Below are 57,671 nucleotides of genomic sequence, written 5' to 3'. Positions count from 1 at the left end.
CCCTATATTAATGAGATTGAAGTCAATTTAACCGACCCTTGCCTTAAAGCGGTTACCGAATTTGTATTTAATATGACAAGTGGAGCTTTGGTGAGAAAGTGGGCCAGATGATGATAAATCTTATGTCGTCTAACACCCAAAAGAAAATATTCTTACAACAGGGATATGATGCTGACAAAGGACTTGATGGCTGGTATTTACCATCAAGTGGAAACGGCCAATTAAACTATAATACAAATGCATTAGGCCAAGCAAGTGAAGAGTATATTGCGGCTACCTTGATTCATGAACTCGTACATGGATACTATCATGAAATAAATAGTAAACCACTTGACAACGATGCTGATCACAACAATATGGCATCAGACTATGTACAACCAATGGCCCAGGCTTTAGTGGGGTTATATGGTATGCCTCAACAAGACGCTATAGATTTAGCTTGGGGAGGATTAGGGGCTACGCCCCAGTTTAAGGCTTTATCACCATCAGAACAAAATAGAATTATACTAACGAATACAAATTATAAAAATGGCTCACTGGGTAAAAAAGATTGTCGTTAATAAGTGGTCCTGGGTATATTTTTTATTCCTTTTTTCTCTGGAATTTACCCAAGCGCAAACCGAAAAACCAGTACGATTTCTCTATACTGAACCTAGAAATGGTAAACAGAAATCGGCTAGTTATTTTCTGGACGATTTTGCATTAAGGGCTAACGTGCCTGATGCCGGCTGTTATTTTGCGATGGGCTACTTTCGTTTTCACCTGGCTGAAACGGGGAAAATAGATAGTGTTGCATTCAATGGTGATCTGCGTGAGGAGTTAAAGAAACTGGGCGAAAATAAAATTTTGGAGAGCCAAAAATACTGGCTCTGTAAGACTTGCACACAGACGAAGGGGCATTGGTTTACGCTACCGGTTTACGTAGCATATACTACCGCAACTCCCTGCCCGGATAACCCCATTTACAGCCAGTCAGTACTTTTTTGGGATAATCTGTTTAAAAATAATCAAGATGAACAACTACAAATAGCACCAAATGAATGGTTGCTGGCTCCCATCTATGCGATTAAAATGAGATAAGTAACGGGGCAGCCTTGTCTAGCTGCCCTAACTTTTTATACAACGGCTCTACGAATTTTAAACACAAAACAATAAACCAAACGGAGCCGGATTTTAATCCGGCTCCGTTTGGTTTATTTTCTAATTCTTCACGACCCGTTTCCTGAACACCTGATCGCCAATTCGGACTTCCACGAAGTAAACCCCGCCCGAGGCCGATTGTAGATTAAGCGATTGCTCGAAGGTATCGGCGGTTTTCTGATGCGCCTGCCGGACAATTTCAACCCCATTCAGGTTGCGTACGGCCAGTACCAAAGCGCCCTTGAGCGGACTGCTGAACGAGACGGTCATCTGTCCATCGCTTGGGTTAGGTGTTACCGAGAGGGCCTGTTCAACCAGTGGGTTGTTGGCCGTTACGGTACCCGCCCGCACATACACCTGCACAACGGCCTGCGCTGTACACAGGTCCACGCCCGAGCCAGACACCGTATAGGAAGTGGTTTGTGTAGGCTGTGCTACGACCTGTGGCCCTAAGGTTGTGTTCAGACCCGTACCGGTCCAGTTAAAAACGCTGGCTCCCGTGGCGCTCAGCGTAACGGTTTGCCCCGGATCGATAAATACCGAAGTGGAGGCTACCTGTACCGACGGCTTCATGCCAATGCGGGCGGTAATGTTGTGCGAAACGTTTATCCCCAGGCTATCGGCATAACGAAGCCAGTCACCTTTCTGGTTTTGCCGCCAGGCGGTAGCAAATAAGGATTCACCATTTTTAGAGGTTACGAGCGCAACAGTATCTCCGGCAGCGTAGGGCAGCGTAATACCGATGTGATAAGACAATCCGAAAAGCGGTACGTTCCTGTCGAACGTTACCGTTGTTGGGCGATTGTTGGCTACGTCGTCAAGAATGACCCGGAGTGGAACATCTTTCTGACCCAGAATAGCACCGGGGCCATTCTGGAAACCGCGACCGTTCCAGACGGTCACCGTTACAACCGACTCGGTAGAAGCTCCTTTGGCTGCTTTAGCCACACCAAATTTCAGCGATGCGCCAGCCAGGTTATTATAACTCAACGAATTATCGAAAAACTCGGAAACGGCCTGCGCTTTTTTACTGTTCTGACCGGCCAGATAGCCTGTTCCGCCCGGTTCCCGTATCACTGTAGGTGTTCCACTAAAGTTGGTAACCTCGGCACAAAGTCCCTGATTCAGGACTTCGACATATTCGGTACGAACCAGCGGGTCCGACTGGCCAATTGCATTCGTTGTCACGAGTGTTACTTTGAACTTGCCAGGCTGAGCATAGGTAACCGTCGGATTTTGTTCGGTAGAAGTAGCTGGTGTACCGCCTTCAAAGGTCCATTCCCATTTGGTCGGGAATCCACCCGACAGGTCGCTGAACCGCACCTGACCACCGAGTAGTACTTTTCGGGTGTTGGCCTGAAAGTTCGATGTAGGTCGGGTAGCCACCTGCGTACCGCACACGTTGGCGGTCAGCAGACTGTTTCGGCGGGGGCTGATTTCCATAACGGCCCGAATCCGGTCTTTTTGATTCAGCGTGAAGATATTCATGCAGGCATCATTGGAGTAGTCCATATAGTTCTGCACCATGTTGGCTCCTCCGCAAGTGACCCGGCCCGTTGGGCATCCACTACTGGCCGACGCCTGTGGGGGCGTATCGGCGCAGAAATCGTCACCACAGGCGGCATCGCCCCAGATGTGCCGCAGACCCAGCCAGTGGCCTGTTTCGTGGGTTAGTGTACGGCCCAGATTATAGGTAGGCCGCATGGTCGGGAAATTGCCTTTGCTGGCATTCCCAAACGAACGGTAATCAATCACTACGCCATCGGTGCTGGCCGGACTGGCAGCGGGTATACCCGGCAGATTCGATTGACTTGGAAACTGTGCGTACCCCAACAATTGCCCACCACCCGCAACGACTTCATTCAGGTCAACAACCCAGATGTTGTAATATTTATCGGGATTCCAGTAAGTACTGGGTTTCAATACGCCATCAATATCACTGGTATTCCAGTTAGTCCGGTTGCCATTGTACCGATCAATACCCGGTTCGGCCATGTTCTGGCCCTGTGGGTTAACCACAGCCGAGCAGAATTCAATTTCAATATCGGCTCCGACCGCATTACTGTTGAAACCGGGTGTTCCGGCCTTCCGGCGGTAATCTTCGTTAAGCGTTTCCAACTGCGCCTGCACCTGCGCGGCACTAAGATTTCGCCCGCTACCGACAGGTTCTCCATTATGCACAATATGAACAACTACCGGAATCGTAATAACCGTTGCCGTTTGCCGACTGGAAGCCATGCGCTTCTTGATCTCAATCATTTTGAGCTGCAACTCCCGTTCGAAATCGTTGAGCGTGCCGAGCTGCGGAAATCTGGCCCGAAGCGCACTATCCATTTCCATAGTCGCACACTGGCCTGACTTCAACGTTTGCGCCTGTACGGATTGACCAAGAATCACAACGGCTGACAGGCAGAGTAATAATCGAAACATACGCCTATTTGGTAGTAACAGAGTTGAACGTAAACCGGTAGCTGGCGTTTATATCCTGAAAATACAGCTCAATCGTCAAAACGTTTGCCGTCAGCGTTTTAAGTGTTGCCAGATACTTACCATCCAGGACAGGGATATAAAACGCCAGGGTTGCATTCGCATTGACCAGATCCCAGCTATCAGTCAGGTAAATATCCGGCGCATTGGCTGCGCATTTGGTGGCTCCTTCGCTTGCTTCCAGTTTGTGTTCGGCATTGGCATAAAAAGTAAGCAGATCGTCGGTAATACAGGGATCTATACCACTTTGATTAACTGGTATCACACCGGACCCAGTACCGTCGTCAAAAATCTGAAAAGAAACCATCTTCCAGGTTTTTTTATCAGTACCTGTCAGCAACTGGCTATAGGTCGTTGGTTTGGGTTCAAGTTTCTCTGAACACCCTCCCAGCAGCCATCCGACTACACCAGGAATCAGCAATAAGCGTATAAATTGGCGCATAATTCAGCGTATTAGTCAGATTATTGGGGCGTGTATGTCTGGGTAAAAAGTAGTGTCGTGTCACGAAACGTGGTTACGGTGTCACGAACCATTTGAATTCGAACTTTTGCCTGAAGATTCAATGTGATCTGGCGATTGCGGGGATTCCAGGCACCACTGCCACTAAGCGAACCATTTGTACCGAGAGCCGCATTGCTCTGTGCCGGAACCGTCAGTGAATTATCACCATTATCGGTAAAGGTTAACGTTGGTTTGTCAGCATTAAAGCCAAACAGCGTACTATTGCCAACCACCACGTAATTGATCAGCCCAATATTCCAGTTGCTCAGGGTGTACAGCTTACAATCGGTACTGGTTATTTCTATGCCCGACGCCGTTGCCTTTTGTCCGGCTACAACACCACTTCCCGTATAGGTTCCACCAAACAGGCAATCATCTTTAATGGTCAGGGTGAATGTTTTACCGAGTGGCACTTCTCCAGTACCAAACCCAACCTGCAACGAACTGGGCTGAACACCCGTCAGGGCAAACGTAAGCGATTGCGAATCCAGAATATTGTTGGCATTGTTGATCAACTGTACCGAGATTTCCCCGAAGCTCTTATTGGCGGGTATAATAACCGTTCCTTTCGTACCAACAATGGTATAATCTTTTCCTTCGCGAGCTGTGCCGCTAACGGTGTAATTGACCGTGATCGGCTGGTTCAGGATCGGCCCAACGTTATGTACCCGCACCGCAATGGGCTTGCTGTAGCTTTCCTTATAAGTCAGCGTTGAATCGGTAAACCGAACAAAATACGGCCCCTCAAAGGTGCGGTTTACGTCTTCCTCCTGACAGGCGCCTGCAATCCAGCCAACGACCACAACGAGCAGCAGGGTGATTAACCACTGCCTGCCTGGATTTAGTCTTTCCAGACCGGATTGTTTATAAGTAGTTTGATCTTTCATTTTGTAGCTTCCACTGAATCAATGTTCTGCTAATAACCGGTATTTTGTTTCAGGCTTGGGTTTTGCTGGATTTCGCGCTGTGGAATTGGCCAGACTTCATAACGGCTGTTCCAGTTTGGCGAAAAGGCCGACATAACCGCTTGTGCGCGTGCCGTCCGAACCAGATCGTACCAGCGTTGTCCTTCAAAAGCCAGTTCATACACGCGCTCCCGCTCAACGGCCAGCAATACATCGGCCTGAGCCGTAACTGAAACGGCGGGTGCTTTGGCACGAGTCCGCAATACGTTCAGATCGGCAACAGCCCCATTCGCTCCCGTCAGTTTTCCCTGCTGAGCACGTGCTTCGGCGCGAATCAGGTACATCTCGGCAAGCCGAATCAAGACAATATTGTTATTATCTTCTGAAGCGGTGCCGTACTTAAGCACGGTCCAGCCATTGTCGTTGCCTTTTAGATTCTGAATGCTAAATCCGATTGTGGAATTACGCGTACCCGACTCCGTCGAGTTAAGCGCGGCCACAACCTGATTGGAAGGAATGACCTCCCGACGGCTTACAAACAGGTTATTTAAGCTAAAATTGCCCGTACCGGGATCATCAGACAGGTTATAACCAACTTCAAGAATCGATTCAGCCGTAAAATCTCTGAGCACCAGATCTGAATAATTGGTTTGCAACGTATACACGCCTGAACCAATCACAGTGGTAGCCGTTTGTTCGGCCAGTGCCCAGTTTTTCATATACAGATAATAACGGGCCATCGCTGCCTGACAGTTGATCTTATTCATGTAGGTGGCATTGGTCGTTACATCCGTAGACCCGGATGCTACGGAAGGCAAATCGGTTAATGCGGCCTTATAGTCTGCCAGCACGGCGGTCAGGATATCTGCCTTGGCTGTTCTGGCGATGTTCCGGTTCGTAGGCTGATCTGTAGTCGTTACATTCGGAATATCGCCGTAAGTGTATGCGCCAATAAAGTTAGCCCACCCGCGCATAAACTTGGCTTCTGCCGTTACCTGTTTACGTGTGGCCTCAGAAACGCCACTCACCAGTGGCAGCTTTTCCTGAATAAAATTGGCGATGTAAATCGTGTTGTAAAGACCACCCCATAAAGCGTCGATGGCCCCATTGGTCGCTGTAATCTGCTTCGTTCCCAGTTCCCGATAATCGGTGAAGGTTCCATTGTGCTGAATGTAATCAGCTGTAAAGTCACCGGCAATCATGTTAGGCGACGCCATTCCCCGGAAAGCACTGTATAAGCCGATCCGGACGGGTTGTACGTCGTTTGGCTCGTTAAGTACCAGATCGTCAACTAACAGAGCCACGGGTTCCTTGTTTAGCACCTGCTCACAGGAGGCTAAACCAAGCATTGCTATTACTAAACTATATCGTACGAAGCGAATCATATTGAACGTTGCGCTACCTGTCGAAGCCATGCGAATTAGAAAGTGAGTGTTAATCCGACCAACACAGTTTTTACCTGTGGGAAGGTAAAAAAGTCGATACCCTGTGCAGACGTTGACCCATCGAGGGTGCTAACTTCCGGATCAGCACCCGAATATCGCGTCCAGGTCAGGAGGTTCGTGGCAGAGGCATAGAGTCGGGCATTGCCAACTTTATATTTACTGATCCATTTTTTCGGGAAGTTATAACCCAGCGATACGTTTTTCAAACGCAGGTACGATCCATCTTCCAGAAACCGACTACTCAAATAGTTATTGTACGTATCCTGATACACATACTTCGGAACACTGGTAATATCGCCTTCTTTACGCCAGCGCTTCAAGGCCTGCCGGGACTGGTTATTCTGAATATCGGCACCCGTATTCACCAGTGTAGAGTTCGAAAGATTCAGGATGCTATTGCCGTACGAGAACTGTAACAGGGCACTCACATCGATACCTTTCCAGGAAATACGGTTGGTCAATCCACCATACAGTTTCGGTTGAGCATTACCAATTACCTGACCATCATCAGGCGAGATGCGTCCGTCACCGTTTTTATCGTTGTAGATCGAATTACCCGTGGCGGGGTCCACGCCCAGGAATTTCAGACCCCAAAATGTTCCCAAAGGTTGCCCCTGCACAATGACATTGGTACCTCCGACTCCATTTCCGGTATAACCTCGGAACAACGGCTCGGTACTAGCCAGTTCAACGACCTTATTTTCGTTGTGCGACAGGTTCAAATCGGTACTCCAGCGAACCGCTTTATTGATGTTTACGGTCGAAATTGTCAATTCTACACCCCGGTTGCTTACCTTACCGATATTACCCTGTACGGTACTGAAGCCGGTGGTCTGGGGAATGGGTTGCGCAAAAAGAAGCTTGTCGGTCAGGTTATCATAGGCATCGATCGTTACGTTAAGACGGCCGCTAAAAAACGAGGCATCCAAACCAACGTTTGCTTCGCGGGTGCGCTCCCATTGCAGCAGCGGGTTAGCTAATGCCGATGGCCCTACGCCCGTTGCTCCGCTATAGGTGGTTGACGCCCAGGTGCCCAGAAACTGATAGTCGCCAATACGTTCATTTCCCGTGTAACCGAAGCTGGCCCGTAACTTGAGATCGCTCAGGAAACGAAAATTCTCCATAAAATGCTCGCTGGAAACACGCCAGGCCAGTGACAGAGAAGGGAATGCGCCAAACCGCTTACTCTGGCCAAACCGCGACGAACCATCGTAACGGGCCGTGATGGTGGCCAGATATTTTTCGTCGTAATCATAGCGAACTTCGCCAAAGGTCGATAGCAGACTGTTATTGACAATATTGGATGTACCCTGATCAACAATACCGGCAGAGGTAATGTACGTAAAATCATCGCTTGGGAACAGGCGCCCCTGAACATTACCCGAACGCTCGGTGCGCTGTAATATCTCAAGTCCGGCCAACGCATTGAATCGATGTTTTTCGGCTACCTGAAAACTATAATTCAGTGTATTCGTATTGATCAGGGTCGAGAGTGTCGAGTTACTGAAATCACCATAACCCTGACCGCCAACGCTGGCCAGAAAGCCCCCGATAGCGGTTGTCGATGGCTCAAAGTTGTCTTCCGTTACGTTGTTATAGTCGATACTGACTTTCGAGCGGAAGCGCAGGTTCTGAATAATTTCGTATTCGGCGTATAAACCGGCAAGCAGTTTAACCGTAAGCGTATTGAAGCGGGGCAGAACAGCCTGCGCCAGCGGGTTAAAGTTCGGAAAACCAGGGTAATCGGGATCGTTAGGAACGGTCAGTTTTCCCTGGTCATTGTAGGGGGCGTAATAGGGTAAGCTTTTCATAGCTCCCGAATAGACCCCATCCAGAAAATTGTCGCCCTTAACGCGCTTGTTGAACGCCCGCGACAAGGTCATGTTTGTTCCGAATGAAAGTTTCTGCGTTGCTTTATGATCGAACTTGAACTGACCGGTATAGCGGGTAAACTGGTTATTGATCTGAACGCCCTGCTCATCGCGGTAGCTTCCACTAAGGTAGAACTGAGTCTTATCATTACCCCCCTGCGTCGACAGCTGGTACTGCTGGTAAACGCCTTTTCGCAGAACAGCATCGACCCAGTCGGTACTGATGCCGTCGGTAACACCCTTGACCAGACCTAATTTATCGGGATCAAGGCCGGCATTGGTAACAGCTTCCCGCTGCAAATCCAGCAATTCTGTCGAGTTCAGCAAATCGGGCCGCCGGACAACGTCGGTCATACCCCGCTGGACATCGATAGTGAAACCCGTTTTCTGATTCGATTTGCCCCGTTTGGTCGTCACAAGTACCACACCATTGGCAGCCCTGGAGCCGTAGATCGCTTTTGCAGAAGCATCTTTCAACACCTCAATGGATTCGATATCATTGGCGTTGAAGAGCGAAAACGCATTGTCCTGCTGGCCACCAAAATCGCGGCCGGTCAGGTTACCATCTTCAACAGGAACCCCGTCGACAATGAACAAAGGCCGGTTACTGGCCGAAATTGACGTGTTGCCGCGTATGCGCACCGTTAGGCCGCCACCAGGCGTACCCGACGACTGCGACACCTGCACACCAGCCGCCTGCCCCTGTAATGCCTGATCGAGGCTGGCGACCGGAATATCTTTGAATTTATCGGGAGAGACAGAAGCAATAGAACCGGTAATATCTTTCCGCTGGGTCGTATTGTAACCCGTTACAACCACCTGAGCCAGCTCATTGATAGCTTCCTGCATCTGTACATTGACCACCGTACGATTGCCAACAGAGATCTCCTGTGTTACCAGACCAATGGAGGTCAGTACCAGAACTGCCGTGCCTCCCGGAGCGGTAATGCTATAGTTCCCATTAGCATCGGAACTGGCGCCAGTGGTTGTACCCTTAACCTGAATATTGACACCGGGTATCGGGAGCCCATCCTGCGCTGATGTTACTCTACCGGTTATACGCTGGCCCTGAGCCAATAGCCTCATGGGCAGTATAGCCAACAAGACTCCGCAAATAATACTGTAATAGTTCCTCATGTATAGATTAGAATCCAGGCAAAATCTTTTAGGGTAGAAACTTTACTAGACGGCAAAACAATGTACTGAAAATCCATCAGGATGCTACCGCTTTTAACGAAAAAATTGATTTCGTCGTATAAATCCATAGGTAAACTGCCTATATCTATTTTATCGACCCGGTTGCAATTGCTCCTAAATATAGTACGCTAATTTTATCTATATCGTTGCCAGCAAATAAAAGAGAGATGCTTCCAGGGTAGTAGCATCTCTCTCTTGCCAATCATTTTTACGCTCTACGAATCCATGCCTTATTGCTTCGGATTGGTCGTTGGAGCGCTGCCTGAAGCTGGCTTGTTGTAAACCAGTTCATTATCAGGCACATCCCAGTAATCAAGGAAATTGTAATTGATGGTTCCGTTGGTGCTTATTTTACCGGTTTTATCCACAATCACCGCCCCTTTACGGCCACCACCTTTCGATACGTCGTCGATAACACCCCACCGGCGGGCATCGTAGAACGATAATCCACGGAATGCCAGACCTACCCGGCGTTCGCGACGGAGTTCCTCTTTAGCCTGATCGGCCGTTAGGCCTGTACCTGCTACTGCAGCTACTCCGGCTCCCTCGGCTTTCCGAACCGCATCGATCGATTTCAGACCATCCTCAATCTTGCCGGTATTGATCAGGGCTTCAGCTTTCATGAGTTCATTCTCTTCGTAGCTACCCGCCAGATACAGTTCCGTAGCACCGGGTGCCCGATCACTCAGCGTAATAACACCGGCCATTTTCTTGCCCCCATCCACTAATGCCCAACGGGTGTTAAAGGCATTGCCCCGGCTGCTTTCGCCAATCCAGGGAGTGGCCCGCTGGGTGAAGTTATTCGCCAGGCGCTGATCGCCCGTTTTGAAATCCTGAATCAACCGTTCGCTGATTTTGTAGGTTGCGCCACCCGCCGGATCGCCGGTCGCTTTGGCCGCTACCGTGCCGGTTTGTGGAGACAGAAAATCACCGTTTTGGTTCGATCGGCCCGTAAATACGTTATCGGTTGCCCCTGTTCCATCTGTAGTTAGCGTTAGCACCTGCGCCCATTGGGCAGCTGTCATGGTCTTCGATGGCGTGTTTACCAGCAGGTTACGTGCTTTCAGCGTATTGATCGAACGCTTCCACATATCTGGAGTCAGCACTCCACCTTTACCCACCTGATTAAACGAAGGAATAAGCTGCGTCATCACGGCGGTATAGTCGGTCGAACTGGCAGTCAGTAACGCAGCCGCTTTATCCAGATTAGCGTTGGCTTCATCGATCAGCTTTTCTTTCGCTACAAAGTTGGCATTGGTGCCATTAGCCTCATTGTTGATAACGCCAGCGTAATAGATAGACCCCAAACGCGAATAAGCGAATCCTTTCCACCAGTAAGCCCATGCCTGAATCGTTGCTTTCTTGACTTTAGCATCACCTGTAAACGCAACCTGATCTGCCAGTAGAAGCACTTTATTCATCTGACTATTCAGGGAGTACATATACCACCATTCATGAAATAGCGGATTTGATCCCTGGTTGGCGTTGACGTTGGCCTGACGAATCAGGGCATACTGCGTATTAGGCGCATTCGGATTCAGCACTTTCGAGGCATCGTCCAGAATCACATAATCGGGCGCTCCAATCTGGTTACCGAACTGGTTGGCAGCTTCTTCGCCAATGGCATCACCCATCAGTTCATGGAAGCCAACAGCACCCGACCAGAAATAGCCGGGAATACCGTCGTATAAGTCGGTCTTGATTTCTTTGGCCCCGTTAATGTAGGCGGCTCCCTGGGCTAAGTTAAGGATACCTGTTTCCGTATTGGCACTGCTCACCGTCGGCTGGTTCGGGTTTTTTACGTCCAGTTGTTCTTTACAGGACGTTGCAAAACCCAGCAACAGCGTAGCAACTATTATATGTATCTTTTTCATTGATAAGTCATTGAAGAGTTGAAGGCTACCCGCTGGCGAACAATTTGCTGGCTATACTTGCCATTCATCATTCGCAGCAGTTGCCTTAAGAATTAAAAACCAATGTTGAGCGCAGCCTGATACGAACGCAGGTTTGGCATGGTGTTGTGGTCGGTACCACGATCCCAGGCTGAGCTACCCGTACCCGAGCTAACTTCAGGATCGAAGCCCGTATACTTGGTAAATGTCAGCAGGTTCCGGCCAGACAGTACCAACTGGGCGCGACGCAACACGGGTACATTCATGATTTTGCTCAGATCAAAACCAATCTGTACGTTCCGCAACCGAACGAACGAAGCATCTTCGTAGAAGTAATCCTTCGTACCGTTTGCCTGCCGTTGTGCATAAACACCCCGATAGAAGGCCGTCCAGGCACCGGTTTGTCCATCGATGGTGATCGGGTTGGCGTAGTCGGCATGAATACCATCGCGATACATCCATTCTTTCGTCTGGTTGTAGATGTGGCTGCCCTGCACCCAATCGAACTGGAAGCCGAACGTCAGGAAGTTCTTAAACGTGAACTCGTTGATGAACGACATATTGAAGGTTGGGTTCGGATCGCCAAAACTGTATTTATTGGCCGAGAAGAAGGGCTGCTTGGTCGCTTTGCTAACCACGATGCCATTGCTGGCTACGGTATAGAGCGACTGCTGATCGGGCGAGATGTAGAAGTTACCGTTCGGATCTTTCTGATCGACTGCGTGAACGGTTATGTACCCGTACAACTGGCCGATTTTCTCGCCTGCTTTCAACACGTAGTTTGAACTACCCGCGCTTGACAGAACAACGACTTCAGCATTGTTTTTAACCGCCGTAATCTTCGATGACTGCTTACCGAAGTTGGTCGTAAAGTTCCACGAAAAATCCTGCGTTCTCACGATCGTAGCATTCAACGATGCCTGAAAACCATCCGACGCCAGTGAGAAAGCATTGTCTTTGATCGAGTTAATCCCCGACGATGGCGCTGCACTTACGTCAAAAATAGCATTGTCCGTCGACCGTTTCCAATAGGTAGCCGATAACCGGATACTGCTTAACCAGTTAGAGGTTTTTGACGGTGTGAGGGCCAGATCCGTTCCAATTTCAAGTTCCGATGATACCTCTACGTCCAGCGCCGGGTTTGGTTGGCTGGCGGGTGTATAAAAGGAGTTCGTTGTACCCAGCGATGCGGTATTCAGAACCTGATAGCGATCAAATGGTTTTGGCTGAATACCGGCCTGTCCATAAGCAGCCCGCAGTTTCAGCTCTGGAAAAAAGCCAGCAACGGAGCTATTTTCCCAGAATTTGAGCGCCGACAACCGGAAATAGGCATCGCCCCGTGGAAAGGTAAAGGGTTTGGAACCACTACCAAAGGCCGAGGAATAGTCCGTCCGGAAACCGCCCGAAATACCAGCCAGATCACCATAATCGATACGCTGGTTCACAACGTAACCATAGGTGATAAACGGCTCGGTATAATCACCGCCCCCTGGCAGACCAGCGCGGCCAGCGGCTGGCGCTTTCACGCCCGGAACCCGGAACGTTGACGACTGAGCCGCTGTAAACGGATCATACGTTGGCAAGCCTAATGTATAGGTATAAAACTGATGGAAGTTCCGATTCCGATAATCAAACGAGAGCTGTGTCGATGTTCGGATTGGGAGTTTCGATTTGAAATCATTCTGGAAATCGGTATTGATAAAAGCGCTGACCAGGAAGTTCTGGTAGGTAGTGGTCAGGCTATTGTTATCAATTTCACCCGTAGGATCAGTACCGAAATAGTTCTGATAATTGTTGTTGTTCAGCGCAATTACGTTCCGGTTCTTCGACTGGTTTGCGTAGGTTGTTCTGATTTCCTGCTTCGAATAGTTGACACCATACTTGGCATCTAAATCCAGGAATTTATTGACCTTATAATTCAGGTTGAAGTTCTGAATTACGTCCACTTTATTATCCTTATTATCGGTGTACTTCTGCCAGTAACTTGGATTGGCATGGTTCACCCCTACAGCATCGCCGTAATAAATACCAGGATTCCCATCTGGATCAAGCGCTGAAAAATCAGCAAATGGGCGGGCATTATTAACGGCATACATAATAAGCCGGTCATTCGTTTTGATCGTGCTTCGGGTATAAACCAGCTGCGTTGTTGTTCTGAATGTCAATCCCTTGGCTAACTGTATGCCAATATTTGACATCAAATTGCTGCGTTGATAATTTCCATTGTTGATGACGTTACTTTCCTGTTGGTTATTCGATGCCGATACAGCAAAGTCTACTTTATCATTACCGCCCGTCAGCGCAACGCTGTTATTATAGGTATTTGATGGACGGAAGAAATAGCCGTAGTGATCCCGATACTTCAAATTGGCTGTATACGGTTTATCCGCTTTGTTGTTTACATTGAGCGGGTCGTACTGAACGTTTTCGCTATAGAGCAGCGTGTTTGGATTGAATTCAAGTGCCTTACCCGACGTACCAATCACATTATTCTGAGCATCGACAATAAATCCATGCGACTGCGCTTTAGAAACACCACCTACGTTCAGGTATTCGCTGCGAGTGATCCCCGACGAGAAGTCGATATTTAGTTTACCCGCCTTCCCTTTCTTGGTAAAAACCTGAATAACGCCATTGGCACCCTGTGCACCATATAGCGTAGCAGCGGCAGCACCTTGAACAACCTCAACGCGCTCGATCGTATTGGGGTCGATGCTGCTCAGCAAAGCGGTTGGGTTGTTGTTGATGTTTCCGTTCGAATCGTAATTGGTCGCATCAACCTGTACGCCATCAATCAGCAGAATAGGAGCCGTTCCACGGTTGATGGTGTTGATGCCACGAAGTACAATGTTTACGGGTGCACCGGGCGTACCGTTACCGCTGGAGATTTGTGCTCCGGCGATTTTGCCGACCAGAGCCTGATCAATAGAAGCGGTTGGTGTCTGTGGCAGATTTTTCGATGAGATGGATTCAACCGAAATACCCAGTTTTCGTTTGTCGGTGGCTACCCCGACCCCAGTAACGACTACCTCGCTCAACTGGCGACTGTCGGTAACCAGTTTGACATCAACAACAGACTGGTTACCAATAGTGACCTCCTGTGAGATGGTTCCGACAAAACTGAACACTAGCGTACCCCCTTCATTCGGTACGGTGAGGCTATAATTACCTCCGGCATCGGTGTTTGCACCTCTTGTGGTGCCTTTCACTGCGACTGATACACCGGGCATTGCCAGGCCATCATCAGCAGAGGTGACTTTACCTGTAATCCTGCGTTCCTGCGCCCACGCTTCGGAGCATAGCAGACAGGCAATCAGGAAGCTGATTGTTAGAATTTTACTCATCGTTTTTAGTTGTTAGATACTTAAAAGAAACTACTCTTTCTCTACAAATCTAGATGGTGCAAAAAACCAATACAAATTTTTAGTACAATTTCACTGTTATAAATATAAATTCTATAGAATATTCTATTTCCAAAATATAATTTTGTATATAAAAGATAAACTAAATTATATATAAGTAATTATAACTATTATATCTACTTTATAATATGAAACACGGCATAGGGTTATTACTCATAAAAGTAGCGCTTCACAATAAAGTACAACTATACATTATCGATATCATTTATATAATCTTAAGTAAAAATTACTATCATCAAATGGATACAAATAATAAATACCAATTGCTTCCCACAGCGCCTATGCTTATACTTGTACAATCCAGTAATCGTCTATCAGAGGTTTAGCTCTGTTGTTTTATCCGTGCATACACGATCACACGACATCGCCAGAAGTTTTATTTATTGCCATCAGGTGGTTGGCCTGCTCTTGCTTTTGGTACTACTTGCAAGCTGGCAAAAACCCAATCATAGTAGTTCCTCTGGTATAACCGTTTACGCTTTCTTAAATACGGAGTGTCCTATCAGCCAGCAATATGTCCGGCGGTTGGCCGATCTTCATCAGGAATTTGGCAAATCAGGGGTTCGGTTCATTGCCCTGTTTCCACTTCGAACTGATTCGCCAGTCGTTATTGAACGGTTTCGGACGGAGTATAAACTTCCATTTGCGGGTCTGCCCGATAAAAAAGCACGATTAGCCCGGCAGTTCCGGGCTCGTGTTACGCCTGAAGTAGTCGTTATGCAGTCAGATGGTCGGGTGGTCTATCAGGGCGCCATCGACGATTGGTACGTCGATTTGGGGAAACATCGTCCCCAGGCTGCACACGCCTACCTCCACAATGCCCTCGATGCCTTATTGAATGGGCGGCCCGTTACCGAAGCCCACACCGAAGCGGTGGGCTGCCTGATCGAGTGATCTGGTGAATGCCGCCGTTTTGTATCATTTAATGTAATAAAACACCAGATTCATCATTTCATCGGTCGAGTTCCAGCCGTAGCCGATCGTTTTGGCGGGATGATTCGGATTAAGCGGATTTTGATCGCTGTTGTTGTAGTGGGCTTCTGCAATAATGGTTGAGCCTTTCGGCAGAATGAGCGGCTTCTGAAAGAAGTAAGTCAATTGCCAGTTATAATCCCAGTCATCAATTTTGATCAGATTAAGTGCATCTCCATCGGGTGTAATGGCAAACGCTCTCACCGATCGGCCCAAACGGTGCATATGCGGCAACACAGACAGGAGCTGAATTGTATCTGGCAACGGACCATAATTCATAAAGAATGTTGGTGTCGTATTGGCGGGAAGCTTAAATGGCTGATTCGTGATATTATTTTCGGTTAATGTCAGAGTCTGAACAATGCGCTCAGCCGGTTTTTTAGCAAAATAGAAGCGAACTTCAGACTGATCCTGGTCGGCTTTTGCGGAAGGCGAATAATGAACGTTTAGAATTAGATCGCTCCCCGCCCGAATCAACTTAGCCGCACCCGCCGGAAATGTTACCCGATCATTGCCGGGCACCCAGCCATAGAGAAATTCATCGGCGAGGGGTGTCTGCTGGAAATTCCGCAGAGATGGATCATCTTCGCTGATGCCATCAATACCGGCCATCGTGCCCGTCGAATCGACCATTAATCGACTGTGGTGCAATAGTTTGCGATTTCCCGGCACAAATTCAATCCCTTCGACCCAGATATCATGTTTCAGATTCATGGGCACATGAAAATAGCGAAAATCTTCACGTCCGTCCCCTTTGATTGCATAGGGTTTCATTCGTAAAACAAGTTCAGGTTTCAGCGCGTCTGGCACCTGGGATTCGCCAGTATTTTGCTTTCGGCTCCCGATACCCTGCTCTCCTCCTACTCCCCGGATCATTCCACCCTGCACCCATGCCTGAATCGTACTGATTTCGCGCTCGGAAAGGCCCCGCTCATTTGAATAATGCTGAAACTGGCGATCGGCAGGAAACGGCGGCATATAACGACGTTGCGTCACTTTGGCAACAAACTTCCCCCGTTTAGCTACGTCCTCGTAGGTTAACAGGCTAAATGGTCCGATGCCGCCCGGATGGTGGCAGGGAGCGCAATGCTGGGTTAGAATTGGCCGAATATCGGCTACGTAGGTAGGTGTTTGTGCCCGTAATGAAGCCCAACAGACAACCAATAAAAAAGTGCCAAATACAACCTTCATTCTACCAAGATAGAAAAAAAGCGAACCCCAGTCGAGGTTCGCTATCAGTACAGTTAGGATAGATACGGAAAGTGTTAGCGAGCGCCCCAGGTCAGACTACAGTTCGCGCTGGCTTCTGACACCGCCGTTGGGTCAGCGCAGATGCTACCGGGCTCCCAGGTTTTAAACAGGAGTCCGTCTGATGTTGTCAGCCGCCAGGTCATCACGAATTTGTCGGTTTTGTTAAACCAGGCACCAGCCGGTCGGGGTGTTTTAGGATTGTTAAAGACAGGAACAGCGTTCACTTTGTCATATTTAACCGTTACATCCTTGAACAGAGTATAGATTTCGGTTGGCGTCAGACTAAACGCATTCCACTGGCGATTGGCAGCAGCCGGAGTAAGTGTTTTCGCCAGTACACCACCATTTCCCAGCGATGCTGTTTTGGGGTTTCCGTCCGGATCTGTATACGACTCAATCATATCGATATAGACATCGATCTTACTGACTGTCAACTTGCTATCCAGTGAAACCCAGCGCAGTTTAAAGTTCACTTTGGCAGCATCCGTATTTTGCGCAGCAAGCGGAAAATTTTTCCCATAATCGGCAATGTTGGCTTTATTGCTTGAGCCAACAGCCCCTTCGGTAATATCAGCAAATACACCGAAGCCATGAACACCAGGCTCCCAGGCAGGAATGGGGTTCATTGATTCGTCACGGCAACCAACCAGTGCCAGGAAAGCGGCAGTAAAGGCATATATAAGTGTCTTTTTCATACAAGTTTCTGGTATTGATGCCGTTTGTCGTTCCCTTGCTTCATCAACAGAAAACGACAAACGGCGACTAGTTTTAGAATTCCCACTTTACTTTAACCTTATCCCAGAAGACCGGATCACGATCAAAAATTATATCTGAGACATACTTGGCAGCATTGCTGTTCAGGTTGCCTTCCTGTGCCGGATAGGGCAAACGCAAGGCATATTGGCGGCCAGGTTTCAGGATCGGAGACTGAATACCAGTCGAAAACTGTTTAAATGGTCCCTGAACCGGATAGCCCGTACGACGCATCAGATTCCAGATTTCCTGCCCCTGACCCCAGGAACAGAACCAGATCTGTTTGGCCACCGTGTTCAATTTACCCTGATTGGTTGGAGCCGCATCATAGAGCGCCAGCCACGCATTGACATAAGCAGTGACGTCGGCAGCCGCCGGAGTTGGGGTTTTGGTATCGGCGGCCTGAGCGAATTTGACTACCGAAGCGATCTGTTCGCGCATGGCCGTCTCAAAAAGTGCACGCGCATCACCCGTTACACCCGTTCCATCCAGAATGGCTTCTACCTGGTAGAATTTCACATTCCAGCTCATGATAAGCGGCCAGATTCCATTTCCGCCCGCGCCATCCCGGGAACCAGTCAGTGCTTTAGCCGGAATTTCGCGACCGCCATACAAACCACCCGCCGGGTATGCGCCCGGAACAGTCCGAAGCGTACCGTCGGCCGGAGCGCCCGTATTGTCGCCCCGGTCGCGACCGAAAATACCCGCCAGAAACTTGATATCGTCGGCCGTTGGGTCTTGCTTATCGTTGTAGAATACACGCTTGTACTCAGCCAGAAAGGCCGGACGCGTCGGTATGTAGGTGCCCCCGTAAGGAATGGTGCCCCGGTCGGTTGGGTTACCGGCATCCAGCACTTTATCCGTCTGTCGAAAGAAATACATCCCAAAGCGCGGATCTTTATTCAGGATCATTTCGCCCATCATCTGATGGTTAATGTACGTGAATCCGTTCCCCGCATTATAGGTGCTGATGGCCCAGGGATGACGGTCATCCTGTGGCGAGAGCTGCTTCGAATATTGGTAGTAAAAATCCTGCGCCGATGTTGTAATGTAACCGCCCGCATCAAAAGCCGCTTTGAGCTCGGCATTACCGGTGGCGCGTCCTTTGCGTGAGTTCATCAACAGCCGAAGTTTAATGGTTTTCGCCAGCCGAATCCACGTTGCCGCACTACCACCGCCAATAACATCACCCGAAACAGCTACGGCCTGGGCTTTCCCAAATTCGGCCACGGCCTGATCGCAAAGCTTCAGCAGGTCTTCATAAATTTCTGAATCCTTATCAAACGCTACATTCCGGTCAGATCCATCCACATTACCCTGCCAGGCTTTCGAATAAGGAACATCGCCAAACATATCGACCATATTTCCCATAGCATAGGCTTTCATGGCAAGGGCAATACCCCGATAATACGGATTCTTGCCGTCGGTCGTGACGCGCAGAATCTGCTCCACGTTCTGCAAATTCCGGTAATACGTGTTCCAGGTACCGTTGTAGGTGTTGTTATCAAGCCCGTAGCTGTCGGCGCTATTCATTATGCCTGTAAAGCCCGAAGCATTATCCGAAACGGTCCGGAAATTACCGGGAGAATAGGTCGTGCTACTACTATTTATTCCGACAACGCCGATATTCAGGGCACCTAATTCGGCCGGTGCCAATAGCAGGTTCAGGGCAGCCGATAAGGGTTTGTTCGGGTCGGTATTGATGTCGAGATCGGTTACTTCGCAACTGCTCATCGCCATCAGCAGGGCTATTGACAGCAACCCTTTCTGCGTATATGTAGTTAAAAATTTCATAAGGTCTGATCAAAGAAGTTTGGTGGAGCGTATCAGAACGAAGCCGTGATATTGAAGCCGTAACGCCGGGTCGAAGGAGCCGCACCGAGGTCGAAACCCTGAATGTTGGAATCGGCATAGTTCGATAGTACTTCAGGATCGAAATTGAGTCCTTTAAGCATATTCGGCGCATAGAACCACAGGTTGCGGCCCGAAGCCGACAGACGCAGGCTACCAAATACTTTTGTGTATTTTTTCAGGAATGCCTTCGGGAATGTATAGCCCAGCGTTACTTCGCGCAACCGGATTACCGTTGCATCATACACATTTGTTTCGTCGGCTCCGTAGGCGCCAAACCCATTCGAAAAGTGAAACGCGAAGGCCGTCATTGGAATCGTGTTTTTTACTTCCTTACCATCTTCAAGAGCGGCTTTATACGTAGCCGGATCGCCTAACACACCCGGAATCACCCGCATGGCTTCCCGATCCTCTGACGATTTCAACTGACCACGGAGCAACAGCGAAGCCGCCGTAGCCGAGAAAAGTTTCCCTCCTTCACGGTAGTCCATCAGTGCCGATAGCGTAAACCCTTTGAAGGAGAAGGTGTTGGTCCAGCCTAAGGTGAAATTAGGAGCCGGATTGCCTAACAATTGCGACTGCGGCAACGTAAAGGGCAAACCTGTATTGGGGTTGATGAGCAGCTTCCCGGATTCGCTACGTGCATTCACCGAGCCATAAATCATACCGTATGGATTACCCACCCGGTGCATCGTCCCGAGCGACGACAGGCCGGAACCACCCAGAAAGATCTCGTTGGCCGGGCCCGCATCAACCACATTCGAACGCAACCGCGTGAAAGCCGCCGTTGAATTCCACTCAAATCCATTGGCCAATCGAACCGGCACAATCGTTAGGGCGATTTCAATACCCTTGTTGTCGATTCGCCCCGCGTTCGTCACCTCATTGTAGAAACCCGTTGAAGCCGGAATCCGGCGTGATACAATCAGGTCCGTCGATTTGCGGTAGAAGTAAGCTGCATCGATATTGATCCGGTTATTAAAAAATTGCAACTCCGCCCCGACTTCGGTTTCAGTCGTAAACTCCGGCTTGAGTTGCGCATTGTTCAGTGTAGACGGTAAAGTCGCCAGCGAATAGGCCGTACCATTTACGTAGTCGCGGCCAATATTATAGGCTGTCAATACCTGATAGGGATCGGCATCTTTACCAACCGTAGCATAGTTAGCCCTGATTTTCCCGAAGTTCAGAATCGTCTTCGGCATGTTGAAAGCCTGCGTAAAAATGAACGACCCCGAAATAGCCGGATAATAATAGCTGTTATTGGCAGCGGGCAATGTCGATGAATGGTCGTTACGAACCGTAGCGGTTAAGAATGCGAAGTCGTTATAAGACAGGCCAAGTTCGCCGAATACACCATATAACCGGCGTTTACGGCTATACTCGGTTGCGTTCTGGCTCAGGGTCCCTGATACCGTCAATACATTAGCATCGATCACCTGATCACCCGTTTCAACGGCTTCCGTATAGTACCGCTCATTGCCATTGAAACCGGCTAGCAAGCGGATCGAAAAGCGCTCGCCGAAATCGTGCGATGCCGTTGCCAGAAAGGTCAGGTCTGTTTCGGTATTGGTCAGTTCCGTGCGCGTTACGCGGCCCAGCGGAACAACTGTTCCGCCCGGACGTATTTTGTTATTCCGGGTTTCGTGATAGGTATTGATACCGCCCCGTGCCGTCAGATTTAACCACGGAAGCACATCGTAGCTCAGGGCCATATTGCCAAAAACCCGGTTTACCCGTGAGTTGTAAATGTTGTATTTGGCAGTCCAGAGTGGGTTATCGAGCGCACGAAAGAATACGTTTGACCCATCGATCGGGTTCTCAAACGGATAGCCATTGAGGTCGTAGTTCCGGGGCATATAAAACAGACGGTCATAAATCGAACCCGTTGACCCCGAACTATAATCGGTAAAGTAAGAGGCTCCCGATTGTGGGCTCTCCTGGGTTGTATTGACGTAGTTCACATTCCCCGACACGTTCAGACCGTTTACGAGGTGGGCCGATCCGCCAAAGTTAAGTGATGTACGCTGCGTGCTTGAGTTCGGAATGATTCCATTGTTTTTCATCCGCGATACGCCCGCATTGAGGGTTGTTTTATCGCCCGTGGAGCTAACGTTTACGCCATTCTCGAGAACAGTCCCCTGCCGAAAGAATCCGCCAATAATGTCATAAGGTTGCAGCGGAACGGTTTTTCCGACCAGGTCAGGAAATGCGGTTAGATACCGACTGTAGGTATATGAAATGTAAGGTGATGTGAGCGGATTATAAATCTGCCCTTCAGGTGCCCCCGTCTCGATCGTTTTCGAATACCGGGTGAAGCCCAACTGCGCGTTGATCCGATCAACCTCCCCCGGAAATACCGTTCCCCAGTTACCAATAAAACCACCGTTATACTGCTGGTTTGACCCCTGCGTATAGGTATCCTGATAATCGGGAATCGACGATATTTTTTCGACCGAATACGAGCCGTTATAGGTTACTTCAAGGCCCTTTTTGGCCGATTTACTACCCGCTTTGGTGGTTATGACAATGACTCCATTGGCCGCCCGTGAACCATAGAGAGCCGACGCTGCCGCTCCTTTTAGAACGGTCATGGTTTCGATGTTGTTGGGGTCGATGTCGTAGGCACGGTTCGAGACAACACTATTGCTGTTAAAATCGGAACCGGCCGCATTCGATGAATTGTCGAATGGAATGCCATCTACGACAAACAGCGGCTGGTTGTTGCCCGTAAATGATGTATTTCCCCGGATGTTAATTTTTGTGGCCTGCCCCGGCGCACCACCGCCTGCGGTTATATTTACCCCCGGCACTTTCCCTGAGAGGGCACGTAATGGATCAGGCTCCGAGCGTTGCTGAAGCAGATCGCCCTTGACGTTCGTTACAGCATAGGCAAGGGCTTTTTTCTCGCGTTGAATACCAACGGCAGTTACAACGACCTCATTGAGCTGTTTGGAGTCGTTTTCGAGTTTAACATCGACTACCGAACGGTTCCCGATTTCTACCTCCTGCGAGGCAGATCCAACAAAACTGAAAATTAATTTACCGCCTTTTTCGGGGACACCAATCGTATAAGCACCGTTGGCATCTGTGTTAGCTCCTCTAGTCGTCCCTTTTAGTACGACTGATACACCAGGCATAAGTGTTCCATCTTCCGATGCCACAACCTTGCCGGTAATGGTTCGCTCCTGGGCCCACGCAGGAACCCAGAGCGAGCATACCATAAGTATACCCGCCAGTAAAATTCTCCTCATAAATTTTTTTATTTAGGCTAAGAAAAACAGAGTACTACCTGCAAAACTATACAAAGAGATATACTTACCAAATTTTCCGATTTATACTCATTTTTCAATATTTTATTCTTTTCCTATATAGATTTACAGAATTTAATATATATTATAATTATTTCAATATTTTATTTACATTAGTATAATTACTTAAAAAATAACTTCACTATGGCTACAAATTAAGTACATGATATAACCAACAATTGGCACAAAAAAAATATCACATAAGTATTGCGTATGAGCAACTTATTCCAATTGTCATTGGCAGACTATAAACTAAAATCGCCGGACCTATATAGCCCAGCGATTTTATTAGTTAAAAACACTTATACTACGATGTCTCAACGGTGGGTGCCTTAAGGCTTTTCTCGATTTGAGCCGCCATTGATCGGGTGTGTTGATACCCTATTCGAAACAACTCACGTGCTTTACTGATATCTGTTGTCGCATATTGCGCTAACTGGGGCGGCTCAATCAGGATATTACATTTCGCAAATCGATCTTTAGTCTTGCTCTGTACTGCCAGCACTAAACTCCGCTCGATAACACCCCGCATAGACGTAATGGGCTTTCGTGGCCCTAATACATTACAGTGCGATCCAATCAGAAAATCAACTTTATGCTCGATAACATCAACCGGTAGATTATTCAGAACACCCCCATCCACAAACTGCTGTTTATTGATCTGCAACGGCTCGAAAATACCGGGCAAACAGCAGGACGCCAGCACCGGGCGGATTAATTCACCCGTTTCAAAGACAACCTGTTCACCACCGTTCAGATCGACGGCCACTACATGCAGTGGAATTTGCAGCCCTTCAAATGAATCGTGTGGAATGTGTTTTCTATACAAATCAACAATTGGATCGAGACGCAATAATCCCATTCGATTCCAGGTAGGGCGCAGCCGTCGCATAAACGACGACGATTCAATAATCTTCAGGCTCTCATCGGGTGTATATCCATGAGCAAGCATGGCCCCGGTAATAGCCCCGGCACTGGTCCCGGCAATCTGATCGAAGCCAATGCCCATTTCCATCAACGCTTTAATAACACCCAGATGGGCTATACCACGTGCTCCGCCACCCGACAATCCCAAACCAATTTTCATTGTTCATCAATACGGTACGGTTGCATAACGGCAGGATTAAGCTTTTGGTTTGACGCAAACCAGTGCAGCCCGTGAATCGTGAGCGCTATACCAATTCGGCTAACCTACCCTTCTCCCTGATACGGACTCCCTTTTCGGTCATCTCAACCGTAGCGGCTTCAGTTACGGGATCGTGCTCAAAAACCAGAATCCAGTTTTCGGCCGCAGCCTGTTGCAACACACGCGCTTTCTCGTCCATAGTCAGCAATGGGCGTACATCGTAGCTCATGATGTAGGGCAACGGTACATGTCCCGACGACGGAATCAGATCGGCCATATAAGCCACTGTGCGACCCTTCCATTTAATGATCGGTAATGCCATTTTTTCGGTATGCCCATCGACATACAACAGCGAAATATCGGCATATGGAAACGGATTATCGGCCAGAAACGTCAGTTGCCCACTTTCCTGCACAGGTAGTATGTTTTCGCTCAGAAACGACGCCTTTTCACGCGGATTCGGATTAATAGCCCAATTCCAGTGAGAGGGGTGCGTCCAGTAAGTCGCGTTCGAGAAAACAGGACTGAGTTGCCCATCTGTTTGCTTAACAGCGCCACCAACATGATCGAAATGCAGATGAGTAAGCAGCACATCGGTTATATCTGTTTCCGCATACCCAGCCTGATGAATGGATTTGATCAGGCTGGCGTCGCCATGGAGGTCATAATGGCCGAAGAATTTAGCATCCTGTTTGTCGCCGATTCCCGTATCGACCAGCAGAAGCTGATTTCCCTGTTCATAAAGCAGGCATCGCATGGCCCAGGTACAGCGATTTTGTTCATCGGCGGGGTTTAGTTTCTGCCAGAGCGGTTTGGGAACGACGCCAAACATGGCTCCGCCATCGAGTTTAAATAGTCCAGTATCGAGGGTTTGAAGAGTCATAAAAAACGAGCGAGAGTTGACCGGCAAAGGTAAAAATTAGCGTCAACCAGTAGCAGTAACGCTCAAGATTTCAGCCGTAAGCCGTTCATTTTTGTGGCGCGTAGAGATTTGCTTTCTTTATCTGATCAATAATGGTGAATTTTAGAAATCGTTTCTGCGCTTCCGTGGCAATTGGCCGCTCGTTTGCATAGGCACTTTTAAGCGTTAGTGCACTACCCAAAAGGCCTATCGGAGCCAAAGTTAGCCCGAGAAGGAATGCTTTTTCACCAGCAGAAAAACGAATGAATCCTTTATCATCATCGCCATCGATTAACCCAATTAATGCACCCAGTCCTAAACCAATTAAAAGACCCTTCCCTGCGTACCCTTTCCGGTGCAGCGTCAGCCGGCTGATTTCTGCGTAGCGATAGGTTCGCAGGGATAAAACAGTCATTAGTGAATCGGTGGCAGGCATTGATCCGCCATGCTGATTCATCACAGTTTTAAGGGTTGGCTTCAAGTTCTGGTTGGGAGCCAGCACAATTGTCGAGTCGGTTAAATCGAACAGAACCCCCGATTGCACTGGCAACCCCTTCATTGTAAAGCGAATTTTGACAATGTACTGACGAAGATTGGGATACAAAGCCGAATAATCGGCCTGGCCATAAACCCGACTAGCCCCTAACAGCAACCCACCTATCACAAAATAGACGTATATTTTCATAAGTAGGTGTAGATAGTCGAAATTAACAACATACTGGCGCCCAGCATTATAAACTCTGGTAACCAGCTACTTAGTCGCGCAAGTAAATATACACGAAAACACTTGGACTAGCTTTTCCGAAACAGAAAGTAGCTAAAGATCCACGACGCTACGGCTGTTAAGCCATGAATCCATTCTGTTCCCGGAACAGCATCTGGGGCATTCAGCACAACGAGCATGTCAACCACGGGAATTAACGATCCAACCAGCACTGCCAGAGCCAGTGGTTTTCGCCAGTTGGCAATCGTAAAACTGGTTAAGAGCAATCCCGTAAAAAAGTCACGAATACCTTTGATAAAGTGAAAGGCATAAGTCGGCTGGTTGTAAATGAGACCAAAGCCCCGTTCGGCAGCCTCGGGAAGCACCAGAAACCGGATGCCAATAAAAAGTAAAGCGATCCCGAAAAAATAACCTGCGATTTTAGCCCATAAAGGCAGTTTTTCTGTTTGCATTGTCGTGTTTGGTTTGTTTGACAATGCAAAGGTCAGGCACGGCCACAACGCCCGCATTCACCTATGTGAATATCGTTCAATAGTGCTTACCGGCCCGTTGCGCCCGGATTCGGCTCAGCGATTGTGGTTTCACGCCAATATAAGAGGCCACTATATACTGAGGAAGCCGGTCGATTAAATTCGGGAAAAGGCGGATAAAACTATCGTATCGTTCATCGGCGGTTTCGCGATAAAAGGCGGTCAGTTTCTGAAGCATGACCACAAATAAATGTTCAGCTATCAATCGCCCGAATTGCTGTCCATGCTGTAGTCTTTTGTAGAGTTCCTGAAGATTATCGTAGCTGATACGAAGCATGGTTGTGGGTTCAACCGCCTGAATGTAGCGTGTCGAAGGTGTTTGCGGCAGGAAGCTTTCGTAATTGCAGGTAAACGTCTGTTCGGTCGAAAAATCGTAGGTATGCTCATCACCATCGTCGAGCAGGTAGTATCGCAATAAACCTGTAGTGACAAAACCGACATACCGGCAAACTTCACCAGCCGTCAAAAAGAAATCATTCGGCTCCAGCCGATAGGGTTCAAACAACTGATCAATAACCGCTTCGTCGCTATCCGTAACCGGAACAAAGTGGCGAATAGCATTCATTAATACTGTCTTATCGGCGGTCATATAACCAGAAGTTACGGCACAGCAGACTTTCCGCTGCCTGCTCTATTACTACAATCGAGCTACATCCTAAACCACTCTCTCAAACTGGCAGGTCGTCGATCAAGGCAGCTATAATAGACCGCCAGCAGGCTATTTACCAGCAAACCCGTTGACGCGATGGCTACTCTCCCTCTGAGGCCAGGCGCGTTAATGAGTATACCAAACGTAACTATCCAAATGATTACCATCGAGATAGTAATGAGGATTTTCTTACCTTTTTTCATACTCATTATCTTTATTATTCAGGATTGCTCTCATGCGCTGGCTAGCAAGTTATGAATTTAGGCCTTTCAACGCTTTCCAGATTTTCGTAGCTCTATCAATTACATACGCACAAGTTAAATAAACTAGCTGGCAGCGCTGATATGGGCAGCAATAATTTGCCAGTTACCAGTCTGCTTACTCCAAACGCGAGTATAGCGGTAAAGACCTTCGAAAGCCTGATCCTGAATGAAGCCTTGCATGGCCATTAGCGCAAAGACAACAGCTGCTTCCGGCAAGATTTTTACTATTATCTCCTGAGGCACCATGGCCTTTATACGAACTATACCGGTACGGTGAGCTGCCAGATCATCGGCCTTACCGACCAGTTTGCCGTCTGGGCCAGTAACCAGAAGCTCATCCGATAAAAGAGCGTCAAGTTCCTTGATGTCGCTGTTAAGCATTGCTTCACGTAGCCTTTGTTCAACGAATTGAATTTCTTCTAATGCGCTCATTGCCTGATACCGTTAATTGTCTCACACAAAGGAAGGCTCATTTGTCCTGAATCGTAGTCGGTTTGGCTTGGTATTTAGTCGATAAAACTGAGTGCTTTTCTGGAATCTATCTGTCTGACTATACGCCTGATATAGATTATTTTCATCCTGACTGTGATATAATTAACCTTCATGCGAATAATTAAGGTAGAAATCCGATATGAGTAATCAATAAGTTGACCTGAAGGGCGGGTGTCTCCAGCTCAGACGAGAAAAAAAGATGAAGAAACGAATCCACAAAGCGAATGATCTTGGCTAAACAGGACCGGTTTCTTTCGGTCATAGAAACCAACAAAGGCATTATTTACAAGGTTGCCAACGCCTATTGCAAAGATGGAGAGAATCGAAAAGACCTGGTACAGGAAATTATAGTGCAGTTATGGCAGTCTTTTGACCAGTATAACGAACAGTTTAAGCACTCAACCTGGATTTATCGGGTAGCGCTGAACGTAGCCATATCCTTTTATCGAAAGGATACCCGCAGGCAGGCGATTGCACTACCCATGTCAGATGATAGCTTGCTAACGCTCAACGAAGCCGAGCCGGATGACACTGAAGGTAATATCGACTTATTACAGCGATTTTTAGGCGAACTCAACGAGTTGGATAGGGCCCTGATGCTCCTCTATCTGGAAGAAAGGAGTCATCAGCAGATCGCCGAAATTCTGGGGCTTTCTTCATCGAATGTAGCCACAAAAATCAGTCGAATTAAAGAACAACTAAAGCGCAAATTTTCAACCATAAAAGCATAACGAACATGGAAGATAGAGACCTTGTAGCCCTCTGGAAATCTTACGATAAAAAACTGGAAGAAAACCTGCTGCTAAACAGAAAAAACCTGGAAGCTATAACCAGCATCAAAATTCAGTCATTTTTAGCCTCGATGAAGCCAATGAAAATCTTTACCATAATCGTTGGCATTTTATGGGTTGGAGTTGTTGATGTTTTACTGATCAATCTGTTTACTATCGCCAGTCCATTTTTTCTCATTTCAGCAGGCATTCAGGTGCTTCTTACTAAACTGGCCATTGGAATTTACGCCTATCAGCTAATCCTCATCCAGCTTGTCGATATAAATGAGCCGATTGTAGCCGTTCAGGAGAAAATAGCCCAACTAAAATCATCAACAATTTGGGTTACGCGCTTCCTTTTTCTTCAGCTTCCGGTGTGGACTACGTTTTATTGGACTGAAAGCATGTGGAAAAATGGCAATATTGTATTGTACCTGATTCAGGCTATTATAACGGGTAGTTTCGCATTTCTCGCCGTTTGGCTTTTCCGTAATATCAACTATGCGAATAGCGAAAAAAAATGGTTCAGATTAATTTTTTCTGGCAAAGAATGGGACCCGTTAATCAAATCCATGGATCTGCTGAGTCAGATAAACGACTATAAAAATGAGACGAAAAACGAAAATGCCAGCTTGTGATATCAGGTTAGATGACTCATGCCGATAGTAAAGCAGCTGATGTGGTGTCGGTTTCTCAAAACCGACACCACATCAGCTGCTTTACTATCGAATACAAGGATCAAGAACTACGGTAATTTAAAGTCCGATTCACTTATTTCCTCATCGAATTACTCATCATTTAAGCCTTTTCCATTGAGAATTTGCGGCATGCATTTTTCAACTCTTGACTCTCGGGTTTGGGCTTGTTTGGCCTGCGAAAAATAAAGCAGATATGCTCGTTGACGTCCTGGCGTCAATGCATCAAAAGCAGTTTTCAAGGCAGGATTTGTTGCCAGTTTATTTTGAAATTCTTCGGCAATTGCGAATTCAGCACTCTTTTTAAATTTCACCGTCAAACCCGCTTTTTCCACTTCAATGGCCTCATAAATATAGGCTTTCAAGAGGGGTTTCAGCTGAACTATTTCCCGAACATTGGTGAACCGGATCTGGCGCCCCGCCTGCACATTCTCCGATTGCTGGACTAAAATACCATCGGCATTCTGTAACAAAGCCCCTTTGAAAAACAGAAGCGCACAATATCCCTTAAACACATGTATTAAAACGATGTTACTTTTCTGAAACGTGTAACAAGGTGATCCCCACTTCACTACTTCGATTAGCCCACAGTCAAGAACAAGCTCTCTCAATTGCTCCCGTTCTTTCTGCCACGTTTGGGCTTTACTAAAATAAAAATCAACCTCATGATTCATTTTGCCTTTGTTATTGAGTTGCAAAATTTACACCCGTAGCGATCCACGGAACGCTCTGGCAGCATAGTAAGATTCTGCACCGTTGTGATACAGGAACACATTGCCGTAGCGTCGATCACAAAATAATGCGCCACCGAGTTTTCTAATATCCGCAGGTGTTACCACCCAGCTCGACGTCTTCAAATCGAAATTGCCCAGTTTCTGTAACTCCCGGTATTGCTCTTCCGTTAAAAGCTCAATGCCCATATCGGCGGCCATATTGATCGCGCTATCTTCTGGTTTATGTTCTTTTCTTGCCTCCAGTGCTTCATGATCGTAACACACACTTCGGCGACCCTTAGGAGTTTCGGCTGAACAATCGTAAAAAATGTATTCGCCTGTCTTTTTATCAAGACCAACAACATCCGGTTCACCGCCAGTTCTTTCCATTTCATTGAGCGACCACAGTTTTTCACTAGTAGCTTCCAGCTTTGCCTGAACGTTAGCCCATTCAAGACCTTTATGCCGGTTCATGTTTTTTTCGAATCGGGCTTTCAACGTGCTGATTAGTTCTTCACATTGTTCTTCTGATAACTCCATTTGATTGCTATTAATGTCGTTCATAATTTCACCTTTGTTGTTCAAATAATTATGCAATTAGTCTGAAATGATTTCAAATTAATTATAGAAATCGTTCATCCATTTATTGATAAACTGGGGTGATTTTCCGATCCGCAGGTCTGAAATACCACGACACTACCGTCAGGGTTAGCAATAACAACGGGGGGAATAGTTTATTCATGGAATTCCCCGAGATGATATGTGAAAATAACGCTCCCGACATGCTAAAGAAAAACCCAGCATAAGCCCATTCCTTGAGTAAAGCGAATTTAGGAATAAGCACGGCCACAACGCCCAAAATTTTCCAGACACCGATTATTGGCAAAAAATAGATAGGGTAGCCTAAATGCGTCATTTTATCTACTTCCTCATCCATTTTTAATAACTGCACTAGTCCGGTTGATGTCATTCCCAAGGCAAGCCAGAGGGTGGAAATCCAATAGATGATTTTATTTCTCTTTGTCATTCTGTGTTATTGTTAAGTTGCTTACAACGTCCTGTAATCGGTTATGAGCCATATTTATGCCTTGAGCAAAGGGTAATTGCAGTAGTTGGTCTCTGAGTGCGACCGTTTTATAGACAACATGTATCGTGAGTTTGCTGGTATCGTCAGTGAGTTTTTCGAATTCCAGAAATTCAAGTTGAGCAGGAAAAGGCGTATTCTCCATTTCGAATGTCCGCGTGATTTTCTGGTTCGGGCTAAACTCGTGGATCACCCCATTAGCGCGAAATACTATGTTTCCCTGCGCATCGGTTGTTTCAAATTGCCAGCTTCCGTGCTTTTTATTGTCAAGTTTCAGCACTTTTGTCCCCATCCATTGCTCGACAATTTCGGGCTCAACATACGCTCTAAATAGTAATTCCAATGGTAAATTAAATTCCCTTGTAATTACTATTTCCTGTTTGCCATCTTCGGCATCTATTTTTGTTTTTCTCGCCATAGTATTCTATTCTTTCGTTTTGTATTTTCCCATTACTGCTTCCAGTTTATTAAACCGATCATCCCACATCTTTTGGAATGGCTCAATAAAATCTGCTATTTCTTTTATCTTTTTCGGATTAAAGTGATAGTAAATTTCTCTGCCGTTTTGCTCTTGTTCGAGCAATTCGCACTCAGTAAGAATTTGCAGGTGTTTTGACACTGTCGGTCTTGCCGTGTCAAAGTTTGAGGCTATTGCGCCTGCTGTCATGGATTGCGAAGCAACCAACAAAAGGATAGCCCTTCTTGTCGGGTCTGCTATGGCCTGGAATACATCTCGTCTTAAATTCATTGCGTAGCTATTTGACTACAAATATAAGCGTAGCCATTTAACTACGCAAATTTTTCTGCGATTTTTCTAATGAAAATTTGCGTACTATTAGCAGCAAATATTGTTGATTATCAAGACATTATAACATGACTGCCATTAGAGCGCTTAGTCTACGTTTGAGCCGTGATTCGATGCCCCGTGGCTCAAGGAAGAGAGGCCGATTGTGGTTCGGCAGTAGCAGGTTCGAATCTCAATGGTTGACCATTTAAACAAATAAGCCGGTAAGGTCTCTCCTACCGGCTTCCATTAGTTCGTGAATAAGTGTGTTACGTTTTGCGCTCCCTGACCAGATCCGGCTATAATTGCCGAACAGCACGTCCTAAGCCACTGATGATCAGACCTATTATCGTCGCCTGCGATTGACGACGTTAGTCCGTAACTCGTTTATATTTTTCAATAATAATGCGATCAATACCAAGTTTATCAACCTTTTCAACGCCTTTTTGAACCAGCGTATCCCCGGCAATTTTTACCACAAACTGGAATTTATTATTTTCCCATGCTTTATCACTAAAGTACTCTAAATGCTCCGTGTAAACACTGTCGACTAATGTATATTTCCCTCCTCCAGCAGTGAACTCACCAGCCGTAGAATCTTTACCTGGACTTATAGCGTGATTTAAGAAAGCGAAGTGCGTCGCATTAATGATTTTAATCATTTTGTGCTTCGGGTCAAACGTAGAAAACGTTGTATCTTTTTCTGTAGTCGTTGCCGAAACTAACTCCCAGGTTCCTACAATGGGTGTGGGCGTTTGCTTCGTATTACAAGCATATAAGGTAGCCATTGCCCCAATCAAACTAAGTACAATTCTGACTTTCATGGTGTTAACTTTCTGATAACTATAAAAAGGTGGGTCATTTCAGGATTTAGCACGAATCCAATTAACAAAGCAAAAGTGTACTGCATTCTCCGCGCTTCAAGTCGAAAAAGTCAAAATACGGGCCTATAAATCTGTAGGGATTTCCCTTGCTGAATCATTGACTAGGCACACAAATGCCTAATCTGTCACGCAAAGGTGCATTTTTTATCGGCATAGGAACTCGATCGATTTTTTATCTTTTCTATTAAGCATTGACTCGTTGCTGTGTGATTCAATCCGTCAAATTGCGGAGATGGTTACCCTCTTCGACTCCATTTAGCAAGTATTGACGTGAGGTCAGGTTCTAAACCTGGCCTCTTCGAGGACACTCCGCTGTGTCGGTTTTGAGAAACCGACACCACATCACCACTGTACCTATCTCAGACACTGATTTATGCGTCCGTTTTAAGGTAGATTTTTTTCGTTTTGTCAGCCTTTCGTGTCGTTTCACCCTAAATAGCACTTGTCCAACGAGTCTCGGTCATGAATTTCGGGCAGTAAACAACTGCTCCGGCATCGAACAATACGATTGACATCTTGTGAAAACGGCTAAAAAAATTTTTAAACGAATCGGGCAGGGATTCGGTTTGGTCCTGCTCCTGGTTGCTGGTTTCTGCGCATACGTCGCGATAACCCCACCCCGCACTTATGATCCACCCGTTGCGCCCACCATTCAGGTCGAATCGACAGAAGCCAGGATTCAGCGTGGGGAAGTTATCGCCCATTTGCAATGCATTAGTTGCCACGCTGATAATAACAATCGTCTGACCGGCAAACGACTGGATGAGTTACCCGCTATTTTCGGGAAGGTTTATTCACGCAATATCACCAAGGACAAGGAAAAAGGCATAGGCAACTGGACAGACGGCCAGCTTATCTATTTTTTACGAACAGGAATCCGGCCTAATGGTACAACTGCTTTCATGCCTCAGTACAACCTGATGGCCGACGAAGATATGAAATCAGTGGTGGCCTGGTTGCGGTCAGACCGGTTTCCGGTACAAGCCTCTAAAACGGAAGCTCCGCCTGCTGAATATAGTTTTGTAGCCAAAATGTTGGCCTGGACAATCCTTCAACCGGGCGATTTTCCGAACCACTCCATCCCGATGCCCGACAGTACAAAACCGGTGGCTGTTGGCCGCTATGTAGCAACAGCCGTTGCCGATTGTTATGGCTGTCACTCGGCCGATTATTTAGACCTCGATAAGGTACATCCAGAACGTACGAAGGGGTATTTTGCCGGAGGCAGCAAATTTACCGATGAGGCAGGAAAAACGATATTTTCAGCCAATCTGACGTTCGATGAGCAGACCGGAATTGGCAAAAAATACACGAAAGAACAGTTTATTCGAGCCGTAAAAACCGGTGTTCGGCCCGATGGAAGCGTATTTCGCTATCCTATGGTGCCCCGCCCCTCATTAAGCGACCGTGAAATAGCAGCCATCTATGACTATTTAAAAACCATTCCCCGGCTAAATAATAACATAGCGCAGAAGCAGGCCGAAGTCCAGCTGGCGGAAAAGTAAAGCCAATGATTTGATTGGCTACAAAATGCCGTGTATAGCATAGTAAGTTTAAGCCCAGCAGCATCGTGCTATTAGGCCTGAACTTATTACGCTAACGTTTTTATTCCGGTACAATCAACGTCAGCACGCCCGGCCGGATTTCAGCTTTCAGTTCGGTTATCCGGCCAATGTACTCACCATCGATCTGAAAATAGGCTTTTCGATGGGTTGCAATGGTTATGGATGTAGCCGGTAAGATTTCAATCTTTTTCGGATCGAAAGGCTGATACCGCCAGAACAATTTCAGGATTTCCCAGAAGGATAAACGTCGAAAAATGACGACCTCAAACTGCCCATCGAAGGGGTCGCCATCGGGATTAATAACGGCTCCCGTACCATACATGCGTGCATTGGCCAGCACAATCATGAAAGCCGCCCGCGAAATACATTCATCGCCGAGGTTAATTTCAACCCGAAGCAATCGGCGTTTTTGCAATACATTTACAACCCCACGAAGGTAGCCGAGCTTGCCGCGAAGATTATATTGCTGATAATGTTTAACCAATTGGGCATTCAGGCCGATATCAGCCAGATGCAGACAGATATCACCGTTCACGGCAATAACGTCGGTCGGTTTCAGCACTCCGTTAATGAGTACATTGAGGCCCCCTTCAATATTGGGCGGAATACCAAGCTCACGGGCCATTCCATTGGCCGATCCCGCGGGCAAAACGCCCAGCGGAATTGTTGTTCCCAGTAATTGTTCGGCCACGAATTTAATCGTCCCGTCGCCACCCACTGCAACCACACGATCAGGCTTTAGCTGATTAAGTTTCTGACGTAATCTGTCTTCATCGGTTTTGCCATCGAGGTATAAAAGCTCAGCATCGTGGGATGAATTCGTGAAGTAATTATTAATACCAGTTTCCCAGTCCGTTTTGGCTTTGCCACCAGAAACTGGATTAATTGCGAATAAAAAGACCAACTTCTGAGCAGATTACAGGTTATATGTGGCGTGTATCACTGATACGTTATGAACAGGAAGCGACATCCAGTAAGTAGTAAACAAAATTTAAGCCTGAAGGGTAAGATAAATCGGCAATTCTTAACCTGGCTCCGGCTATCCGATCAACCCATTGTGAAGATTTATCGTGGTTTCGGTAATGATCACAAGTTAATGATTCACGGCCAGGTATTTCGGCGGAGTGCCATCCCCCGAAAAAAATTCAGGGATAGCCCGCTGGTAAATCTCCTGGCAGTCATCCGGTTATTTCTGGTAAAACCATATCCCAGGGCAACCATTCGGGTTCATTATGGTGAGCAGACGGCCCAGACACAAACGGATCCCGATGGCTATTTCAGGCTCGACCTGCCCTTGCAGCAACCACTATCGCCCGGCTGGCACTCAGTTCGGGCAGAATTGCTGTCACAAATGATTTCGCCCGAAACAGTCCTGGCCGAAGGTGATGGCAAAGTTCTGATTCCACATCCTACCCGTTTCATCTGTATCTCCGACATCGACGATACGTTTCTGATTTCACATTCAGCCACCATCACCAAGCGGTTGATGGTACTTCTGACCGAAAATGCACACAGCCGGGAGCCTTTTGAGGGAGTTGTTGCTCATTATCAATTATTAAGTGAAGCCGCTAGTGGCCCTGGCGTCACAAACCCATTTTTTTATGTGTCGAGCAGTGAATGGAATCTGTACGATTACATTCTGGAGTTTTCCCGAAAAAACGGCCTGCCCGAAGGAGTTTATCTATTGAGCCAGCTAAAGCAATTAGCGCAGGTTTTACAAACTGGCAAAACCAAACACCTGACAAAATTTGAACGAATTGTTCGAATTATTGAAACATATCCGGTTCAACAGTTTATTTTACTGGGAGATGATTCGCAGCAGGACCCGGTAATTTATGAGTCGATCGTAAGGCATTTTCCGGCGCAGATTCGTTGTGTATATATCCGGCGGATTCACCCTAAAAAACAGCCTCAGACACTGGCTCTTGTCGATAAGATTGAAGCGATGGGTGTGTCATGCTGCTATTTTTCTAACAGTAACGAAGCGCATCAGCATTCCGTAAAAATTGGGTTAGTTGCCTCCTAATATGAACCAGAACACGCCCCCCGAAGACCTCACCGGTGATCTCGAAATCGGAAAACCTTATACGGAAGCGGCAGGCATACCGGCTGTCGTTAAATCGTTTGAACATATTCTGCATGGCACAGGGTTGGCTCGCGGCTGGAAAGCCCTTGTTAACCTGAACCAGAAGGATGGATTCGATTGCCCATCCTGCGCCTGGCCCGACCCCGACGGTCAGCGGTCCAGCGTGGCCGAGTATTGCGAAAGTGGCGCCAAAGCGGTTGCCGATGAGGTAATGACCAAACATACGGCCTCGCCTGTGCTGTTTCAACGGTACTCGGTGAATGAGTTGCTCGAAAAAAATGACCTCTGGCTGGGGCAACAGGGCCGATTAACCCAGCCCTTGATTCTCCGTCCGGGAGCGACTCATTATACCCCAGTTAGCTGGACAGATGCTTTTCAGCTAATTGGTAATCAGCTCAATGCGCTCGATTCTCCCGACGAAGCTATTTTCTATACATCGGGCCGCACCAGCAACGAAGCAGCATTTCTCTACCAGTTATTTGTTCGGATGTTTGGCACCAACAATATGCCCGACTGTTCGAACATGTGCCACGAATCGACCAGTGTAGCCCTGGCCGAAACACTTGGTCTGGGAAAGGCATCGGTCAAATACGAGGATTATGAGAAGGCCGATGTCATTATGATAATCGGCCAGAATCCGGGCACCAATGCCCCCCGGATGCTCACCCCGCTGGAACAGGCAAAACGAAACGGATGCAAAATCATCGCCGTCAATCCGTTGCATGAGGCAGGTCTGTTAGCGTTCAAATACCCGCAAAGCGTTCGGGATGTGCTATTTGGCGGAGAAAAATTAACCGATCTGTTCCTTCAGGTACGCATCAACTCCGATCTCGCCCTGATGAAGGCCATGTGCAAAATTCTGCTGGAAGAAGAGAAAGCGGCACCCGGAAAAGTACTGGATCAGAATTTTATTAATCAGTATACGGCGGGCTATGACGCGTTCATCAAGAGTCTGGATCAGTTCAATTTGAACGAGTTGGCCGCCCAGTGTGGCCTATCCGTCAGTCAGATTCAGGAAGCGGTCGATTTATTCAAATATACGCCAAAGCTGATCATCTGCTGGGCAATGGGGCTGACCCAGCATCGCAACGCTGTCGATACGATCAATGAGGTAATTAACTTGCTGTTATTGAAGGGTAGCATTGGTATCGAAGGCGGTGGTGCCAGCCCGATTCGGGGCCATAGTAATGTTCAGGGCGACCGTACGATGGGTATTTGGGAAAAGCCCAAACCCGAATTTTTAGACTCGCTAAAGCGGGTTTTCAACTTTGAACCACCTCGTCAAGATGGGTATGATACGGTTGCCGCTGTTCAGGCCATGCATGAAGGAAAAGCAAAAGTATTTTTTGGTATGGGCGGAAACTTCTCGATGGCCGTATCAGACACTAACTATACGGCCGAAGCCCTGAAAAAATGTAAGCTAACGGTTCATGTTTCAACTAAGCTGAACCGCAGTCACTTGATTCATGGCGAAACGGCCCTGATTCTTCCCTGCCTTGGTCGCACCGACCGCGATATGCAGGCAACCGGCGAGCAATTTATTAGCTGTGAGAGTACAACCGGGGTGGTAGCGCAGTCGCACGGGGTGCTTGATCCGATTTCGACCCATCTAAAAAGCGAAGTAGCGATTGTGGCCGAATTGGCGAAAGCAACACTAAACGGCAAATCAACCATAGATTGGGACGGCCTTGCGGCCAATTATGACCGCATTCGCGACCTCATCGAGCAGACCATTCCAGGTTTCGACAAGTATAACGAGCAGGTTCGCAAACCGGGTGGTTTTTATATTCCAAATGGGCCACGAGTCCGGACGTTTAAGACAAAAGACGGTAAAGCGCATTTCACGATCAATACACCCACGCAGCACGAGCTACAACCCGGCGAACTGCTGTTGATGACCGTGCGCAGCCATGACCAGTTCAATACGACCGTATACGGCAACGACGACCGTTACCGGGGCATTTATAACGAACGGCGGGTACTCTTTATGAATTCCGACGATATTGCCAACTTAGGTTTACAGGAAAAACAGGTTGTGGATCTGAACAGTCATTATGGCGGTCAACAGCGGACAGCTCATCGTTTTATCGTTGTTCCCTACAACATTCCACGTGGCTGCACAGCGGCTTACTTTCCCGAAACTAACGTATTGATCCCGATCGATTCAGTAGCCGAAAAGAGCCATACACCAACGTCAAAATCAATTATTGTGACCGTAACTCCAACGAACTGATCAACGACAGGGTGACCACAAACTGCCCATCTGCTTCCTGAATAATCGGCACCGGTTGGCCAAGCATCTGGTATTTAGCAAGAATATTGCTCAGCCCTACACCATTGGAGGCTACGCGTATTGTTTTACGCTGAATGTTATTGCGCACCGAAAGTTGAGCCTGTTTGTCAGTAGCAATTACGATAACGAGTGGCTGATCGGGCAGTACGATATTGTGTTTTACGGCATTTTCGACCAGTAATTGGAGTGTCAATGGAGGGAGCTGGTAAGTCTGATACACTTCATCAACCTGTACCGAGAGTTGCAATCCGCTACCGTGTCGGGTTTTGAGTAAGTTAAAATATGACTGAATAAACGCCAGTTCACTGGCCAGATCGGTCAGTTGCTCCTTATTGGAACGAAGGAGGTAGCGATAAACCGTGCTCAATTCTTCCAGAAAGACACGAGCCTGCTCCGGGTCATCGTCGATAAGCGAATCAAGGACATTCAGGCTGTTGAACAGAAAATGTGGATTTACCTGTACCTGCAAGGCCCGGATATGGACTTCCGTGTTTTCCTGCTCCAGGCGCTGGACCGACAACTCGGCTTCGAGGTGTTCGCGACGACGTTGTTCACGCTCACGAGCCAGTTCCTGCTCCATAACGGCATGCCGAATAGCTATCTGGCGTTGTCCATAGCTCAGTCCCAGCGAAAAACAGATCAATTCCAATACAACACCAAGCTGCAAATAGGCCAGCGAAATGGTCCAGAACGGTCCCGTAAGATCATCAACGGGTTTGATCAATGAGAATGCCTGGCTAATGAGCGAACCGATCTGGATGAACAGCGTTCCGGCTACAAAATAACGAGAAACGATATCCTTCAATTTCAGCAGTTCATAGATGGCGTAAAAGCCAGCCATCGCCAGAAGAGCCCGTATGATCGAAAAAGCAGCCTCATAAATAGCGGGGTGCCAATCAGCTAGCACGAAGCATATAACAGCCTGAAAACCAATATAAACCAGAAGGCATTTTTTAATATATTCAAACAACCTGTACAGTGAAGGTAACCGTTGCCGAATGTTGAGAAAGGCATCTCCAAAGTCAAAATAAATGTAAAAGGCAATCATCGATGACGTAGCTCGTACAAAATATGATGCCTGTATTGGAAGCCAATCGCCAAACGTCTGCACTCGTAAAAACCACGCCAGCATATACAGGGTGTATAACCCATAAATGCGCGTTCTGTACGTAATCCATTGGATAATGTTCAGCAGTAAAATGGATGCAACCATTCCGGCAAAAACATAACCCCAAATGTCAAAGGTCATAAAATTACCTTGCTAGATAGTACCCCATTAAACGCTTCCCGCTCTGGCCTGCAACGGCACTTTATTCTAAGTAAAGGTATGTACTCAGAGCCCTGTCGTGAGGCTTATCGGCTTCGCTCACGCTAAATAAAGCGGTTTTCCAACGCTGAATACCCTCATCAGGCCAAGATTTCCTGAGTTAAAGCCCTACCTGTACGCACCTGGCCATTGGCCAACAAGTCTCAGAAAAAAAATGCCTAGTGCTCTTCTAATATCTATTTTATACGGAATAGTCATGAATGGGGTTGATACAAACCTATAAGCCGGGCCGCCGATGCGGTTTTTGAAACCTTATAGGTTTAAATTGGCTGTAAACGACCGAAAAAATAGATGAGTGAAAGTAGCCGCCATGAATAGCCTGCCCAGATTGAGTTCTTGTCAAACAACAGCCTGATGTATTGACTCATATCCTATAAAAGGACTTCGTGAGTCAATACTTCAGGCTGTTTAGCTAGAGCTGTAAAACCGAAAAACGGCTCGTTTTTTACTTCGTTGCGATATAAAAGAAGTCGAGACTTCCGGCAGGGTCTGTACTGACGAGATAATCAGTATAGTTGATTTCGGCCGCAATACCGTCGGCTTTGAGGAGCCGGTTACGGTTTAGCCGATTCATCAGGTCGTAAGGAACCTGCAAAAGCCGACGCGGTAATTTGTATTGTAAATTAAAAATATCGAAACGAGTCAGTTTTTTTACGGATGCTTTATTCTGCTCATAATAGGTCATTACTTTGCCGTTTCCGTGAACGCCCTTGGCATCGACTTTTGGAAAGTATCGACCAATGAGATTTCTTAATCCATCCGCGTAATATTCCCGAATATGCCAGGGATTGCGGGTCAGCGAGAACGTTTTATTGACGGTTGTCAGCAGCAGCTTACCGCCGGGTTTCAGAACGCGATGGGCCTCCCGGATAAACAAATCGTCATTTTCGATATGTTCAATTACCTGAAACGTTACAATGTAATCGAACGTATTGTCAGGAAGCGGTAGGCCATTAGCGCCCGTGAGGGGCGGAATATTGGCAGCGATAAATGTTGAGGATGGATATTCTGCACTAAGCGCAGCGATCAGCTCCGTATTTTTATCGATACCCGTGTAGTGATCAGCGGCATTGGTAAGCAATTCAAGACCCCGGCCCCAGCCACAACCGATTTCGAGCACTTTACCGCTCACTAGGGTAGCCGCTTCAACGTACGGGAACAACAATCGCTGGTGAACCGGATTGTCGGATGCGATTTCGGCGGAGGTAATTTCGGTGGTTTTGTACATATCGTTTCAGGACACTGGACTGGAATTGGGGGCATCAGGCTGTTCGATAACTAGTAAATCCAGTATCTAATGTCTTCTATCCAACGTCTTTGTTTGCAATTCAATCGACAAAATTAGTCTTTTGTAGTGAAGTAAAGAAAAATGAACGGTCTCCGTAACCCAAACGCTGCTATTTTTTCGTTATTAACGACAGGCTTTTTGCTTTACGCTATATAAGATGCCAATCGAACGATTTCGAGCCATTCTATAGCGGGCAGTAAAAAGCCCTTATCTCAAGAATTTTCTATCCGAAACACGCAAGATTATTATTGTTTATGCGTATTCTGTCTGCTTTACTGCTTATTACATTTCTGTCGGCCTGCTCAACCAGTAAAAAAACGCAGCAAGACCGGGCAACTGCTGCATATGAGGCTCGTACTGAAGCCCGTCGCAATTCGACTCAGGGGGATTCCCGTCCGGCAGCACCAGCCACCGCTGCACCGGTTAAAATAAACGATGGTCCGGCCACTACACCTGGTACAACTCCAAACTCGGGGCCCAAACAGGTTGGTGAGTGGGTCGTTACATCCATTAAAGGGAAATTTCTGGCTACCGATACAACGGCCGTTCAGGTCTTCATGAACCTGACCGCAAAGACGCCCAAAGGTGAGCCTGTTTTAAATCCGACTGATTTTATTGAGCATTTTCAGATCGCTTATGTCATGTATCCCGACTACAACAACCGCGAACGGTTAGGGTATGGGAATATTCAGCTGACGACACAAAACGTTAGTGTCGAAGGCGATTATCTGACGCTCACATTTGAGGTAAAACGGCCAAAAGAGGCAGCTAACGCTGTTTTGTTAACGGAAATTACGGAAACCAATACCGGCACAAAAGCGCGTAATGACCTATCATTACGCTTTAAAGCAGCTAAGCTAAGCGACCGGTTCTCGCTATTTGATAAAACCGGCAAGAAACCGCAATTACGGAATTACGCCAACGTTGGCGATACTATTATTATTCGTGATGTAAACGGTACCAGCAAACCACTGTTCGGTTTCCGCTACCGCCATGACTTCGACGCAGCTTCGTCGCCGATGAATACTTCAGCGAAACCAACTCCTAAATCATTAACTGTCGATTCAAGCCTGACCATCACCACAAACCAACCGTTTATCATTCCCCGCGAAGGTCTTTATTATTTTGTGGAAGATACAACGGCCGAGTCGGGCATTGGTCTTGTTGTAGCCGATAAACGCTTTCCGAAAATGACTCGCCCCGAAAAGCTCATTAAGCCGGTGCTGTATATGAGTACCAGCACCGAGATTGGGGAACTCAACCAGGCTCAGGATACAAAAAAAGCGTTTGATCGCTACTGGCTAAGTCTGATGTCGGGCAATGAGGAGGTAGCCCGGAAAACACTTAAAGCGTATTTCGATCGCGTTGAAGAAGCGAACCGACTATTTACGAGTTATAAAGAAGGCTGGAAGACCGATAAAGGTATGATTTACATCGTACTGGGTGCGCCCGATCGTGTGCAACGGAACCGCGAGCGCGAAGTATGGGTTTACAATCGCCGGGCTAACGTCTCGGAAGTTAATTTTACCTTTACGAAGAAACCGAATCAATTTGTCGAGGATCATTACGAACTGGTGCGCTACATTGAGTATCAGCCGATTTGGTACCCGATTGTCGAAGCATGGAGAACCGGCGCAATCCGCGAGTAAATCGCCCGAATCATACCCGAAATAACAATTCAAGACCTCAATTCCGCCCGGAGCCTGACGAAATGGTGTTCGGCATTCAGTCTGTGATCGAGACACTCAAGTCCGATCAGCAGATTGATAAACTATACATGGAAAAGGGATTAAGTAATCCTGACATCCAGAATCTGGCCTTTCAAAAACGAGTTACCATCCAGCGTGTTCCCGTCGAACGGCTTGACCGGCTGACCCGAAAAAACCACCAGGGTGTCGTTTGCCTTATCTCTCAGGTTCAGTACGTTAAATTGTCTAATGTCATTGCCGATGTCTATGAGCGGGGCGAAACGCCCTTTTTTCTACTTCTCGACCGGATTACCGACGTTCGGAACTTTGGTGCTATCGCACGAACGGCCGAGTGTACGGGTATTCAATGCATTGTGATTCCTGGTCGCGGAGCAGCAGCAATCAACTCCGATGCCATGAAAACGTCATCGGGTGCGCTTAACCACATTTCTGTCTGTCGCGAGCCAGAGCTATCGGAGACCGTAAAATATTTGCAGGAATCGGGCATTACGGTAGTCGCTTGTACGGAAAAATCGAGTCGCGATCTTTATGAACGCAGTACCGATTTAACGGGCCCGTTAGCGATCATTATGGGATCAGAAGAAGACGGCATCTCGCCCGAACTGTTGCGCATGGCCGATAATCATGTCAAAATTCCCCTCCTGGGTGCAGTTGGTTCGCTGAATGTATCGGTGGCAACTGGCGTGGTCCTGTATGAAGCCGTTCGGCAACGAAGCCTGATTGTGGCTGCTAACGAGTAATTAGGGCTAACCGTCAAGCTACCTTACGCATTCCCTCAACTTCTGTCTGATACAACTGACTAATCAGTAATTCTCACCCCGCTATGTCGACATGGCGGGGTTATTCGTATGCCTGAAGTAGCCCAATCAATACGTTTCGGCCATTAATCAAATTTTAATTCAATATACTGACTATCATTTAGTTATCGGTAATTCGTATTTATAGTTATGCAATAGTTTTGTATAGACAGAGGAGTCACTCAGAGCCGAGCGACACCCCTGATAGCGTTCCGATTGTTTTTGGAATCGTGCCAAGCCGACGATAGTAGGTTCTGGATATACATTTTGAAAATTCGGATTAAAATTACTCGGTCAGCGTGCGGCAGAAGGTTTGTCAACGATTGGCGTCGAATAATTAAACTGCTGAAAAAAATCAAAGAATTACCTGTACATGCTGTTGCCTATTAAAAGCACATAACTTCTCGGACAACTCAAAACGATTCATTTGGCGAGAAGTAAGCTAGCAGACTATACGTGTTCTTAACGCTTACGCCTATGTATCGCTTTGGTCTCAAATTCCTGTTCCTTTTAGGCTTTGCTAACGCCATTCAGGCACAAAGTCTTAGCCCTCAACTGATTGCTTCAGCGGGTGGATTTGCGTCTGTAAGTACCAATAGTCTTGCATTCACCGTAGGGCAGCCCATAGCCACCATGCTCTCCGGAGCGAATGGTTCGCTGTCACAGGGTTTCCAGCAGTCGTTTAAGGCCAACGTCGTCAATGTGATAACGGCTATTGCCCCCTTGCCTGTTTTAGCATTACGCATCTTCCCTAATCCGACCCGCGCCTATCTCCAGATTGAGGGCGAGGCTGCAATACTAACCCTAACGGATGTGCTGGGCCGCCCCCGATGGCAGGGCCGCAGTGATGGCAAACCGCTATTGATCGACCTGCATGATTTCGCTGATGGCGTATATCTGCTGCATGTCCAGACGTCCCAGATTAACCAGTCTACCCGAATTGTATTACAACGCTAACCACACTATTCTGCTATGAAAACCATTACTTTTTGTTCGTTCTGGCTGCTTCTAACAGTAGTTGCCCAGGCACAGCCACCTCAGGGCTTCAGCTATCAGGCTGTCGCTCGAAATGCCACTGGTGATGTACTGGTAAGCAAAGCCATCAAAGTCCGGCTGTCGATCATTGATGGTACGCCCACCGGCACTGTTCAGTACACTGAGTCGCAGGAAGCTTCAACCAACGCCTTTGGTCTGTTTACGCTCACAATAGGCGCAGGAAACGCAGAAAAAGGAGCTTTTAAGGACATTACCTGGAACAGCGGTCTCAAGTTTCTGGGCGTTGATGTGGCCTTTGATGGCTCCACGAATTACCAGAATATGGGCGTTAGTCAGTTGCAAAGTGTTCCCTTTGCCCTGTACGCCGTAAATAGTGGCACTCCTGGCCCCGCCGGTCCCAAAGGTGATGCGGGTACACAGGGGGTTAAAGGCGACGCAGGTGCAATAGGTCCGGCAGGGCCTAAAGGAGATGTTGGTCCTCAAGGTGCCAAAGGAGATGCTGGCCCTCAGGGCGTAAAGGGTGATCCGGGCCCTACTGGACCTGCCGGACCCCAAGGCACCAAAGGGGATGCAGGCGTTGCCGGGCCACAGGGGCCTAAAGGCGATGCATCACCCTGGGTTGGAGCCAATGGAATTTTTACTACATCTGCGACTCTGGGTATTGGAACCAGTTCACCGAAAGCCCCGCTGCATGTGGCAGGATCAGCTCTGTATAATTTTACAACATCCGCCCGGTTTTTCAACTACAACACAGCCTCAACTGTGCTTGCCTCAGGAAGTGGTTATCGTATGGGACTGTTTGTTGAAAATGATGTCGTTACCAACAACACCCTTGTTTCAACGCAAACAGTTACTACTTCAGATGCACGTATTAAAAACATTGTCGGTTCGTCAAATAAACAACGGGACTTAGAAACGCTCCGTCAGATTGACGTGACCAACTATACCTTCAAAGATGTTGTAAAACAGGGAAACGGCCCGCAGAAGAAAGTAATTGCTCAGCAAGTAGAGCGTGTTTATCCGCAAGCTGTTCAGAAACGAACTGATTTTATACCCGATATTTACGCGGTAGCCAGAGTCGATGCTTTGCCTTCAGGTTTCGTGCTAAAACTTGAAAAAACGCATGGATTAAAAGTAGGGGATAAAGTAAAACTGGTTCATGCTCAGAGCGGTGAATTCATGGAAGAAGTCAGGCAAATTATTGATGAAAAAACCTTCTGTATTTCGGGTAGTGGGATCGAATCGACGGATAAACTCTTTGTATATGGCCGTGAAGTCGACGATTTTCGGGTGGTCGATTATGATGCCCTCTCGATGCTAAACATAAGTGCCACACAAGCCTTGTTGCAGCGCATGGAACAGGCCGAAAAGGAAAATAAAACGTTGCAGCAGGAAATTCGCCAACTCGCTTCCCGACTGACCCGGCTCGAAGGGAATCAGAGTGCAGTCAATGCCTTTAGCCGGTGGCACCCAAATCGTACTCAGTCTAATACGATCCAGAAGAGGAACATTAGCAGGTCTACAGCTTTACGGACAGTCACTAACAATCAGCCTGGATCAACTAAAAATCGAGAGGCCCACAAACGCGTTTTATGAATAAGTCTCAGGCTCTATTCACGCTTAAAATGCCTCATCTGCATCCATAGGCTTTAATCAAATTTTAACACAACCACCTGTTTATCATTTAGTTATCGGCAACTTGTAGTTCATATTATGAGGTAGCTTTGTCTATAGTTACGCTTACATCAGGAAACAATTCCTTGCTCTTCAGGCGTAACGGAACAGGCTATGAAACGTATGTATAGTGCGGTCAGATGGCCGCTTGGCTTTATCCTGATTGGGTTCATTTGGTTAGACGGTTGCAAAAAAAGCGATGATCCTGGTGCCCAGGGATCTACGAATACGCTCTGCAAGGAAGTAACTATAAAAGCAACTCTTCTTGACCTAAACTATAAATTCACCTTCGATGATCAGCTCCGAATTGTGGGAATCACCGTTACCGATGACGGACAAACAGAGACAAGGACATATACGTATGGTAGCGACGGAAAGCTTATCGATCCGTCGGGTGATATTAGTACGGACTATAAAAATGGGTTATTAGACTTTGTGATTCTGGATGGCGCACTGTTTGAATTTAATCCTGCCGGGCAATTAACAGGTGCAAGAATTACCACCGATGATAATGATGTCCTTCTTTACAGTTACTCGTATGATGCCAATGGCGACCCCGTCTCAATAAAGGGTGTGATAACCGACTCCGACGGGCATACAGAAAGCGACAACTATGTACTGGATTACCTGGCGGATAAATTAAATGGATTGCCCTGGAGCCAACAGCCTCAATTTGCCTGGTTGTCTCCGGTTTTCACGGCCGTTCCACTTACCAGTAAGCATTTGCTCAATAAGTGGGTGCGCAACTGGACAGCCGCCGGAAAATCGTTTACGTTCACCCAACAATACACCTACACTTTCGATGCGCAGGGTCGTACGACGCAGTTTGTCCACACTGGCAATCCGAAGAATTTTTTTACGATCACCTACGCTCAGTGTCAATAAGGTCACCTTATCTATTTTTTGGATAGGACGATCACGTATCAGGCAAAAAAAGCACCGGGTTTCAGACCGGTGCTTTTTTTGTGTTAGGCTTTCTTACTTTTCCCTTTGCCGCCTTTTTTAGCGGGGGTCTTGTCGAGTGAATTGATCCATGTAGCCAGCTTCAGCGCATCTTCTTTAGGAACCTGCGTCATCGGAGCCATGGGTGGGTAACCCGGCCAGTGGCTCGGTACAGGCGTGTAGATCAGTTTAACGATTTCCTCGTTAGAATACTTCTTCTTAGCTACATCTACGTAGGCAGGGCCAACCAGTTTTTGATTAGGGCGATGGCAGGCAATACACGTATATTTGCTCATCAGGGCATTCATATCCGCTGGAATGTCAGCGGTCGGAGCCTGAGCATTGACATCGAATGAAGCCAGGGCCAGGGCAGCCGCAGCAAAGAGAAATCCAAACGATTTTTTCATGAGAATCGGGTAAGCGATAAATGAACGGAACAAATTGATAACCGGCTATAGACCAACCCCGCAAAAATAGACGGTTCCTGGTTATAACCCAATTTTGCTTCGGTTTTTCCTACTAAACCAATCCTTGGACAATTGTTCTCGAAAAACGTTTAAAATTTGTTAAAACAAAATTAGTATGATGCCCATTGACCGCTTTTCGGGACATGCCAATCTATATGCCCAGTTTCGAATCGATTATCCTCAGGATCTCTATGATTTTGTGCTCTCATCTGTTGGCGATCGGCATCTGGCCTGGGATTGTGCAACCGGGAACGGGCAGGTAGCGGGTGTATTGGCTGATTTTTTTGAGCAGGTAGAAGCAACAGACATCAGCGAAACGCAATTAGTGCTGGCCGTGAAGAAGCCGAATATCCATTACCAGCTTAGCCAGGCCGAACAAACGCCCTTTGCCGATCAGTCCTTCGACCTCATCACCGTAGCCCAGGCATTGCACTGGTTTTCGGTCGATACGTTTCATCAGGAGGTTCGGCGCGTTTCTAAACCCGGCGCGACACTCGCCGAATGGGGATACGGTCTGGTTAAACTCGGCCCTGACCTTGACCCAATCTTACTTGATTTCTACCGGAATCGTATTGGCCCCTACTGGGACCCGCAGCGGGTTCATATCGATAATTCGTATGCAACCCTTCCCTTCCCCTTTGCAAATGCGCAACACAAAGAATTTATAATCGATCGAAAGTGGTCGCTGGATCGTTTCCTGAACTACCTGCGAACATGGTCGGCCGTACGGCAGTATATTCACGAAAATGAAGAAGATCCTGTAACCGATTTTGGCGAGCAGTTGAAGCCGATCTGGGGTGAAGCCGAACGGGATGTTACGTTCCCCGTGTTTTTACGAATAGGCCGGGTCAATTGACACCTAAGAAAATAAGCTGTGTTTCGCGAATGTCGGCGCGAACACAGCTTATTCCATTAAAAATTAAACGAAGCGGAAGCCTTTAAAGCAAATGGGCTGATGGGTATTCCATTCGGGCCTCCATTGAGGTAAGTTAGTCGGTGAATGGCCTGAATACGGATCAGTTTAAAAATATTATCGATTCCGTAGCCAACTTCCAGATATGGTTTAGCGCCATCGAGCGTGCCAAAATGAATGGGCTTCATACCGCCCGGCAGCGGCTTAAATGACTCAACATCCTGATTTTCCTTCGATTGACTTCCCCATAGCGCATCGATATTGGCTACCAATCGCCAGTTGAGCTTCCGAATTCCCGGCAACCGGTTAAACAGTAATCCTTCAAACTTATGCTGGATATGAATGGCAACAAATCGATCGCTCACGAATTCATAAAACTGCATCCGGTTGAAGGTATTGTTCGTTAGCAGCGGTGTAGGGTTGCCAATATGAGGAAACAGGAGCGGTGCAGGCAGCGTTGAGGGCGTAAAACCAGCCGACAGTAAATACGTCATCCGGCCAAGTGGCCCAAGCCGCAGTGATTGCTGCGCCCGCAGGGTGAGTCGATCATAATTAAAATCGCCCCCTAAGGATTTAAGGCCTTTCGTATATCGAATCGTTAGAACAGGAGCCCGTTTTGTTCCCAGTGTAATACGGTCATTCCCATCCATAATGTACTTTTCTTTTCGGGCCAACCGGGCTTCAATCGACCAGAACGCATCGAAAATAGTAGATTTTAGGGGCGACAGGTCACCCATATCGGGATCAATGCGGTAATGAAACGGGAAAATAGGATCAAACGTCCGACTACCCAATGTAGCAGTCAGTAAGATACCCCGAACAGGTTCGGTGCGAAAGAACAACTCTTTCTGCATACTCCGGTAAGCACCCCGATAGCGGCCAAATCGGCTCAGTGCATAGAAGATTCGATTTCCACCGATTAGTTCGGGTGTTAGCCCTAAACGCTCCAGGTCGTTGGCAACCTTAACGCCCGCCAATGTCCAGTGTTGACGCGAAAAGAGATAATTGACTTCCCCACCGTACTTAAACTGGCGATCGTAGGTACCATAGGCGAGGTAAGCCCGAAAAATCCAGTTACGGCTAAAGTCATCGTTTGTTTTGAACCCAATTCTTGTCCGCAATCCCTCAACGGTGTTAATAGCAAACAGATATGGATAAGGTCCTAAATCGATGCCGCCGAGTTTATAAAATCCAGTCACGAGAACCTGGCCGATCCCTTCGGCGGTTTTCACAGCTGGTACCGCTCTGAGTTTATCGATTATCTCGCGGGCTTTCAGATCGTCTTTATTGAGCGAATCAGCACCGGCAAGGGTCCCCTGTACGGCATGCCAGTAGGCCTCATTGGCAGTCGCTACCGTATCGCTCGGCTCAATAGGCTGCTCATAGAACAACATGGGATGCGGCTTATTGACGACTATGTTGCTGCTCCGTAGAGTCACCTCGGCCCGCAAACCAAGCGATTGCTTCCCCACGCCCGTCAAATCGGCCAGCAGTCGAATTTTAGTAGGCAACCAGCCAGCCATACCCGACGAACCCGTTGTGGTATCCATTGTTGGCTCCAGTTCCTGCTCAATGGTCAGTTTACGAACATAGTTCAGGTTAGCCCCGTTTCCAATGTGTGTTTCAATCTGGCATAATGCAAACGTCGTTGTGTCGATCCAGGCCTTACCTGTAAACACAAGATCTTCGGGCCGCTTCGGGTCAAACTGAATTTCATAGCAGATATGATCACCAATCTGTGTGGTGTCGGCCAGAAAAAACTCGTACCAGTTTTTCCAGTTATCGCCAATGGGCGAAGCAAAATCCTTCCCTAAAATTGGAATATAGTTGTCATAGAAATTCTGGCTGACCAGATTAGTACCACCCAGTAATTGCGAACTCAGTCCGGCATCATCGACGGCCACCCCTTTAATCCGGGTTTTACGCACGTCCTCGCGTTTACGTTGAGGACTATCCCGGTAGTAATAACGCGATACGGACTCCGAAACTAAAATCGGCAGTAATCGATGCCCTTCGCTATCGATGATGGAGTCATGTTTGCTCAGCGATTCGTTAATCCGCTTGATCAACGGATTTCGGCGCATTCGGTCCGAAACATGGCTGAGAGCAACCTGTGTTTTAACGTAATTATCACTTTCGTAGGCCAGCAGCCGCTTCCGATCGTTGATGCCGCGATTTTTGCGCACCTGCCGCAAAACGCGAAACGCCGGATTTTCGCCAGCACGGACGGTTACTTCCTGAAGCGAGGCACCACCCGATATCAGTTTGATGTCAACAGCCTGCGTTGTTCGTTCGCGATCAATAAATTGGCGCTGGGTAACGTAACCAAGAGAGCTAACAGCGATCGAATCGGTTAGGATCTTAGCGCTTATTGTATATCGACCCCGTTCGTCGGTTAGCGATCCAACCCGACGGCCCACAAGAGCGACGCTGGCAAACGGCACAGGATCGCCCGTACGGGCATCTGTAACCAGTCCGGTAACGGTATAAACGGTCTGCGCGCTGGCCTCTTTATGGTTACTGGCAAGTATAAAGCAGAAGAAAAGTATAAGTAGTTTCTGTAGAGGTTTCATTACGTATAATTACGGACAGCGAAATTACAAAAATCCCGCCAATCCGGAGCATACATATTGTTCAAATGTCATAAATAAGTAGCTAAGTGTCAAAAGCTTGTTATTAACTGGATACAGCGATTCAGCCCACCAGCCAAATCCGATCCGCATCGGCCCCTTGCTCAGTCCACTCGACCAATACACGTTGCGATTCAAGCGTATTTACACGTTTACCGGTATAGTCGGGTTTGATCGGTAAATCGCGGTTATAGCGCCGGTCGATCAGAACCAATAGTTCTACTTTTCGGGGCCTTCCAAACGCGGTCATCGCATCAAGGGCAGCCCGTACCATTCGGCCTGTTGCCAGTACATCATCGACCAGAATCACGCGTTTATCTTCAATAATAAAGGGCACATGGGTTGCATTAGGCTGCAATGGCGAATCGCGCCGACGGAAATCATCCCGGTAAAAAGTTGCATCCAGATAACCGAGTGGTACAGTAAAACCCAGTGTCCGGTTCAGCTCTCGTCCGACGCGTTCGGCAAAATAGATACCTCGTGGCTGCATCCCCAAAATAACAGTATCGGCAAAATCCTGGTGATTTTCGATTAGTTGCTGCGCCAGTCGGCTGATCACGATTTCGAGCAGCGGACTGGAAAGAATCAGGCGTTGTTGGTTCATGGAGTAAAAATAGTCTTCAGTTAGCAGTCATCAGTCGTTCCTCACTGGTTTTAGCTCACTATTTTTGTGGGCGTTATACTATAGAAGCCTACGGGTTATTAACGAATGACTAAATTTTTGATCGTTGGCCTTGGCAACATTGGCCCTGAATATGCACTAACCCGGCATAATGCTGGCTTTATGGTTCTGGACCGGATGGCCGCCCAACATGGTTTTGACTTTACAATGACTCGCCTGGCCTATACGGCCAAATGGCAACACAAAGGAAAACAAATCTTTTTCGTAAAGCCGACAACCTACATGAACCTAAGTGGGCGGGCGTTACTCTACTACATGAAACAGGAAAATATTCCGGTCGAGAATATTCTTGTTGTGACTGATGATAAAGATCTGCCTTTTGGCAAGCTGCGACTGAAACCTAAAGGTTCGCCGGGGGGCCACAATGGATTGCGAAATATTGATGAGGTACTGACTACCCAGGAATACGCCCGCTTACGGGTAGGAATAGGCAATAGTTTCTCTAAAGGAAAGCAGGTTGACTTCGTATTGGGGCAGTTTCCTGAAGACGAAATGATTCAATTACCCGACTATTTGGACCGTGCTGGCAATGCAGTGCTTGCTTTTTGTACTATGGGAATACAATTTGCTATGAACAATTACAACCAATAGTATAAATTTTTAAAGAATTTTGCATTTTTTCAAAAGAATATTTTCTATATATTAAGCACCAAAACATACAAATATAATTTTGTATTGAGTAGATTTAAATAGTCAATATCAATAAATTAAAAATTAAACGATAGTAAATTCGGAATATTATTCCGAATCGACCCCTATACATGTTTTGCACTTTCAGAACTTCTACGGACATTTGTGCGTTGATTAATTGAAACGAAAATAGAACAAAACAATGAAATCGCGTGTTATCTTTGCGTCGTTGATTCTTGGATTAGGATTGATGACATCTCAGGCAGACGCGGCTACCACCACCAACACTGATGATAGCCCGGCAGCCACCAAGCCGGCAAGTGCCCTGCTTGTTAATGGTTCGGAAAAGCAATTTGCTTCTTATTACGAACAACACATTACCAAGTCGGTGCGCAACACCAATTGGAAAAATTTTATGAGCGTTATCTCGCTTTACAACCAAAGCCCGGCCGCTGTGCTGAATCTCAGCCCCGCCGACCGTGCTAAGTTTAACGAAGCAGCCGCTCAAGTCAATACTCAACTGGTTAAGCAAAACAATGCTGAAGCCAGTCGCTGGATGAACCAGGCCAACCATACGGCCCGGATGATCAACTTCCTCTGGAACGCGAATCAGTCTCTTAGCGAAAACTCTGACGTTCAGTAAGTTAAATTAAATACTGAATTCGTCGAGTATTTGGAACAGAAAAGGGTAAAAGTTAGTTTTTCATGTAGAAAAGGTTAAGGGTTTAGGAATAGTCAGTATAAGGTTCTCTGCTAAGATCAGGGAACCTTATCTTTTTTTATAGCCTACAGAGATTTTGGTTATGCTGTTGTCGTATAATTTTTGTGTTCAAGCCGCGATTGCAAGATGACCTTCCAGCCCAAGTGGCGCCAGTCGAAATCGCTTCTCCATATATCCTATCTGATTAAATCAGATTTAAACCGGGTAGAGTACATTTTGGTAAATATGCGAACAGCGCTGTATATTACTGGCAAATAACAAAAAAGCCATACGCCAAGCTGAGCATGACTTTCGCGTTTTCTTAACCTAACTTAAAGTTGCAGAATAATCCGCAATAGTCAGGACGCCAATCCGGCTATTGCGGTTATTTGTTAATCCTCTCTCTCCATTTATTTCTTCAGGATTAGTACAGGTTAGTACCTGCTACTTCATCTCTGTTTGTATCTATCTGCTTTTCAGCCAGGGCGCTAAAGCTCCTACCGTGCATACTGAAAAACCAGCCTTCTTTCAGTCCAGGTCGCCAACTATTCAAGTTCTTAGTTAAAACTAGAAGTTGCCAGATTAACTACATAATTCTCCAATACTATCTTTCTGTACGATCGCCTAGCTCTATTATACACAACGAACCATTAATTCATTAAAAAATATTCTCACATTAAAGGGATATATTAAACATAATATTTATATTTATTTGATAATAGTAACAAAAAGGGGGGGGGATATATAAAAACATTTCTACATTGGCTTATCATCTTTACTTCCGATGCCTTTGGCGACTAATGGCCGTTGGGCTACTAATTTATAGTCTCATTACCCCTGCACTGGCGCAATCGATCCGGTGGGTCAAACAGGGCGGAACGGGCGACGGCACGAGCTGGCAAAATGCATCGGGCGATTTACAGGTTATGTTGGATGTGCCAGGTGTTGAGCAGGTTTGGATAGCTAAAGGTATCTACATGCCCGAACCACTGAGCAGCAGCAACCTAAAGGCTGGCTTCAAAATACGGAATGGAGTAGGGGTTTACGGTGGTTTTGAAGGAACAGAATCGACGATTGCGGAGCGTCCGCCCATAGCTGCCGACCAACCTTCATCAACCACATTAAGTGGTGCCAATAGCATCATTACCGATCGTTATCGACAAGAGTTCCATGTGGTCAGCACAACTGATGGGGCAACCAGCCAAACTCGACTCGATGGCCTTACCATTAGCGATGGAATTAATTACGGTAATGGAGCCGGGATGTTCATCAGGAACGGTAGTCCAACTCTGATTAACTGTAGTTTCATAAAAAATAAGGCCTACATTGGCGACGTAATACAAGCTTCGGGAGGTGGGTTATATATTTTGAACGGCAGCCCAACCCTCACGAACTGTAACTTTATAGAAAACGTGGCTGGCGGTGCCCAGACATCGGCTTCCTTTGGCGGGGGTGGGCTGGCAATCCTGAACGGCAATCCAACTCTGACTAACTGCAACTTTATAGGAAACAGGAGTGGCGGTCACGGAGGAGGGCTGGCCATGCAGAAAAGTAGCTCAACCCTGATTAACTGTAATTTCATAAAAAACAGCACTAACTACGATGGCTGTCAGGGTGGTGGGATGTATACCCAGGAAGCAAGTCCAGCACTGACCAACTGTCGCTTCCTTAACAACGATGCCATAACTATAGGGGGAGCTATGAGTCTTGGGCTGGGAAGTCCAACGCTAACAAACTGCACGCTCATAGGAAACACAGCCTGGTTTATAGGAGGCATACTGGTACATGGGACGCCTACCCTGACTAATTGTACTATTTTAGCCGAGAACGCACCGTTTACAAGTGGAGCCACTGGAATAAGCGTTGGTTCTGGAAAGGCAACTTTAATCAATTGCATTGTCTGGAGACGCTCAGCGGAAGAGGGCTACGAGGACAGCAATCCACCTAAGCCAGTCTTTGAAGGATCTATAACAGCACGACACAGCCTGATCAAAGGTTATCCTTACGTCGTTGATAGCCAGGGCAGTTCGGGTCTCAGTCCTTCGTTTGTCGATCCGGCTAATGGCGACCTGCGACTTCAGTCCTGCTCAGCAGCGATCGATGCCGGTGAGACTAACGCTTACACTGGCCCCGATACCGACTTTGCTGGCAATCCGCGCCAGGTCCGCACGATTGATATGGGTGCTTATGAGTTTCAAGGGGAGCCAAGTACTGTCAGTCAGGATTATGCCCCTTTAGCAGCACTTTTCATAGCGACTAATGGTGATAAATGGCGACGGAGCGCTAATTGGATGAGTGGATGCAGCCCGTGTAACTGGTTTGGCGTGACCTGCGACAATAACGGCCGAGTCGTTTCACTGGATCTGAAATCTAATCAATTGAGTGGGACCTTACCCGCTAGCCTGAGTGAGCTCACCCATCTGAAATACCTGGATTTGTCGGAAAATGGATTGCCGGGAAGTATACCGACCAACATAGGGTCGCTGACAGAGCTGCAATATCTAAATCTTAGCTCCAGCATCTGGAGCGGTACTATTCCTGAGAGCTTAGGAGCTTTAACGAAATTACAGACCCTTAACTTATCCAGAAACCAGTTAAGTGGGTGCTTTCCTGCATCCCTCTCAGCTTTATGTGGCATAAACAATATAAATTCAGCTTTTTCTAACAATCCAGCATTACCAGGCGGGGGAGACTTTGGAGCTTTCTGTGCTGACCGTACAGGTAGCTGCGCTCCGGCCAATATGCCCCCGCAACCCACCGCTATCGCCAGCCAGACAGCTACGGTGGGTAAGGCTTACTCGTTCTCGGCCAACGCCTTCACCGACATCGAAACACCCAACAGCCTAACCTATTCAGCCAGTATCGATCCCGCCAATGGGCTGAATTTTGACCCTGTTACCCAGATCATTTCCGGTACGCCCTTGGCAAGTGCAGTCAGTCAGGTCACGCTTACGGCGACCGATCCCGGTGGGCTATCGGCCATTACCACGTTTACCATTACGTCTATAACGGCCTGCGCTCCCGAGTCGCTAAGTTTACTCGTAAGTGGCCCGCTTAATTGTCTGACTACCAGCGTCACACTAACTGCTGTTGGCTATGCTGAATCGGCCATCATCAGCTTTGCAGGGCCAGGCATTCAGAGTACTACCCTAAACACAGCCACGGTTAATCAGCCGGGCAACTATTCAGTTGTTGCCCAAACCTCTATGGGTTGCAGCGCAACGGCTTTTGCTACGGTACAGGATCAGAAGGACACTCCTCCGGCTCCGACACTAGCAGCCAATGCCCTAACTACCAATCAGCCTATCTCGGTAACGGCCAGCGGCTGCCCGGACGGCACAATCAACTGGACTCTATCAGGAGGTAATGGTCTGGCAAATGGCTCGGTTTATTCCATCACTCAGCCAGGTAACTACACCCTCTCTGCCACTTGCAGGGTGGGAAGCTGTTCGAGTGAAGCTTCTGCTGCCCTTAGCTTGCAAATCATACCCAGTGGTTTTGCCATTACGGAGGTGCTGATGGTCAGTTGCCAGCTCATTGACGATACCAAAGGCGGCTATCAGGTTCAATTTACACCCCAGTACGCGGGTCAGAACGCCAATCCGATTAGTTTTTCAGTGGTCAATGAACTATCTCCCACGATGGCTCCGGCCCCTTATACATTAAAACTATATACTGATAATCCGATCATTACCCTGATAGCTAATCAGGCGGGGAATGATGAAGCGCGTTTCAGTTACAACTGGCGGGCTTTCTGTCAGACGGATACCCCTGAAAACAATCCGCCGACTACCAGTGGTATTCCTAATCAGACAGCCTTATATAACCAGGCTTATCAATTGGATTTAGCCAGCTATTTTTCGGACCCCGACCAACAATCACTCACTTTTACAGCTACTGGCCTGCCTACCGGGCTCGGCCTGAACGGTAGCCTGATTAGTGGTGTACCTTCTGCAACGGGGGTCAGTATGGTCAGTATTACCGCTCTGGACCCTGACGGTCTGTCGGTCCAGACCAGCTTCCAACTGACGGTAAATTCCTCTCCAACGAATCCTTCTGGCTTTACCCTAGTGGGTGTCTCGACGGCAACCTGTGAGATTCTCAGCGCCACTCAGCAACGGGTAACGTTCACGCCCCTGTATGAAGGGTTGAGTGGCGATCCGATTAGCTTCTCAGTGGTTAATGAGATGATGGCAACGACCAATCCGGGCCCATACAGTCTAAATTTATATACCGACAATCCTTCAGTCACGCTGAATGCCAGACAGCTCAGCGCTGTCGCTACCTTTACTTATAACTGGCTTGCCGTCTGCACGAGCAGGACACGCTTAGGGGTGCCCGAAGCAGGAACTGATCTGAAG

At 47.4% G+C, this 57,671-nt stretch carries 46 protein-coding genes (1 of these 46 running past the window's edge); 17 read left to right on the top strand and 29 right to left on the bottom strand.

Going from position 1 to position 57,671, the window contains the following annotated elements; translation table 11 throughout:
* The first annotated feature begins 107 nt into the window (after positions 1-107).
* Complete coding sequence (locus GJR95_RS22240) at positions 108-560, top strand: type III secretion system effector protein (protein WP_262889723.1); 453 nt, start codon at positions 108-110, stop codon at positions 558-560.
* A complete protein-coding gene (locus GJR95_RS22235) occupies positions 529-1,080 on the top strand; it encodes a hypothetical protein (RefSeq protein ID WP_162387948.1) in 552 nt (183 codons plus the stop codon). The genes GJR95_RS22240 and GJR95_RS22235 overlap by 32 nt, the downstream gene beginning before the upstream one ends.
* A gap of 120 nt (positions 1,081-1,200) precedes the next feature.
* Here the strand turns inward: GJR95_RS22235 and GJR95_RS22230 are convergent, their stop codons facing one another.
* The 7 genes from GJR95_RS22230 to GJR95_RS22200 form a co-directional block, all read right to left on the bottom strand.
* The gene (locus tag GJR95_RS22230) at positions 1,201-3,570 is read right to left on the bottom strand and encodes a M43 family zinc metalloprotease (RefSeq protein ID WP_162387947.1); all 2,370 of its coding nucleotides are present in this window, start codon (positions 3,568-3,570) and stop codon (positions 1,201-1,203) included.
* 4 nt (positions 3,571-3,574) lie between these two features.
* A complete protein-coding gene (locus GJR95_RS22225) occupies positions 3,575-4,069 on the bottom strand; it encodes a hypothetical protein (RefSeq protein ID WP_162387946.1) in 495 nt (164 codons plus the stop codon).
* A 20-nt stretch (positions 4,070-4,089) separates the two neighbouring features.
* The gene (locus tag GJR95_RS22220) at positions 4,090-5,016 is read right to left on the bottom strand and encodes a Calx-beta domain-containing protein (protein ID WP_162387945.1); all 927 of its coding nucleotides are present in this window, start codon (positions 5,014-5,016) and stop codon (positions 4,090-4,092) included.
* Positions 5,017-5,045: 29 nt separating this feature from the next.
* Complete coding sequence (locus tag GJR95_RS22215; protein WP_232540825.1) at positions 5,046-6,449, bottom strand: RagB/SusD family nutrient uptake outer membrane protein; 1,404 nt, start codon at positions 6,447-6,449, stop codon at positions 5,046-5,048.
* Between the two features lie 5 nt (positions 6,450-6,454).
* Positions 6,455-9,436, bottom strand: a complete 2,982-nt coding sequence (locus GJR95_RS22210; RefSeq protein ID WP_232540824.1) for a SusC/RagA family TonB-linked outer membrane protein — start codon at positions 9,434-9,436, stop codon at positions 6,455-6,457.
* 341 nt (positions 9,437-9,777) lie between these two features.
* Positions 9,778-11,421: a RagB/SusD family nutrient uptake outer membrane protein gene (locus GJR95_RS22205; protein WP_162387943.1), complete on the bottom strand. Its 1,644-nt coding sequence runs from the start codon at positions 11,419-11,421 to the stop codon at positions 9,778-9,780.
* Positions 11,422-11,513: 92 nt separating this feature from the next.
* Positions 11,514-14,783: a SusC/RagA family TonB-linked outer membrane protein gene (locus GJR95_RS22200; protein WP_162387942.1), complete on the bottom strand. Its 3,270-nt coding sequence runs from the start codon at positions 14,781-14,783 to the stop codon at positions 11,514-11,516.
* Between the two features lie 420 nt (positions 14,784-15,203).
* Between GJR95_RS22200 and GJR95_RS22195 the strand changes: the two genes are divergently transcribed.
* Positions 15,204-15,755 carry a redoxin domain-containing protein gene (locus tag GJR95_RS22195; RefSeq protein WP_162387941.1) on the top strand — a complete coding sequence of 184 codons (552 nt, stop codon included), beginning with the start codon at positions 15,204-15,206 and terminating at the stop codon, positions 15,753-15,755.
* Between the two features lie 24 nt (positions 15,756-15,779).
* Here the strand turns inward: GJR95_RS22195 and GJR95_RS22190 are convergent, their stop codons facing one another.
* The 10 genes from GJR95_RS22190 to GJR95_RS22145 all read right to left on the bottom strand — a co-directional run bounded on the left by GJR95_RS22190 (position 15,780) and on the right by GJR95_RS22145 (position 27,621).
* Positions 15,780-17,024 (bottom strand): monooxygenase, encoded by a 1,245-nt coding sequence (locus GJR95_RS22190; RefSeq protein ID WP_162387940.1) that lies wholly within the window; start codon positions 17,022-17,024, stop codon positions 15,780-15,782.
* A 74-nt stretch (positions 17,025-17,098) separates the two neighbouring features.
* On the bottom strand, positions 17,099-17,779 hold the full coding sequence (locus tag GJR95_RS22185; RefSeq protein ID WP_162387939.1) for a hypothetical protein: 681 nt from the start codon (positions 17,777-17,779) through the stop codon (positions 17,099-17,101).
* 73 nt (positions 17,780-17,852) lie between these two features.
* Positions 17,853-19,631: a SusD/RagB family nutrient-binding outer membrane lipoprotein gene (locus tag GJR95_RS22180; protein ID WP_162387938.1), complete on the bottom strand. Its 1,779-nt coding sequence runs from the start codon at positions 19,629-19,631 to the stop codon at positions 17,853-17,855.
* Positions 19,632-19,663: 32 nt separating this feature from the next.
* Entirely contained in the window at positions 19,664-22,939 is a 3,276-nt protein-coding gene (locus GJR95_RS22175; protein ID WP_162387937.1) for a SusC/RagA family TonB-linked outer membrane protein, read from the bottom strand.
* A 364-nt stretch (positions 22,940-23,303) separates the two neighbouring features.
* Complete coding sequence (locus tag GJR95_RS22170) at positions 23,304-24,083, bottom strand: patatin-like phospholipase family protein (protein ID WP_162387936.1); 780 nt, start codon at positions 24,081-24,083, stop codon at positions 23,304-23,306.
* Positions 24,084-24,168: 85 nt separating this feature from the next.
* Positions 24,169-25,005 carry an MBL fold metallo-hydrolase gene (locus GJR95_RS22165; protein ID WP_162387935.1) on the bottom strand — a complete coding sequence of 279 codons (837 nt, stop codon included), beginning with the start codon at positions 25,003-25,005 and terminating at the stop codon, positions 24,169-24,171.
* Between the two features lie 85 nt (positions 25,006-25,090).
* On the bottom strand, positions 25,091-25,708 hold the full coding sequence (locus GJR95_RS22160) for a hypothetical protein (protein WP_162387934.1): 618 nt from the start codon (positions 25,706-25,708) through the stop codon (positions 25,091-25,093).
* A 107-nt stretch (positions 25,709-25,815) separates the two neighbouring features.
* Positions 25,816-26,199 (bottom strand): DUF4267 domain-containing protein, encoded by a 384-nt coding sequence (locus GJR95_RS22155; RefSeq protein WP_162387933.1) that lies wholly within the window; start codon positions 26,197-26,199, stop codon positions 25,816-25,818.
* A gap of 76 nt (positions 26,200-26,275) precedes the next feature.
* Positions 26,276-26,866, bottom strand: coding sequence for a Crp/Fnr family transcriptional regulator (locus GJR95_RS22150; protein WP_162387932.1), 591 nt, complete (start codon positions 26,864-26,866; stop codon positions 26,276-26,278).
* Positions 26,867-27,252: 386 nt separating this feature from the next.
* The gene (locus GJR95_RS22145) at positions 27,253-27,621 is read right to left on the bottom strand and encodes a nuclear transport factor 2 family protein (protein WP_162387931.1); all 369 of its coding nucleotides are present in this window, start codon (positions 27,619-27,621) and stop codon (positions 27,253-27,255) included.
* A 284-nt stretch (positions 27,622-27,905) separates the two neighbouring features.
* On the opposite strand from GJR95_RS22145, the gene GJR95_RS22140 reads away from it, so the two are divergent.
* Complete coding sequence (locus tag GJR95_RS22140) at positions 27,906-28,412, top strand: RNA polymerase sigma factor (protein ID WP_162387930.1); 507 nt, start codon at positions 27,906-27,908, stop codon at positions 28,410-28,412.
* Between the two features lie 5 nt (positions 28,413-28,417).
* Positions 28,418-29,089: a hypothetical protein gene (locus tag GJR95_RS22135; protein ID WP_162387929.1), complete on the top strand. Its 672-nt coding sequence runs from the start codon at positions 28,418-28,420 to the stop codon at positions 29,087-29,089.
* Between the two features lie 149 nt (positions 29,090-29,238).
* On the opposite strand, the gene GJR95_RS22130 is transcribed toward GJR95_RS22135, so the two are convergent.
* The 6 genes from GJR95_RS22130 to GJR95_RS22105 all read right to left on the bottom strand — a co-directional run bounded on the left by GJR95_RS22130 (position 29,239) and on the right by GJR95_RS22105 (position 32,551).
* Positions 29,239-29,820, bottom strand: a complete 582-nt coding sequence (locus tag GJR95_RS22130; protein ID WP_162387928.1) for a YdeI/OmpD-associated family protein — start codon at positions 29,818-29,820, stop codon at positions 29,239-29,241.
* Between the two features lie 27 nt (positions 29,821-29,847).
* The gene (locus GJR95_RS22125) at positions 29,848-30,423 is read right to left on the bottom strand and encodes a DUF4256 domain-containing protein (protein WP_162387927.1); all 576 of its coding nucleotides are present in this window, start codon (positions 30,421-30,423) and stop codon (positions 29,848-29,850) included.
* Positions 30,424-30,502: 79 nt separating this feature from the next.
* Positions 30,503-30,886 carry a DoxX family protein gene (locus GJR95_RS22120; protein ID WP_162387926.1) on the bottom strand — a complete coding sequence of 128 codons (384 nt, stop codon included), beginning with the start codon at positions 30,884-30,886 and terminating at the stop codon, positions 30,503-30,505.
* Positions 30,870-31,361: an SRPBCC family protein gene (locus GJR95_RS22115; protein ID WP_162387925.1), complete on the bottom strand. Its 492-nt coding sequence runs from the start codon at positions 31,359-31,361 to the stop codon at positions 30,870-30,872. The genes GJR95_RS22120 and GJR95_RS22115 overlap by 17 nt, the downstream gene beginning before the upstream one ends.
* 6 nt (positions 31,362-31,367) lie before the next feature.
* Positions 31,368-31,691 carry an ArsR/SmtB family transcription factor gene (locus tag GJR95_RS22110; protein WP_162387924.1) on the bottom strand — a complete coding sequence of 108 codons (324 nt, stop codon included), beginning with the start codon at positions 31,689-31,691 and terminating at the stop codon, positions 31,368-31,370.
* Between the two features lie 407 nt (positions 31,692-32,098).
* Positions 32,099-32,551, bottom strand: a complete 453-nt coding sequence (locus GJR95_RS22105; RefSeq protein ID WP_162387923.1) for a hypothetical protein — start codon at positions 32,549-32,551, stop codon at positions 32,099-32,101.
* 578 nt (positions 32,552-33,129) lie between these two features.
* On the opposite strand from GJR95_RS22105, the gene GJR95_RS22100 reads away from it, so the two are divergent.
* Positions 33,130-34,116 carry a c-type cytochrome gene (locus tag GJR95_RS22100; protein WP_162387922.1) on the top strand — a complete coding sequence of 329 codons (987 nt, stop codon included), beginning with the start codon at positions 33,130-33,132 and terminating at the stop codon, positions 34,114-34,116.
* Positions 34,117-34,216: 100 nt separating this feature from the next.
* Here GJR95_RS22100 and GJR95_RS22095 read toward each other — a convergent pair whose 3' ends face one another.
* Positions 34,217-35,080: a diacylglycerol/lipid kinase family protein gene (locus tag GJR95_RS22095; RefSeq protein ID WP_162387921.1), complete on the bottom strand. Its 864-nt coding sequence runs from the start codon at positions 35,078-35,080 to the stop codon at positions 34,217-34,219.
* Positions 35,081-35,128: 48 nt separating this feature from the next.
* Between GJR95_RS22095 and GJR95_RS22090 the strand changes: the two genes are divergently transcribed.
* Entirely contained in the window at positions 35,129-36,202 is a 1,074-nt protein-coding gene (locus GJR95_RS22090) for an App1 family protein (protein WP_162387920.1), read from the top strand.
* Between the two features lies 1 nt (position 36,203).
* Positions 36,204-38,495, top strand: coding sequence for an FdhF/YdeP family oxidoreductase (locus GJR95_RS22085; protein WP_162387919.1), 2,292 nt, complete (start codon positions 36,204-36,206; stop codon positions 38,493-38,495).
* Here GJR95_RS22085 and GJR95_RS22080 read toward each other — a convergent pair.
* Both GJR95_RS22080 and GJR95_RS22075 read right to left on the bottom strand, forming a co-directional pair.
* Positions 38,467-39,804, bottom strand: coding sequence for a sensor histidine kinase (locus GJR95_RS22080; protein WP_162387918.1), 1,338 nt, complete (start codon positions 39,802-39,804; stop codon positions 38,467-38,469). The two genes, GJR95_RS22085 and GJR95_RS22080, sit on opposite strands and share 29 nt — an antisense overlap.
* Before the next feature lie 523 nt (positions 39,805-40,327).
* Positions 40,328-41,110, bottom strand: coding sequence for a class I SAM-dependent methyltransferase (locus tag GJR95_RS22075; RefSeq protein ID WP_162387917.1), 783 nt, complete (start codon positions 41,108-41,110; stop codon positions 40,328-40,330).
* Positions 41,111-41,424: 314 nt separating this feature from the next.
* Between GJR95_RS22075 and GJR95_RS22070 the strand changes: the two genes are divergently transcribed.
* The 5 genes from GJR95_RS22070 to GJR95_RS22050 all read left to right on the top strand — a co-directional run bounded on the left by GJR95_RS22070 (position 41,425) and on the right by GJR95_RS22050 (position 47,231).
* The gene (locus GJR95_RS22070; RefSeq protein WP_162387916.1) at positions 41,425-42,819 is read left to right on the top strand and encodes a GWxTD domain-containing protein; all 1,395 of its coding nucleotides are present in this window, start codon (positions 41,425-41,427) and stop codon (positions 42,817-42,819) included.
* On the top strand, positions 42,792-43,619 hold the full coding sequence (rlmB, locus tag GJR95_RS22065; protein ID WP_162387915.1) for a 23S rRNA (guanosine(2251)-2'-O)-methyltransferase RlmB: 828 nt from the start codon (positions 42,792-42,794) through the stop codon (positions 43,617-43,619). The genes GJR95_RS22070 and rlmB overlap by 28 nt, the downstream gene beginning before the upstream one ends.
* Positions 43,620-44,153: 534 nt before the next feature.
* The gene (locus GJR95_RS22060; protein ID WP_162387914.1) at positions 44,154-44,633 is read left to right on the top strand and encodes a T9SS type A sorting domain-containing protein; all 480 of its coding nucleotides are present in this window, start codon (positions 44,154-44,156) and stop codon (positions 44,631-44,633) included.
* Between the two features lie 15 nt (positions 44,634-44,648).
* Positions 44,649-46,268, top strand: coding sequence for a tail fiber domain-containing protein (locus tag GJR95_RS22055; protein ID WP_162387913.1), 1,620 nt, complete (start codon positions 44,649-44,651; stop codon positions 46,266-46,268).
* Between the two features lie 192 nt (positions 46,269-46,460).
* Positions 46,461-47,231: a hypothetical protein gene (locus GJR95_RS22050; RefSeq protein ID WP_162387912.1), complete on the top strand. Its 771-nt coding sequence runs from the start codon at positions 46,461-46,463 to the stop codon at positions 47,229-47,231.
* 83 nt (positions 47,232-47,314) lie between these two features.
* Here the strand turns inward: GJR95_RS22050 and GJR95_RS22045 are convergent, their stop codons facing one another.
* Complete coding sequence (locus GJR95_RS22045; protein ID WP_162387911.1) at positions 47,315-47,695, bottom strand: c-type cytochrome; 381 nt, start codon at positions 47,693-47,695, stop codon at positions 47,315-47,317.
* A 175-nt stretch (positions 47,696-47,870) separates the two neighbouring features.
* On the opposite strand from GJR95_RS22045, the gene GJR95_RS22040 reads away from it, so the two are divergent.
* On the top strand, positions 47,871-48,611 hold the full coding sequence (locus tag GJR95_RS22040) for a class I SAM-dependent methyltransferase (protein ID WP_162387910.1): 741 nt from the start codon (positions 47,871-47,873) through the stop codon (positions 48,609-48,611).
* Positions 48,612-48,667: 56 nt separating this feature from the next.
* On the opposite strand, the gene GJR95_RS22035 is transcribed toward GJR95_RS22040, so the two are convergent.
* Together GJR95_RS22035 and pyrR are read right to left on the bottom strand one after the other, a co-directional pair.
* A complete protein-coding gene (locus tag GJR95_RS22035; RefSeq protein WP_162387909.1) occupies positions 48,668-51,241 on the bottom strand; it encodes a DUF5686 family protein in 2,574 nt (857 codons plus the stop codon).
* 121 nt (positions 51,242-51,362) lie between these two features.
* On the bottom strand, positions 51,363-51,902 hold the full coding sequence (gene pyrR / locus GJR95_RS22030; protein ID WP_162387908.1) for a bifunctional pyr operon transcriptional regulator/uracil phosphoribosyltransferase PyrR: 540 nt from the start codon (positions 51,900-51,902) through the stop codon (positions 51,363-51,365).
* Between the two features lie 105 nt (positions 51,903-52,007).
* Between pyrR and pth the strand changes: the two genes are divergently transcribed.
* From pth to GJR95_RS22015, 3 genes are all read left to right on the top strand, one after another.
* On the top strand, positions 52,008-52,571 hold the full coding sequence (pth, locus tag GJR95_RS22025) for an aminoacyl-tRNA hydrolase (protein ID WP_162387907.1): 564 nt from the start codon (positions 52,008-52,010) through the stop codon (positions 52,569-52,571).
* 241 nt (positions 52,572-52,812) lie between these two features.
* Entirely contained in the window at positions 52,813-53,253 is a 441-nt protein-coding gene (locus GJR95_RS22020) for a hypothetical protein (protein WP_162387906.1), read from the top strand.
* An 818-nt stretch (positions 53,254-54,071) separates the two neighbouring features.
* Positions 54,072-57,671 carry the 5' portion of a putative Ig domain-containing protein gene (locus GJR95_RS22015; RefSeq protein WP_162387905.1) on the top strand. 243 nt of this gene lie beyond the right edge of the window, so 3,600 of the gene's 3,843 nt are visible here — the first part of the coding sequence; the start codon lies at positions 54,072-54,074; the stop codon falls past the right edge of the window.

Origin of the sequence: Spirosoma endbachense (assembly GCF_010233585.1) — a bacterium.
GTDB classification, from domain to species: domain Bacteria; phylum Bacteroidota; class Bacteroidia; order Cytophagales; family Spirosomataceae; genus Spirosoma; species Spirosoma endbachense.
This window is presented reverse-complemented; position numbering and strand designations above follow the sequence as displayed.

What these genes read in the sequence shown, in the direction of transcription:
- GJR95_RS22240 (WP_262889723.1), top strand. Translation starts at nt 108, where the DNA reads ATGATGATAAATCTTATGTCGTCTAACACCCAAAAGAAAATATTCTTA.
- GJR95_RS22235 (WP_162387948.1), top strand. Translation starts at nt 529, where the DNA reads ATGGCTCACTGGGTAAAAAAGATTGTCGTTAATAAGTGGTCCTGGGTA.
- GJR95_RS22230 (WP_162387947.1), bottom strand. Translation starts at nt 3,570, where the DNA reads ATGTTTCGATTATTACTCTGCCTGTCAGCCGTTGTGATTCTTGGTCAA.
- GJR95_RS22225 (WP_162387946.1), bottom strand. Translation starts at nt 4,069, where the DNA reads ATGCGCCAATTTATACGCTTATTGCTGATTCCTGGTGTAGTCGGATGG.
- GJR95_RS22220 (WP_162387945.1), bottom strand. Translation starts at nt 5,016, where the DNA reads ATGAAAGATCAAACTACTTATAAACAATCCGGTCTGGAAAGACTAAAT.
- GJR95_RS22215 (WP_232540825.1), bottom strand. Translation starts at nt 6,449, where the DNA reads ATGGCTTCGACAGGTAGCGCAACGTTCAATATGATTCGCTTCGTACGA.
- GJR95_RS22210 (WP_232540824.1), bottom strand. Translation starts at nt 9,436, where the DNA reads ATGAGGCTATTGGCTCAGGGCCAGCGTATAACCGGTAGAGTAACATCA.
- GJR95_RS22205 (WP_162387943.1), bottom strand. Translation starts at nt 11,421, where the DNA reads ATGAAAAAGATACATATAATAGTTGCTACGCTGTTGCTGGGTTTTGCA.
- GJR95_RS22200 (WP_162387942.1), bottom strand. Translation starts at nt 14,783, where the DNA reads ATGAGTAAAATTCTAACAATCAGCTTCCTGATTGCCTGTCTGCTATGC.
- GJR95_RS22190 (WP_162387940.1), bottom strand. Translation starts at nt 17,024, where the DNA reads ATGAAGGTTGTATTTGGCACTTTTTTATTGGTTGTCTGTTGGGCTTCA.
- GJR95_RS22185 (WP_162387939.1), bottom strand. Translation starts at nt 17,779, where the DNA reads ATGAAAAAGACACTTATATATGCCTTTACTGCCGCTTTCCTGGCACTG.
- GJR95_RS22180 (WP_162387938.1), bottom strand. Translation starts at nt 19,631, where the DNA reads ATGAAATTTTTAACTACATATACGCAGAAAGGGTTGCTGTCAATAGCC.
- GJR95_RS22175 (WP_162387937.1), bottom strand. Translation starts at nt 22,939, where the DNA reads ATGAGGAGAATTTTACTGGCGGGTATACTTATGGTATGCTCGCTCTGG.
- GJR95_RS22170 (WP_162387936.1), bottom strand. Translation starts at nt 24,083, where the DNA reads ATGAAAATTGGTTTGGGATTGTCGGGTGGCGGAGCACGTGGTATAGCC.
- GJR95_RS22165 (WP_162387935.1), bottom strand. Translation starts at nt 25,005, where the DNA reads ATGACTCTTCAAACCCTCGATACTGGACTATTTAAACTCGATGGCGGA.
- GJR95_RS22160 (WP_162387934.1), bottom strand. Translation starts at nt 25,708, where the DNA reads ATGAAAATATACGTCTATTTTGTGATAGGTGGGTTGCTGTTAGGGGCT.
- GJR95_RS22155 (WP_162387933.1), bottom strand. Translation starts at nt 26,199, where the DNA reads ATGCAAACAGAAAAACTGCCTTTATGGGCTAAAATCGCAGGTTATTTT.
- GJR95_RS22150 (WP_162387932.1), bottom strand. Translation starts at nt 26,866, where the DNA reads ATGACCGCCGATAAGACAGTATTAATGAATGCTATTCGCCACTTTGTT.
- GJR95_RS22145 (WP_162387931.1), bottom strand. Translation starts at nt 27,621, where the DNA reads ATGAGCGCATTAGAAGAAATTCAATTCGTTGAACAAAGGCTACGTGAA.
- GJR95_RS22140 (WP_162387930.1), top strand. Translation starts at nt 27,906, where the DNA reads ATGATCTTGGCTAAACAGGACCGGTTTCTTTCGGTCATAGAAACCAAC.
- GJR95_RS22135 (WP_162387929.1), top strand. Translation starts at nt 28,418, where the DNA reads ATGGAAGATAGAGACCTTGTAGCCCTCTGGAAATCTTACGATAAAAAA.
- GJR95_RS22130 (WP_162387928.1), bottom strand. Translation starts at nt 29,820, where the DNA reads ATGAATCATGAGGTTGATTTTTATTTTAGTAAAGCCCAAACGTGGCAG.
- GJR95_RS22125 (WP_162387927.1), bottom strand. Translation starts at nt 30,423, where the DNA reads ATGAACGACATTAATAGCAATCAAATGGAGTTATCAGAAGAACAATGT.
- GJR95_RS22120 (WP_162387926.1), bottom strand. Translation starts at nt 30,886, where the DNA reads ATGACAAAGAGAAATAAAATCATCTATTGGATTTCCACCCTCTGGCTT.
- GJR95_RS22115 (WP_162387925.1), bottom strand. Translation starts at nt 31,361, where the DNA reads ATGGCGAGAAAAACAAAAATAGATGCCGAAGATGGCAAACAGGAAATA.
- GJR95_RS22110 (WP_162387924.1), bottom strand. Translation starts at nt 31,691, where the DNA reads ATGAATTTAAGACGAGATGTATTCCAGGCCATAGCAGACCCGACAAGA.
- GJR95_RS22105 (WP_162387923.1), bottom strand. Translation starts at nt 32,551, where the DNA reads ATGAAAGTCAGAATTGTACTTAGTTTGATTGGGGCAATGGCTACCTTA.
- GJR95_RS22090 (WP_162387920.1), top strand. Translation starts at nt 35,129, where the DNA reads ATGAACAGGAAGCGACATCCAGTAAGTAGTAAACAAAATTTAAGCCTG.
- GJR95_RS22085 (WP_162387919.1), top strand. Translation starts at nt 36,204, where the DNA reads ATGAACCAGAACACGCCCCCCGAAGACCTCACCGGTGATCTCGAAATC.
- GJR95_RS22080 (WP_162387918.1), bottom strand. Translation starts at nt 39,804, where the DNA reads ATGACCTTTGACATTTGGGGTTATGTTTTTGCCGGAATGGTTGCATCC.
- GJR95_RS22075 (WP_162387917.1), bottom strand. Translation starts at nt 41,110, where the DNA reads ATGTACAAAACCACCGAAATTACCTCCGCCGAAATCGCATCCGACAAT.
- GJR95_RS22070 (WP_162387916.1), top strand. Translation starts at nt 41,425, where the DNA reads ATGCGTATTCTGTCTGCTTTACTGCTTATTACATTTCTGTCGGCCTGC.
- rlmB (WP_162387915.1), top strand. Translation starts at nt 42,792, where the DNA reads ATGGAGAACCGGCGCAATCCGCGAGTAAATCGCCCGAATCATACCCGA.
- GJR95_RS22060 (WP_162387914.1), top strand. Translation starts at nt 44,154, where the DNA reads ATGTATCGCTTTGGTCTCAAATTCCTGTTCCTTTTAGGCTTTGCTAAC.
- GJR95_RS22055 (WP_162387913.1), top strand. Translation starts at nt 44,649, where the DNA reads ATGAAAACCATTACTTTTTGTTCGTTCTGGCTGCTTCTAACAGTAGTT.
- GJR95_RS22050 (WP_162387912.1), top strand. Translation starts at nt 46,461, where the DNA reads ATGAAACGTATGTATAGTGCGGTCAGATGGCCGCTTGGCTTTATCCTG.
- GJR95_RS22045 (WP_162387911.1), bottom strand. Translation starts at nt 47,695, where the DNA reads ATGAAAAAATCGTTTGGATTTCTCTTTGCTGCGGCTGCCCTGGCCCTG.
- GJR95_RS22040 (WP_162387910.1), top strand. Translation starts at nt 47,871, where the DNA reads ATGATGCCCATTGACCGCTTTTCGGGACATGCCAATCTATATGCCCAG.
- GJR95_RS22035 (WP_162387909.1), bottom strand. Translation starts at nt 51,241, where the DNA reads ATGAAACCTCTACAGAAACTACTTATACTTTTCTTCTGCTTTATACTT.
- pyrR (WP_162387908.1), bottom strand. Translation starts at nt 51,902, where the DNA reads ATGAACCAACAACGCCTGATTCTTTCCAGTCCGCTGCTCGAAATCGTG.
- pth (WP_162387907.1), top strand. Translation starts at nt 52,008, where the DNA reads ATGACTAAATTTTTGATCGTTGGCCTTGGCAACATTGGCCCTGAATAT.
- GJR95_RS22020 (WP_162387906.1), top strand. Translation starts at nt 52,813, where the DNA reads ATGAAATCGCGTGTTATCTTTGCGTCGTTGATTCTTGGATTAGGATTG.